Consider the following 57,671-nt stretch of genomic DNA (forward strand, 5'->3'; position numbering starts at 1 on the left):
ACACGGTTGGCGCCGGCCTTGCAGGCGTGAATGGCGTTCATCAGGTAGTCCATCTGGGCAAAGTTCAACGTATCGGAGTTCAGCTCCAGAAGTTCCTGGGCCTGGTCCACATCCATAGCAGAAATAAGGCCGTTGTCGGTAGGCTCCAGATACTTGGTGTTCTTGCCCGTCACCAGGCCTTCCAGCTTGATACCGTCCTGGTTTCCGATGAAGAACAGCTTGCCCACCTTCATGTACTTGCAGAGTTCCGTGGCAAGTTCTGTGGAGCTGATGTTGTAGGCGTGACCAATCTTGTTCCAGCCGATGGGCGGAATGATAGGCACGAAATTTTCTTCCAACAGCTGTTCCAGGATGTCCTTCTGGATACGTTCAATGCGGCCGGTGCGCATATAGTCCACACCGTTTACCACGCCCATGCTGCGGGCCAAAATCCAGTTGCCCTGAATACCACGGAGGCCGCTAGCGGTCAGGTGGCTCATGATGTGCTGGGCAGCGCCAAGAGATGCCTGTTCCACATGGGGCAGGGCCTCTTCGCAAGTAAGACGTACGCCGTTATGGAACTTGGATTCCAGACCCCAAGCCTTCAGCTGGGCGTCGATGGAATTGCGAGTTCCCGGCACGATAATGATCTTAATCCCGGACTTGTGCAAAAGTCCGATATCTCGCATGAGCACAGGAAACAGCGGATGGCTCATCAGATCATCTTCGATCTTCAGGACAAACAGCTGACCCTTGAAACGTTCCATGTAGCCGAACACTTCACGGATGAAACCTGCAACTTCGAAATGCTGTGAATTAAAATCAGATGGGTTCATGGGGTAAAAGATAGAAATTACTTTGCAGAGTCTGCAGCGGGAGCAGCCAAATCTTCTGCAGCAGGGACTTCGGCGAGAACCTTAAGCAGTTCCACTTCAAAGACCAGCATGGCGTTTGCAGGAATCAAGGGATCCACACCTTCTTCACCGTAAGCCAAGGCGCTGGGAATCCAGGCCTTCACCTTCTCACCTTCCTTCATGACCTGGAGAAGATCCTGCCAGCCTTCGATAACGGCACTTACCGGGAATTCCAGCGGTTCGCCACGTTTGACACTGTTGTCAAATTCGGTACCGTCGAGAAGAGTTCCAACGTAATGGACTTTCACCTTGTCGGCTGCCTTCGGGGTGAGACCGGCACCTTCGGTTATTACTTTGTACTGAACGCCCTTGGTGGTCACCTTCACGGTGGAATCCATAATGTTCTTGGCCAGGAACTGGGCCTGTTCTTCTAGGGCCTTCTGTGCGGCAACCTTTGCATCGGCTTCCTTCTGGAGCTGCATCTTCAGGAGCAATTCCTGCAAAGCCTTTTCACAGGCAGTATCATTCATTTGAACGGTACGGCTGGAATCAATCTGGTCCTTGATGGCGCCCATCAGCACATCCATGTTCAGGGGGACATTCACATTGGCAACAGCCTTACCCAAGTCCATACCCAAGGCATAGCTATAGCGAGCCATCGGATCTTCAAGGGAAAACTTCTGTTCTGCAGGTGCGGACTGAACAGAAGAAACTTCGGCAGAATTTACCGGAGTTGCATTAGCAGACGAATCCACCACAGCAACCGCAGGGGCGCTCTGCGGTGCAGGAGTTGTTTCAACAGCAGGCTTGGAACCGCCACAGGCGACCATGGAGCCACAAATTGCCATGCCCAAAGCATAACGAGTCAAGTTCATTTATTACCCTCAAAAATTTGATTTAAAACACACAAACTAACAGAATCTTATACAAGAGAACGTCAAGCGAACATTTTTTGATTCCGATTCACAGACAACAAAATAGCGAATTTCTGGCAATAAAACCACTCGTTTTACACAGGAAAACCCGTTTTTTAGTGTAAATTCCGCAATTTCGGTCATTTTCGGACCCGTGTGCAAAATTTCACAAAAATCGCCATCTTGTAAACGGTGTGATACAAAGACCTTTAAAAAAAACTTACAAATTGTTAAATTATGCCCCCGAAGAGAGAAAATGGAGAAAATGATGAGCACCCGTTTCATGAACATCATCGATTCAGCAAACCTGAACAAGGAAAAGTTTGACGATTCCATGGAATCCCTGAAGGGTTCCCTGCAGCAGTCTGTCGAAGCTTCCAACAGCCTTTTTGTCAGCGATAGCGCTCCGAAGACCGGCTGGTTGAAAGGAAGCCTCTCCTATCCTTGGGTTCTGATTTGCACTATTGCCCCGGCAATCAAGGAAATCTTCTAAATTTTTTTTGAAGAAAGATTTATGAAAGGTCCGCTGTAAGGCGGGCTTTTTTATATCTTTAAAACATGCTCAAACATCTTCTTTTTCTCTCAATCTCCTTGACCCTATTTGCATGCACGGATTCCGGAAACAATGCGACCAGTTTAAACAAACTTCCCAAAGATTTCAATGAAATGGAATACGTACAGATTCATAGGAATCTACGCTACTCCCAAGTCACCAGTTACATCAGGGAATACAATAAGAAAGTGGACGAGACCCTAACCAGGGAACAGTTGGTTGAAGACAGCGTCCGTTTCGACGTTGACACTGCATCTATCCATCGCTTTTTCACAGACCGAATAACTGGCGCCTTCCAAAATTGCGACCATTCCGAAAGTTTCGTATGCGAAGACTTTACCGATGAGGAACGTGAAGAAGAATGGCGATGGCGATGGACTCCGGACACCATTTACACCTATACGGAAAACCCTAATTCTCTCTATGGCGTAGACACTACTTACGAACTGAATTATAAAACCTCACTAGACGCCCGTTCAATGAGAATTATCCGCGGCTTCAATTTCCATGACAGGCTGGACGACTGGAATGCTGTGCGGGAAATTCCCTTGGATACAACAGCGATTCACAACCACTTCCTATCCGTCGCAAAAAACAAAGGCTGGCCTTACAGATATTGTAACGAATATGAAGCCGAGGGGGAGCCAGTCTTCCCCGAACCGCCCGCAGAAAAGCTATACTGCCTTGACGGTCAGGACGTAAAGGAAGCACATAATAATCACTAAGATCAAATTTTTTCGCCTCGCATATTTAAAAGTGCGAGGCATATTTTTATCTTTGGTCTCAAGAAAATTAAACCTGGAGAAAACTATGGCAGCTCTCGTATTGGATGGCAAGGCACTTGCCAAGACTACCGAAGAAGAACTCAGCGCACGCGTGGCTAAGCTTAAGGAAAAGACCGGCAAGACCCCGATCCTCGCCACCATTCTCGTTGGCGACGATCCTGCTTCCGCTACCTACGTGAAGATGAAGGGCAATGCCTGCGCCCGCGTTGGCATGGACAGCATCAAGGTCATCATGCCGCAGAACACCACTACCGAAGAACTGCTGAACAAGATCCAGGAACTGAATGAAAATCCGGACGTTCATGGCATTCTTTTGCAGCACCCGGTTCCCCGCCACATTGACGAACGCGCTGCTTTCGAAGCAATCGACGCCCGTAAGGACGTTGACGGCGTGACCTGCCTGGGCTTTGGCCGTATGTCCATGGGTGAAAAGGCCTATGGCTGCGCTACCCCCCAGGGCATCATGCGTCTTCTGAAGGCTTACAACGTTGAGCTCTCCGGTAAGCACGCTGTGGTTGTTGGCCGTAGCGCCATCCTCGGCAAGCCCATGGCCATGATGCTGTTGAACGCCAACTGCACTGTTACCATTTGCCACTCCAAGACCCCCAACGTTCCGGAACTGGTGAAGCAGGCTGACATCGTCGTTGGCGCTGTGGGTAAGCCGGAATTCATCAAGAAGGAATGGATCAAGCAGGGCGCTGTGGTTATTGACGCAGGTTACCATCCGGGTGGCGTTGGCGACTGCGAAAAGGGCATGGAAGAAGTTTCCAGCGCATACACTCCGGTTCCGGGTGGCGTTGGCCCCATGACCATCAACACTCTCATCTACCAGAGCGTTGAATCTGGCGAAAAGTACATTCTCGGTTAATCCGGAATAAGTCGCAAATTTCGCGACTCATCAAAACTAAAAAGCTCGGCGTTACGCGCCGGGCTTTTTTCATAGCCTTTTAATGACCAAACTGTATAGGAGGAACGGCGTTCGAATTAAAAATCAATGCCAAAACAAAAAGACCAACGACAGTCCCTGTAGCAATAAGGATTCTCGCATAAGGAAAGTGACTACCATTCAAAGACCTTGCACCTGTATTTCCTCTGCCATAATCTACAGTATCTTTCTGCGCATCATATGCAGGGATCGGCAGATCATAGTTCTCCGAAGCCTGCACACTCTGCGTCTGAGCTGAATCCACCAGCAGAGTCGTATCCACCGGCTGGGAGACAACCATGTTCGCAGGCATCAGCTGTGCACAGCAAAGACTGATTGAACACAGTAAAACAACGATTATCCTCTTCACAAGATTCCCCCCAAAATTTTCTCTTATAATACAAAATGCCCCGCAAAAAAGCGGGGCACGTTTTTAAAAAATCATCAATTAATAACTTCGTTATTTTTGATAACCGGCTCGGAAATGACTAAATAAATTTAGTCGCTTCACTCGCCTTAGTTATCAATTATTTGTACTCAAGTTCCCGCAAAGAGGCCTCTGCCTCGGCGGAATTGGGCGAGAGAGAATTCTTCAACGTGGTCCCAATCAATTCAATACCCTTCTGAATAACCATGTTCTTGGCAGTTTCCTGCAAAGTCGGGTCAGCATTGATCGTGCTGATGGAATCATCTAGAGCCTGAACGTCAATGTCGTTGGAATCGCGGACGACAACAAGAGGCTTACTATCCACAAGCTTGACAGAATCCTCTACGGCCTTCTTGGGAAGAACCAGCTGCGCAAAGGACGCGCAGGCCAAAACCATCACAAACACCCCAACAGTCTTGCACCAGTTTTTCATCAAGTTGAAATATAAAAATCGCCCACCCCTTGGGCAGGCAAACAAATAAAAAATGCCCCCGGTAGACACGAAACTACTAGGGGGCGGTTTTTAACTAAAGAGAAAGAGAGAAAAATTATGAAAGCAAAAGCTTATTTGCGAACGCGAACGGTCTGCATAGTCTTGCCAACTTCACCATAGCGCATGATGTAGACGCCTGCACCAAGACCCACATTCACTCGGTTCCACATGTCGTTTGCGGCACCGGCTGCGGTGTAAGAGGACTTGAGCAGATGGCCATTTACATCAAACACGCTGCACTTGACAACACCGGAAACAACATTCATCACGACATTGTTGCCGATTGCGAGAGTACCCGAGCTAGAGGAAGCCGGAGCAATTGCAGAAGAACTAGATGCCGGAGCTGCAATAGAGGAGCTAGAAGCAGGAGCTGCAGCGGAAGAGCTAGAGGCCGGAGCCGGGGCGTCGCCAGAAGTCAAGACGATGTTACCGCCATTGGGAACTGCATCAAAGTAAATGTAGCCATCCTTGATGGAAACATCAATAGCCTTGCTGTTCTGGGTAGCAGTAACCTTAGTCCAGTTGTTGGAATTCTTCACGCGGATAGACAGCGGATATTGGTACTTGCAGATATTGTCAGCAATGTTGTGAGTCAACTTGAATTCCATGGTACCGGCGGCAGCACCAGAAACAGTTTCGATCTTGGAAGCCTTACGTTCCTTCACGTACATGACGCCATCACGGAAAGTGGTAATCCAAATATCGGCATCGTTCTGCTTTGCCCAGCTAAGAGCGCCATCGATAGCGCTCAGATCGGTGGGAGAATAGGTTGCAGAACCATTGCTCTTGCCCTGGAAACCATGGGTAAGGAACATGACCCAGCCATTCTGCTGCATAGCCTTCTGCATCTGGCCAGTAAAATCACTGGTGCTCTTGATGGAGCCTTCGGAACCAGTCATGAGAGCAGGAACCTTGGTCCAGTCGGAAGGACCATCCTTGCCCATGATATCGGACACACCCTGCCAGGAACCATTACAGATACGGCCTGCAATGTAGTTCTGGTTAACAGCAGACTGGTTAGGCACATTACAGTTGGGGTAAGCAACAGTAATAATACCACCATCCTGATTAATCTTTCCCTGGATATTTGTCTTGGAAGAAGCTTCTTCACCTGACATGTTATTGCCATGGGAGTTACTATGGCTAGCAATTTCGTGACCGTTATTGGCCATCTGCTGGAAACCGCTCCAGTTGGGGTTCCAGTTGTACACCAGGTTAAAGGTACCCTTATAACCGTACTTGTCAAAAACCGGGGCACCGTCAGTTACGTGGCTAGGTGCGCCATCATCAAAGGTAAAGCTTGCGGCACCCTTGCGGAAGCCAGCCCAAGTAGCAATTTCCTGGGAAGAAGCAACAGTTGCACCAAATGCGATAACAGCTGCGCCAACAATCAATTTTTTATTCATAATCATCACACACCCCTCCCTTTTCATTCGGGTAGAGTCTCCTTAAGCCTAGAACTACATTTTTTTCATTCCAATATGGAATAAACGCAAACACATTGTGTTGTACGACGTTACAACACTTGCGGTTTTTAGGCGAAATTAGCCTATTTTGACAATATTTCTTTACAAAAGCTTTACAACAGCAAACAAAAAAAGCTCCCGGAAAAACATTCCGAGAGCATTATTTTTACCCGAGTCCGGCCCGAGTCAACTACCCAAAATTACTTACGGACACGAGCCGTTTGAGTAGACTTGGCACCTGTGAATCGAAGAACATAGGCGCCTTCACGAAGGCCCTGGTTGACATTGTTCCAGATTTCGCCCACAGACCCTGCCGTTACATGGGCCGACTTCACCAAAACACCATTCATGTCAAAAACAGAGCATCTGATCATGCCAGGACCCACATTCCACTGAACCGTATTTGCAATGGCGTCTGTTCCGGAGGAGGAACTTTCAGCGGGATTTTCAGCAACAGAGCTGGAAGATGCCGGCGGGGGTTCCACAGCAGCGCTAGCCAGCTTGATCCAGTCCACGTTCAAGTTGTCGTTATTGATGGTAAGGCGGAGAGTCTGCTTACCTGCGGCAAGTTCAATTTCATCACCTGCACTTTCGGAATAAGTGTTCCAGTCGCCCTTGGCAGCCACAGCCACCGTAGACTTGCTGGAACCCACAGAAACCGTTACAGAACCATCGGCGTTATTGCCGGTAGCTCCATTCACAGAAACCTTGTACTTGCCTGCGGTCTTAACATCCAGAGTATATTCGAAGTAGTCGCCTGTAGTGGTATAACCGAGGGCGAGACCTGCACCAGCCTTTACAATGCCAGCGTCGTCAGCGCGGTAACCCGTGGTATCGCTTCCGCTATTGGCATGTTCAAAGGCATAGGTATCGTAGTTCTCACCTTCGATGGTTCCCGGGATTTCAATGGCACCCTTGAAAGGTTTGATTTCGGGAGGTTCGCCAGTCACATTCAATTCCAGGGCCATGAATTCAATGGTGTAGGAGCCGTCTGCATTCGGAGCGATGACCTTGCCCTTCTGGGAAACGGTACGGCCGGCCACGTTCTGGATGTTCACGCGGAGAGGCACTGACTTGGGCATGGCGGAATGGGGAGAAGTCCAAGTGACTTTGAAACCATCGGAGGTTGTAGTGGCGGAAGCCTTGTCGATGGCGAAGTGGGCACGGTAGTAAGCAGCCACCACACCGAAAGGAGCAATCCATAATCCCTTATTCTTGGCCTCGTTCATAATGGAGGTCATGTCGTTGGTGGCGATACCATAAGTGTCGTTGACGCCCACGCCATGGTTCAGCTGCACCGTCCAGGCTTTCTGACTCTTGGCGGTACCCATGTTGTTCTTGGCGTTGCTTGTGCTGGAACCACCCTGGGTGTAGCAGTTGGAACTGATGTTCATCCATTCCGGTTCGGAACTCCAGCCATAGTACTTGGCACCGGCGCAGTTACGGTTGGCAATGTGATCCTTGCTGATGGCATTAGCCACATTGTTGTTGCTAGCACAGAAGGGAGTTGCAAATGTATAGACTTCAGGAGCGCCCTTAGAAAGCAGGCTGCTTTTCCAGCCGCTGGTTTCGGCAGTCAGGTCCACGCCGCCGGTCATATCCTTGTGGCTCTTGGAATGGTTGCCAATTTCGTGACCATTCTTGGCATAATTCAGATAATCGCTCATGTTGCCACTACCTGCGCCCATGGCTCCGGTAATAAAGAAGGTAACCTTCACATCTGAATTAGCATTGAGGTAACTTCCGATCGCACCCAGCTGGTTATAGCCGTCATCAAAAGTAAAGGAAACTGCGCCATCGTGGCCATTCCAGGGAACCGTGGTAATGGGGCCAGCCCAGGCAGAAACAGAACATGCGGTCGCCATAGCAAGCATAGCGGCAAAACATCTAGTACTAGATTTTTTCATGAATCAATCTATCCTTTTCCTGATCCAATCTATATACTTATACACCAGCATGAAATATACGAACAAAAGAAGCGTTGTCTGGCAACAACGCCCCTTAAAATTTTAGAAACATCAATATTTATAGCGCTTTTTCCAGGAAATTCTTGGCGTCGCAGGACTCCACCACCTCTGTACCCAGCAGGTTTTCCAGGCGGACAAGATCCGGATGGCCTTTTCGTTCAAAAACCACTACTTTTTTGAAGCGTTCGCGATGGCTTAGCAGAAATTCCAGATTATTCACGTCGGATTTCGGGAAACCGTAACCGACAAAGTAGATTTCCTCGGCGTTTTTCAGGTAATAATCCGCCTTGCTCCACAAAACATTGAACAAACTTCCGCGAAGGAAACTTTCTTTTGCATGAGCCATAGGGATATAAATTGGAGTGTCCTCGCAATAAATGGGGAAACTGCGGTCTTCCGGTTCCACCTGGCAAACGTTCTTCAGGTCCAGCTCATCTACCACGCCTTTAACAGGGAACCAGTTGAGGGAACCATGAAGTTTTATCAGGTCCACTGTATGCAGCAACTTTTCGCGACGGGCGGAACGGTCGGCGCGATCAATGCGGACACCATAATCCACGGAAATGGTCTCACGAAGTTCCGGGTCCCGAGCAATGGCAGACTCGATCAAGGTATCGTAATTGAAAGAAAGCAAAAGGGTGTCACGGCGGCCTTCGGAAGGACAGTTCACGCAGGATTTCAAGAACTCGCGAAGGACCACAGCGTTCTCCGTGGAGAGAGCCTCGTCATGGCGAATCACACTGGCAATAAAACGCAGCAATTCGAAACGCAGGCTTGCGTGGTAAAGTCGCTCACGTTCTCCCGGGAAAATTCTAGCGGACAGAATAGACGTGGCCAACGTCTCAATGCTCAAATATTCGCTTTGGCCATTGCACAAGTCCAGAAAGCGCTTGCAATAATCACGGAAATGCGGAAATTCCTCCGGAATGCCAAAGGGGATCAATTCGTTCAAATCACGAAGAGTGGGCATCTGGGGCAAAAAGGACTTGCTGAAGCCCGAGCCCAAAACATAAATACGGCGGTAACCATTAGGTGGCACTGCCCTAGAAGAATCAATATTTTCCATATCAGCCATATACTGAATCTATATAAAAAAAGACCCTGCGGGTAATGCAGGATCTCTTTTAATTTCGAGAAAAGAATTACTTTGTCTGTAGCAAAAGTTCTTCTTACTTGGCACGCTTCTTGAAAAGGTCAGCGTCATTGGAGAAGTTGTATGCCCAACCAGCAGCACCTTCCAGGGAAGCAAAGTCTTCATCATAAACGAGGACGCGGTCGCCACCGGAAACAGCCTTGAAGTATTCATAGGTACCATCTCTGTCGGAAAGACGGCCTTCATAGTAGAAGTCTTCTTCGTAGTACGGATCATCATCACCCGGGAGATACATTTCGATGGTAACGACAGCATTGTAGTTAAGGTCGCCCCTTACACGAACATAAGAGCCTTCACCCAGGTCTTCGCAGGAAGAAGGATCGCTATCATCGGCACAATAGGATGTGTAGAAATAATTGTAATTGAGGGAATAGGTTGCGTCGGTGATTTCAATGGTGCAGCCAACAAAAGCCAGGACCATGGACAGGGCAGCGACGAGTTTAACAATAGACTTTCTCATTTGTTTCTCCTTTTGAGTTTTGCGATAATATAAACTTAATAAACACGGCTGTCAACATCTAAAAGAACATATTGCCATCATCCAAGCCCGTTACAGGCTCAATCCGTTCATCGCCATTCGGTCCAATCACAATAGCCAGGCCGCTCAGAAAGTTCATCCACACTCCCGGGGTGAAGTCGAACTTGCAAAAATGGGCAAGACAGGGAACAATCCAGGCATCGTGGGAGGCAAATATGTTGAAGCGGGCCGCCCCCTTTTCCAACATCATGGAACGCATCTCTTCGGCACGTTCGTGGAGGTCGTGATATGCCGGATGCACCCCGTCACGGATCCAATCGCAGATACTGGGATAGAACTTTTCGTTGAGCACCGCGTGGTACTGGTCGAAGTCCTTCACAAAGAAATCGCCCAGCGGATCGAGAATCTGGACTTCTGCGGGAGGCGGACCACCGGCAGCTTCGCGACCAAGACCGATCCTTTGAGCCGTTTCAACACAGCGCCCCACCGGACTAGAAAAATAAACGGCATCTCCTTCGATTGGGAGCTGCGATCCCAAGACAAAGGCCTGTTCTCTTCCTTTGTCTGTAAGGCCAACATGGGCGCCACCATCGGAATCTTGAGGCGTAATGTGACGACGCTCCCCATGGCGGATCAATAAATAAACCCGTGCATTAGGCGAGAGGTTCGCAAAAAAATCCTTTGCAGAAACATACTGATTCATGAGACCCAAAATTCAATCCACTATTAGAACGAAAGCATCGGCAGCCAATCCGCCAGTACGCCAGAAATAGGAATCCAGGCATAGTGCGCCACCATAAAACACAGAAGACCAAAAATGATTCCAAAGATTACATCAGAAAGCCAATGCAAGCCAAAAACTACGCGGAGGAAACCCCAGGAAAGCGGCAGCAGGAACAAGAACCAATAATAGCAGGGCAAGGCCAGCATCACTGTTGTCGCTACAGCCAGATTGTTCATAGTATGGCCAGAGGGAAAGCTGAACTGGTCCATCAAAGGCAGCTCCTGTTTCACAGAAGGAAGCACCGAGAACGGGCGAGGGCGTTTCACATTCAGCTTGATCAGTTCATAAAGGGTCACCACAATAGTAAAGGCAAAACCCGCATTCAGCATAATGGGGAGTGTTTCCTGCCAGCCACGATGAATCCAAAGAAGCAACGCAACAATAATCCAGAAATAACCGTCACCCAGACGAACATAAATACGAAGAATCTTCTTCGTTCTCTCGGAACAGTGCCTAAAGGTAGCCGTCCAGTAACGAGAAATTCGTTCATCTATTTTCTGTATTTTCGCTAGCATCACATTTGAAAACTAGCTTTTTACAAGAAACGGTTCGATCTAAACAAAAGGAATCTGCGGAAAATATCCGGCAAGAATAGAAGAAACAGGAATCCAGATTAAGCTGCCTACAAAAAAACTGACTATACCTAGAACGAATCCGCAAACAATATCTGAAAACCAGTGCACACCGTAATAGACTCGCAGGAGTCCCCAGGTCAAAGGAAGCAAAAGCATGAGCCAACCGTAGGCTGGAACAGCGTAGAACACCGCAGAAGCCACCGCCAAATTATTCATTGTATGGCCCGAAGGGAAACTGTATTTGTCCAGAGGCGGAACCTCGGCCTTAATCTGAGAAAGCTTTTCGCAGGGGCGCAAACGTTTGGTACTAAGTTTCACGATTTCATAAATCGCAAGGGCAGCCACCAAGGCACAAAGCGCCCTACCAAGAATAGGCCAGAACACATCGAGGCCGACGTTGTAAATCACAAAGGCAATAAAAGCAGCCCAAAGATAACCGTCACCGAGGCGCACATAGAACTTTAGGAACTTATTCACACCCTTGGAAAACTGGCGACTGGTCCAGTACAGGGAAACCTTTTCGTCAAAACTCTGAATTCTCTTTAACATCAAAAAAAATCTAGAAATTTCCGTAGCGGTTTTTCCTAAATTTTTTCCATATTACATAAGCACCTTGAAACTAAGAGGAAAAAATGCGTGTACTCGTTCTTAACTGCGGCAGCTCTTCTGTAAAGTTCGCTGTCATTGATACTGTTACCAAGGAAGCTCTTTCCAGCGGTCTCGTTGAAAACATTGGCGTTGATGGCCACTTCAAGGGCAAGGGCCCCGTCGACAAGCAGGACTACAACTTCGATTGCCCCACCCATGCTGAAGCAGTTGCTGCCGTCCAGAAATACCTGGGCGACCAGAACCTCATCGACGGCATCGAAGCCATCGGCCATCGCGTAGTGCATGGCGGCAAGTACATCAAGAGCGAAAAGGTTACCCAGGAAGTTATCGACTACATCCGTAGCATCACCTTGTTCGCCCCGCTCCACGAACCGGCTCACGCAACCGGCATGGAATGCGCCATGAAGTTCTTCCCGAACCTCCCCCAGGTGGCAGTGTTCGATACCGCCTTCCATCAGACCATGCCCCGCAAGGCATTCCTCTACGGCATCCCCTACAAGTTCTACGAAGACGACGCCATCCGCCGTTACGGTTTCCACGGCACCAGCCACCGCTTCGTAACCGCAGAAGCTGCTGCAATTCTCGGCAAGAAGCCGGAAGACTGCTGCTTCATTACCGCTCACCTCGGTAACGGCTCCAGCTGCTCCGCCATTCTTAACGGCAAGTGCGCCGACACCACCATGGGTTTCACCCCGCTGGATGGTCTCATCATGGGTACCCGTTCCGGCTCCATCGATCCCGCAATCCTCTTCTTCATCAGCAAGAAGTACGGCTACGATATCGACCGTCTCGACAAGATGGTGAACAAGGAATCTGGTCTTCTCGGTCTCTCCGGCCTTTCCAACGACATGCGCACCTTGAGCCAGGCTGCAAGCGAAGGCCACGTTGGCGCACAGATCGCTATTGAAACCTTCTGCTACAAGCTGGCCCGCGAAATCGGCGGCATCGCCATGGCCCTCCCCCGCATCGACGCTCTCGTCTTCACCGGCGGCATTGGTGAAAACAGCTTCCTGGTCCGTAAGACCGTCATGGAAAACCTCAAGCTCCTCGGCTACGAAATCGATGACGATCGCAACATGAAGAGCGGCAAGGAATCCGGCCACATCATCTCCAAGGATGGCACCCCCACCGCTATGGTTGTTGCCACCAACGAAGAACTGCTCATCGCTCTCGACACCGAAGCAATGGCTAAGTAGGCTCCAGGTACGAGGCACGAGTTCGTTCGCGCTTCACGCTCACTTTGAGGTTAAAGAGAAAGGCTCCGCATTGCGGAGCCCTTTCCTGTTTGCAATTTTTGATTTTATGATGCAGCCCGAAGCGTACATCTTTTTTTTCTTAGAGACAAGCTAGACAAGGCGGAGGGACCGAAGCTGTATTGAAATACAGCGAGAGTCCCGACAACGCAGCATCACGCAGCTTATAAGGAAAAATTACTTGATGGTATAAGTCTGCTTGTTCACCTGGAGGATCTTGCGACCCTGAACCTGTGCTGCAGCATTGCGAACATCAGATTCGCTGACCGGCAGCTTCTGCTTCCACATCACGCGACCCTGCATATCGAAGATTGCAGCCACGCCGCGGTTTGTGAGAATTGCATTCTGCCAAGTAGCCTTCGGAGCAGCAATCATCGGCTTGATTGCTGACGGAGCCTTACCGAACTTCACCACAATGTTAGACATAACATAGAGGTTTGCAGCATCCACGCCCTTAATACCGATACCGAGTACAGAACCCATAGTGTACTTATAATCTTCAGCGGCAGTCACATACAGAGAGTCGCCATCGACTTCAGTAGTAAGCATTTCAGAAGTTTTTGTAACGGTATAGGTCAAAGCTTCGCCATCCGGATCAGAGATGTACTTGGTCAAATCGATTACAAAGCTAAATGCAGAGTCTGCGTCAACATAGACGGTATCGCCCTTAACAACAACCGGCTTGTCATTTACGCAGGAAATAGATGCAGGAATCTTAAGATCGGTGGTTGCACCGTTCTTGTCCTTTGCAGTAACAATGACTTCTGCATCACCGCAAGCATCCTTCACAGCCTTGATGGAGATAATGCCGCTAGCAATGGACGGAGCCAGGAGGCTATCATCGCTACGGACAGAGAATGTCAGTGCAGTGGCAGCATCCTGGTCATCGGTAAACCAGCTCAGTACTTCTGCTTTGGAGTATCTAGAAACGGTGGTGAAATCTTCCTTGAGTGCTGCCAGACGGTTACCGACAGTATCAAGAACTCCTTCCACAATTTCCGGAGCATGATTTCTGTAAACGACGTTGATGGATACAACAGCCATATCAGTGGTATCGCCATCACCATAGGCAATCACATAACCAAAGGCATCTTCACCTTCAAAACCCTCTTCAGACTTGTAGGTAAAAGAACCGTCTTCGGCCAAAGTCACTTCGCCATTGCTTGCAGGAACAACCAGAACTGCAGTAACTTCGACATCGTCCGGGTTTTCGTCATTTGCCAGCACACCGTTCTTTGCAGCCACCTTAAACAAGGAGTCCTGAGGAATGGTGTAGGAATCATCCTTTATGCGAGGATCGTCTGCAACAGGTTCCACCTTGATGTAGCAGATTACAGAGGGAACTGCAATCTTATGGTCGCCTGCAGAGAAGGTCACCTTGGCAACGCCGTTAGCATCTTTGATTGCAGAAATTTCAACACCGTAGAAACCATCTACTGCAGAGTAGCTTGCATTGACGATACCGGAAGCCTTTGCAGAGTAGACGATATCATCGTCACCATCAGGATCGGTAACCGTAATGTTTTCTGCAGGAATAAACACAGAGAACTTTTCAAAATCTTCATCCACGGTAAGAGTGTCACCGAAGTCATGTTCATCACCGGCTTCGTCAACAAAGGTCTTTGTTACAACAGTCACCTTGGGAGCGTCGTTCACCGGAGTAACAATAATAGTAGCGGTACCAACGTTACTTACGCGAGTCGGAGTCTTGACTTCATAGAAACGATAGGTGAAGTAATCCTTGCCGAAGTAATCCTTTTCGGGAGCATAGGTGAACATACCCGTGGAAGTATTCACAGTGAATTCGCCATGTTCCGGTTCGCTCACAATTTCAAAGGCGAGCGTGTCACCATCAGCATCAGTACCCATAAACTTCAAATTGTTCATCTTGGCGGTAAGACCGTTCTTATAAGAAGAGTCTTCGGGAACTTCGATTTCAAAATCCTTGGCTACCGGGAGGTTTTCGGTGTCAACGGTATTGATTGTGAAGCTGAAGGTTGCGGTCTTCTTGGTGGGATCGGTTGCCGTCAGGGTAACAGTTGCGGGGCCCTTAGGATTCGAGGCAGTTGCAAACTTGATAGTGCTATTCTGATCATAAGCGGCAGAATCAACCAACACAACGGACTTAGATTCGCTGACGATTTTTACGGTAATTACCAAATCATCACCATCGGCATCCTCAAAGACTTCCTTCATGTCCATGGTATGAAGTTTGCCTTCATCCAGAGACAATTCTCCACCGTTGTAACCGGAGAAGCCCTTGGTAACATTCGGAGCGTAGGTCACGCATTCTGTACCCAAGGTAAAGCTATGGAGGATAACAGCGTTTGATTCACTCTTTGCTGTATTGGCATGGGTGTTCTTATAGCTGAACTGGACACCTGTTTGGGAACCAACAGCCCAAGTCTTTGCAGTGGCAGATTTCCAACCCTGGGTCAAGTCTGCAAATGCAACAAAGACCTTCTTGGGATTGGCGGCAGCATCCAATTCATAACCATAGTAGTTATCATCGGTAATGGTGGACTGCTTAAAATCTACGCGGAACGGAGCTTCAGCTTCGTAAACCAGGCAAACACCCTTATAGGTAGAAAGGGATACAGCCACATCCTTATAAGTGGTTGCATTCTGCTGCCATGCAAAACCATAACCTGCACCGGCACTGGTCTTGCCCATGGGAACCTTAAAATCCAAAACCTTGGCACCATTTACATTCGTAGTATCAATCGCAGCACCACTGCCTTCTTCATAGGCAAATGTATAGAAGTACGCCGGTTCCTTGGTGACTTTTTCACCTTCATCGGACCAAACAACAGCCGTAGCTGCAGATGCGGCACCGGCCAAAAGGCCAAGTGCCAACAAAGAAACTTTTTTGTTCATGTTAACCTCTCGATTCCAATACACCTTAATCTATATAAATAATAAGAAAAACGTACCCCCTCCCACAAGGGAGGGCCGATGGGTCGGAGAACAAAGTATCGAAAAATAGGCTAAAAAAGGGTAAAATTTTACTTAACCCAAACTGTCCAAAATTTCAAATCGTTCGTAGGCTTTTTCAAGCTCTGCTTCACGGTCAGAAATTTCCTTCTGGAGTTCTACGATGCGGGCCGCATTGGTGCAGACTTCCGGCTTGCAAAGTTCTTCCTGGCGGGCGGCGATTTCAGATTCCAGCTTCTCAATTTTTTCGGGAAGGGCGGCGTATTCGCGCTCTTCGTTATAGCTACGCTTTTTCTTCTTGGCAGGTTCTGTTGCGGATGCCACGGAGGAAGTTGCAGAGGAGGCGCCGGAACTGGCGGCAGCACGGGCAGCTTCCTTTTCTGCGGCAATCTTTGCAGCTGCAGCGGCTTCCTTGTCACGCATTTTCTTATTGGCTTCGTAATCGGAATAACCACCAACGGCTTCAAAGATGTTTCCGTCTTCCTCGATGGCGTAAATTCCCGTAGCCACAGAATCCAGGAAGGCACGGTCATGGCTCACCGTCAAAACAGTACCCTTGTATTCGGCCAGAAGCTCTGCCAAAAGATCCAAGGTTTCCATGTCCAAGTCGTTGGTAGGTTCATCGAGAACAAGCACGTTGCTGGGATGGCTAAAGAGGCAAGCCAAGAGCAAACGGTTTCGTTCACCACCGGAAAGGGCGCTGATGGGGCCACGGGCGCGGTCTGCGGAGAACAGGAAGTCTTGCAGATAACTTAACACATGGCGTTTGACTCCATTCAGGGTAACGTAAGCCTGACCATCACCGATGTTTTCCACCAGGGACTTGTCTTCGCGGAGGCGGGTGCGCATCTGGTCAAAGTAAGCAATTTCAAGATTGCTGCCCAGCTTGATTTCACCGACGTCGGGCTGCAATTCACCAAGAATCAACTTCAGGAGAGTTGTCTTGCCGGAACCGTTAGGGCCTACGATACCAATGCGGTCGCCACGGGAAACTTCAGTGCTAAAATCGTTGATAAGGGGCACTGAGACGCCGCCGGTAGTTTCGTCGGCGTAGGAATAGGTAACGTTCTTAAGGCGGGCCACCATGCGGCCGGAGCGTTCCGCCTCGGTAATCTGCATGGAAACGTTTCCTGTGCGAGTTCTACGTTCGGCACGTTCCTGACGCATCTTGATGAGAGCGCGGACGCGGCCCTCGTTACGGGTGCGGCGAGCCTGGATGCCCTTACGGATCCAGACTTCTTCTTCGGCAAGACGCTTGTCGAACAAGGCGTTTGCCTTTTCTTCTTCAGCCAGCGCCTGGTCGCGGAACTGGACAAACTTGTCATAGGGAAAATCCCAGCTACGGACGCGACCGCGGTCCAGTTCGAAAATTCTTGTTGCAGTGCGACGTACGAAAGCACGGTCATGGCTTACAAACATCACGGCACAATTCAATCGGGTAACGATACCTTCCAGCCACTGGATGGCAGGAATGTCAAGATGGTTCGTCGGTTCATCCAGCAAAAGCAAATCCGGATCTTCCGCGACAGCGCGAGCAAAAAGCACACGACGTTTCTGGCCACCGCTGAGGCTATCATACATTGCATCCGCATCAATGCCCGTCTTGCCGAGGATTGCTTCTGCCGCAGCATCATGATGCCCTTCGCTATCAGAACCGTCCTTGGCTCCAGTCCATCCGGCGGAACTACCTGCCGCCACCTTCCCCATCACGATATCGCGCACCGTGCCATCGATGTGGGCAGGGATTTCCTGGATCATGCGGCTTACGCGAAGCCCAGTCTTCTTGACAACATCGCCGGAGTTGTACTCCATCTCGCCAGTAAGAACCTTAAGCAAAGTAGACTTGCCTTCGCCATTACGGCCCACCAGGCAAATACGGTCACCCGCTTCAATGTCAAAGGAAACACCATCCAAGAGCGGAGCAGAACCGCCGAGGCGCAAAAGAATATTCTGTGCGGAAAGTATGGGCATAGCACAAAAATAGCTTTTTTAAAAAAGCACGAGATATTATATTTCAAAACAATGAAACTGGTAAAATTTTTAGCTGCAAGTTTGATGTTCGCGGCCCCTCTGTTTGCCGAGGCGGACACCACCAGCGTATCAGCTAAGGATACCACAAAGCATTTCCAGCGTTTCACCGCACTGCCTGTCCTCGGCTATTCCGAAGAAACCCAGCTACAGTTTGGCGCCATGGGCATCATCTTCTTCAAACCCGAAGTCGAAGGCGGCAAGGTTCCCGAAATAGACATCACCGCCTACGGATCAACCCGCGGACAGTTCCAGTTCATTCTGGAACCCTTCTACTACCTGTATCACGACAAGATTTCAGGCTCCGCCGCGTTCCGCTACCAGAACTGGGTGGCCAGCTATTTTGGCAGAGGCAACAATCCTAACTTCGACAAGTCCGTGATTTTCGACCGCGAAAAATTTTTATTGGAATCCACCCTGGAATCAAGCGTCGGCCTTCCGAAACAACTGAAATACGGCGCTGTGATTCACATTGAGAATTCCGACATCAGTTTCCGCAAAAGTGACGCGCTGGAACTTCCCGACGATCATTCCGGATGGAGAAACGGCGTCGGTTACCAAGCCTCCTTCGACTCCCGCGATAACACCAACTGGAGCAGGCACGGATTTTTGGTGCAGTGGCAGCAGATGTTCTACAACGACAAGCTGGGCGACTTCTCCTTCGACATCGAGAAGTTCGACGTCCGCGGATTCACGGATCTCCACTTTTGGAATATCACCATGGCAACGGCGGTTCTCTGGCAACGAGCTAACGGCGACGTACCCTTTGACATGCTGGCTGGCCCCGACGGAATCAAGCGTTTCCGCGGTGTAGAAAGTCTCTTCTTCAACGACAAGCAATCACTGATCGTGCAGGCGGAACTGAGGAAATTCCTGGGCTGGCGCCTGGCGGGCACCATCTTCTTTGAAGGCGGTAAAGCCGGAGACCATTTCAGCGAACTCATGAGAAACAAGTGGCACCAGGCCATTGGCTTCGGTGGGCAGTTGGCCCTGAACCTGAAGGAGCAACTGTACGCCCGCGGAGAATTTTCCCTGGTAGATTACAAGCATCTGGGACTGACAGTCTACGTCCGACACGCTTTCTAGGTTGCAAGGGACGACGCCCCTTGCGTTTCATATTTTCCTCCCGACAGGACAACATCCAAAGCCCATACTCCAGCAATAAAAAAAAGCAAGCGCGGGCCAGAGACCCACGCTTGCCTTTTGAGATAGAATAAATTCTAGAACTAGTCCTGAATCTTGGTCCAGTTCAGCACACCCTTCTTCATGAGGTAGCAGTAACCGGCTTCGAGAATCACGAGGAAGCCCAACAGGACATAGAGGAGTTCCCAACCGCCGACCAGGAACTGAATGGTCCAGGGGTAGAGGAAGGCAACTTCAAGGTCGAACACCAAGAAGAGCATTGCAACCATGTAGTACTTGACCGGGTAACGTTCGTTGGAAGTACCGGAAACGTGAGCAATACCGCATTCGTAGGAAGTACCCTTGATAGCGGTGTCCTTGATCTTGCCCGGGTGGAGGATCCAGTTAGCGAGGAGCAAGATGGTGGGGACGCAAAGAGCCAAAACGACCAAAATGGTCATAGCAAAAGTAGTGTCGAAAATTTCAACGTTTGTCATAGTGAGGAGAAAGATAGTAAAAAACTTTTTTCTGGTTATGTGAAGATTTGTAAACTATATTTGAATCCATGAAAAAGACCACTACATTATTGGGAATATTGGGTGTGGTAGGGATGTTTTGCGCATGTACGACCGATACAATCTCGGCCCCGGACAGCAACCAGACGTCTCCAAACTCTTCGACCTCCGTTTCTGGCGGAAATAACTCCAGCAACGATCCTTACGTAAAGGACTCCGTTGTTCACGAAACCGTTTACCTTTCCTCTTCCGGCAAGCGTCCCGTGCCCTACTCCAGTGCAGGCGACGATCCTTTCTGCTGGGATGACAAGGATTGCAAACCTGCAACCCCGGCCTCCAGTTCTTCCATCGCAAGCATCGAAATCAACATTTCCTCCGAAGCACAGAATCCTCCGACAGTTAGCGGCAACACCTTGACCGATAACCGTGACGGCAAGAGCTACAAGATTGAAACCATCGGTGGCAAGCTTTGGATGGCTGAAAATCTGAACTTTGAAACCAAGAGTGGCTACTATTGCAAAACCGCAAGCAGCGATGATATGTGTGCCTCCTATGGTGGTTTCTACTCCTATTCCGGCGCTCTGCGTGCCTGCCCCAGCGGTTGGCGTCTCCCCACCCAAGCCGAAGTGGAAGCCCTCGATAAGAATGTCAAACATGAATGGTGGCAGGTCGGTGGACGATTCAAGCTGGCAGACGGTGAAGCAACCGACTACGGTCTTGAAGACGAACAGGGCTACATCTGGATTGAAGCAAACGACGAATACAGTTCCTTCCGAATCAAGAACTACAACGAAGACAGTCCTCACGAATTACAGTCTGGCTCCACCGGTGAACGCGCCTACAACGTCCGCTGCATCTCCGACCAGTAATCGCACCTACAATCTTTAACCGAAAGCCTCCCCCTACCGGGAGGTTTTCTTTTTATGCAAGAAACCTCGCCGCTTATGCGACGAGGTCCTTTTTTCAATTTCTTTGGATTGACTACAACTTATCGAAACTGGTGCGGTTCATGCCTTCGTCCAAAAGGAGCGAAAGGTTCTTGAGATCCTGTTCCATGGTATCGTAGTAAATCTTTGCACGGCGAAGCTGCTTGCGCAGTTCGAAAATCTCGGACGTAAGCTCAACGGCCAGCAAGGCCAGTCGCTTACGGTTTTCCATCTGGAACTTTGCCGAGCGATCAAACCGCTGGTCAATAAATTCGCTGATTTCCTTCAGTTCCGCATCGGGCAAGTCCGTGCGAATTTGAATGCTTTCCTGAGCGACAACTACGCTTACAGATCTGAGACTTTCGTTTTCAGCCATTACTTACTTCCTACGCCGAATGGATCTTCGTCCAGCAGCCAGTTCAATCTAAAAAAACTTGTCTGCGAGCCCTCCTTGTTGCTCGCAGAGTTTTCGGTCTTCTTTTCGCTTGCCGGATGGACTTCAATGGTAGGAAGTTCCTCTTCGGCAGATTCCTGTGCAACATCTTCTGCGGCAGTTTCTTCAACCACATCGTCCACCATATCTTCGGAAAGTTCTTCCTGTTCAATGGGAAGGTCGGTACCGAGTTCGTTTTCGATAGTGGAAACCAGCTGCTGGAACTTTTCCTGGGCTTCGTCGATTTCATCGGCCTGTGCCTGGAGCAATTCGTTCTTTTCAGCGATAATTGCGTTAAGTTCTTCGATCTTCTGGTTGGTGCCGTTAAGCTGTTCGGTCAAGTTGGCAATGGTCACCAGCTTGTCGTTGATCTGCTGGTTAAGAGAGCCTACCTGAGAATTCAAGGTGTCCAGCTGAGAAGAGAATTCCTGGAACTTGCCTTCGTCATCTTGAATACGAGCTTCGCATTCCTGGATCTTCTTGTCGCAAGCATCAAGCTTTGCAGCATCTTCCTGGATACGGGCCTGGTATTCCTGGAGTCGATTTGCACTTTCCTGGAGGAGGCCTGCGCTCTGCTGGAGCTTATTGTCCTTTTCCTGGACCTTGCAGTTCAAAAGTTCAATCTGAGCCTTGAGATCATCCACAGCCTTATTCTTTTCGGACATCTTTTCGTTAAGGCCGGCGATTTCAATTTCCTTGACGTTCAAGGACTGAGTCTGTGCAATAGCTTCGTTTTCGCGAGCGTTAAGAGCAGCCTTGTAATCAACGATGCTTGCGTTAGCCTTTTCCAGAAGCATGGCCTTGTCCTGGAAGGAAGCCTGGGAAGCAGACAGCTGCTGTTTGAGTTTCGCATTTTCTTCTTTAAGGGCGCGAACTGTTCCCAGAACTCCTTCGATCTTCTGGGAAAGTACATTTACCTTTTCAAAATTCATCTTTGCTCCGTAAGTTGAATATCTATGGATAATTTACTTCTACAAAATAATTAAAAAATTATCAGGGCAACGATAAAAAATTTTTAAATTCAGTCTATTATGATTTCCGTCAATGAACACATCCAGAGGCGACTCTCGGAGCTTCCCGACCACCCCGGCGTCTACATCATGAAAAACGCCGCGGGCAAGATCATCTATATCGGGAAAGCCAAGGTTCTGAAGAACCGCGTGCGTAGCTACTTTGACGGAAGCGAACATAACGGCCACCGCGCAGCAACCCTGATGTTGCCTTATATTCGCGACATCGAGTGGATCATTACCGAGACGGAAGAAGAGGCTTTGATTCTGGAAGCCAACCTTATCCGAAAGCACACCCCGAAATACAATGTGCTCCTGAAGGACGACAAGCATTTTCCATACTTGGCATTTTCCGTGCGTGACCCGTTCCCCAGGCTTTTTATCACCAGGTCTGTCCGCAAGGATAATTGCCAGTATTATGGCCCCTATATGGGCACCCGAACTACAGACAAGCTAATCGACCTGGCCGCCCGACTTTTCGGCATCCGCGAATGCACCATGGACTTGCCGGCACGTTCACCCCAGCGCCCATGCTTGAACTACCATATCGGTCGTTGCAGGGCTCCCTGCGCAGGGCTTATCAGCCGTGAGGACTACTACAAGGACGTGATGCAGGCAAGGCTCCTCCTAGAAGGCAAGCGAGATGACCTTCAGGAAATTTGGACTCGCGAAATGAACGAGGCTGCAGCCAACCTGGATTTTGAAACCGCCGCCAAAAAACGCGACGCCATCCAGGCTCTGCAATCCACAGGGGTCCACGCCAAGACGGACACTTCCGATCCCAACTTGTCCCTGGATATCGTGACCCTCCGCCGCAACGGAACCCTGGCCGCCGCCGTGATTCTGGAATACCGCGAAGGTGTGCTGACAGGTCGCAGGCACTACCGCCTGGAATGCGAATTGGAAGATGACGAAACCGAAATCTTCCGCCAGATGATTCTAAACTGGTACATGGATCAGGACTTTGTCCCGAAGGAAATTGCCACCGACATCCCGCTGCCCGAAGACGCAGAATCCTTGCAAGCGGCGCTTACAGAAAAGGCCGGACGCAAGGTATTCTTCAACATTCCCCAACGTGGTGAAAAATTAGGCTTCCTGAAATTAGCAGGCGCCAACGCCGACATGATCCTTGTGGAAATGCGTGCGGAAGTCCAGAAGTACAGCGAAATCGACCAGAGCGTTTTCGAACTGCAGAAGGTTCTCGGCCTAAAGAAGACTCCCTTCCGCATCGAGTGCGTGGATATTTCACACCTCAGCGGCACCAACACCGTGGCAAGCCTCGTGGCCTTCAAGAACGGAAAGCCCGACAAAGCCAATTATCGCAAGTTCATCATCAAGACCGTGGAAGGCGTGGACGACTTCGCCAGCATGCGCGAAGTCATGACCCGCCGTATCCGCCGTCTGGAAGAAGAAGGCACCCCTATGCCGGACCTTTGGGTTTGCGACGGTGGTAAAGGCCAGGTGGACGCCACCATGCAGATTCTAAAAGAGCTGGGTCACGACAAGGACCTCCCCCTCATCGGTCTCGCCAAGCGCCTGGAAGAAATTGTGTTCCCCGACGAACGCAAAAGCATTGTGCTGCACCGTACCAACCCGGCCCTGAAACTTTTGCAGAACGCCCGTGACGAAGCCCACCGCTTTGCCATTACCTACCAGCGCAGCAAGCGCAAGAAAGACCTGGAAGTGGAATGGCTGAAGCAACCCGGCGTAGGTCACGAAACCCGCATCAAAGTTCTCAGCAAGTACAAGAGCGCCGAAGCCTTCATGGCAGCCCCCTTGGAAGACATCGAAATCCTCCTGGGAAAGGTTCGCGGCAACAAGCTCCGCGAACAGGTGGCTCAGTACTGCGCCGACTTCATCACCCCCTTTAAGGACGAGCCCGACGAAATCAGAGAAGACTGGGAAAACAACGAAAACCCGTAAATTTCGTCAAAACCCGCAAAAAAGATACGGATAACACAGTCCGGACTTCATTACAATTTGGATTACAAATATTTTCATTCCGCTGCTTGTCTGGCGACGCCTTATTAGGTATATTAAGTCTAGGCATCCCACGGATCAACGCCCGATCTAACAGTATTATTAAAGCTCGTTGCTCTTGTGATACAGTTTAGGCGCGCCATCGGCCAAGCGGCTTCGGGCCAGCTCCGATTATAGTACGCAGCGCGAAAAACGAATTTCCGAGGCACTGCTATCTTTTTATAAAAAGTAGCTTCGAGTGTTTTGCCGTGAATGGATGCCACACCTTTAAAAAAAGACCCACCCGCATTACATTTGCCGGTGGGTTCTTTTTTAAGCTTTTCTACTTTCGCGACTTTACCTTTTTCCAATTCTCGAAGTCCGGTTTCGTGGGAACGGATGAATCCAGCTGGTGGGAGCACTTGTAGGTTTCGCCTTCAAATTCCACGACGGTGGTATCCTTGTTGCCCCACTTCAAGGAATCAAAGACGCAGGCACCGATTTCCCTTTCCAGATCCGTAAAGGGACGAAGGATATTGTGCGCATAAGTATCATATCCCCCATCATCACGTCTCCACGAAGCTCGTCCATACCCCGCGCAAACCAGGCTATCTTTGTAGAATACGGAAGTGGAATCTTCAATGACAAAAGTTTCCCCGCTACGGGATTCCTTGGGAATTCCGTAAGTAGCTTCCTGGACATTCCTTAAATAATCAAGTCCATCATCCACATCCATGTACCAGGAATCCATACGTTTAACCAAGGACACCCATTCCTTTGTAATATAATCCGCCGATTTTACACGGTCTCTAAAGTTCTTCCACGATCCTGTCGAAAAATCACTCCGAAATCTTTCAACATTCTCTACGAATTCCAAATCTGTTTTTCCGTACATGAATAGAAAATACGGAAAAAATTCCACAAGATTATTTTTTAGGTAACCACCCATACTTGTCTTAAACTTTTCGGAGACATTTATCACATAAGGCATCTCATCTGGGTTGTTATACACAGAAAGGATTTCAAACAAAGCCCTCTTTTTGGCCGCATCAAAAGGAAGACCTTCCTTCATCAGTTGCATAACACGGGGAACCTCTAAGTGAGAGAACAACCTCAAATCAGCAGGATCGTCACCAAGCCCAACATCAAGAAGATCTATTATCGATTCAAATTCAATATCAACGGTTCCGGAATCAAGATTTGACCACTCTGCCTTAATAACAAACTGGACATACCTGTTCTTGTAATTACGCTTTTCTATTTCGTATTTCCCTTTGACCTCCAACTCCGTACACTGATTGAAATTTGAATCCAGTTCAAAAGCTTTTATTTCCTTAACATAAACTTTCGACGGGAACAATAGTTTTCCATTTAAAGTTCTACCATTCAATCGCCACTGGACAGCATATTCAGACTCATCACTAGCATATTGAATATTTGCAGAATCATCACCAGAGCAACCCCACAAAAAGGATATCACAAACAGCCAAAGAATTTTTTTCATCGTCACCACGCCGGTTTAATAGAAGAAGCACATTGTTCAAAGGACTGTTGTCCCAATTCAATATCCCAGGAGAGCGTGGCTACATCATTATTTATGTCAAGATGAAAATGATGCTCTACAATTTTTTCATCTTGATACTTGTCATCCATGCCAATCTTCCCTTTGAACTTTGACAGAACAAAATCTGAGGGAGAAATCACTTCTACATAGGAATAACTTTCATTGTGTATCACTATTTGATCTGCCGTAGAACACTCATTGGTATGGCATCCATATAAATCCAAATACATCCGTGCTTTTTCGCCGCCGTAGCTAACAATAAAACTTAGCAAGCCTGGACGGTACATATCTTGCACACTAATTGCAGGATCATCAACTTCTTCCAGATTCAACGAATCTAAATATGCGAAATGTGTCTCCCCAACAATATCGGTATAGTAATCGGTGACATTCCCACACGAATCACTGCAGCTCGCAAGCTGCAGCGCAACAAACGCGACCGCCAATAACCCACCAAATCTTTTAATCATAACTTGGAAGAAAATACAAAAATATTCTCGTTCTGGATTATCTGCACAACATATTGGCCCTTGGGCAATGAGATATTGGACTTGTAGATTTTTTAATAGAGGGCTTTTCGCAAGCCAATCCAAAAAATTCGCTCCTTTTCCACCATTCCCATTTCAAAGAACTATATTTGACATATACGCTGCGGTTCTTTGCAGCTCCGAAGGGAATTACACTGGTTAGGATATGGTAAAGCAAATTTCAGCTATTTTTGGCATCGCTTTTTTGATTGCTGCTTGCGAAACAAAAACTTCTGAGCCCGAAATTGAAGTCCATGTTGAACACGGCGAATTCACGGATTCTCGCGATGGACAAACCTACAAGACGGTAACCATTGAATCCCAGACATGGATGGCAGAGAATCTGAATTATAAAACTGACAAGAGTTTTTGCTATAACAACGTCACCGATTCTTGCAACATATACGGACGATTGTATTCGGAATACCGTTTCAACAACGCTTACATTGAGCTTTGCCCAGAAGGATGGCACACCCCCAACAGAGAAGAATGGATTATTCTATTTGAAACTGTAGGGGGTACGGAAACGGCAGGAATCAAGCTGCATTCCAGTGATAGATGGATGTACAGCTGGGACATCGGAGAAAACAAGTATGGTTTTTCCATCCTGCCCGCAGGAGAAAAGTGCAGTAATTTCGACGGCATTAATGAATGGGCAACATTTTGGGTAAGAGACAACTCAACGATTTATAATCAAGTCAACATCTCAGGAAAATATCCTTATTTTGAGAATACTGACTATGATTGCGCATTCTCCATCCGTTGTATAAAAGACTAATACCCCGAATCATTTCAGGTTAGGATATGTTAAAACAAATATTGGCATTACTCAGTATCACAGTTTTTTTTGTAGCCTGTGATTTCGGGACATCAGAGTCAGATGACAAGCTCCATGTTGTACATGGGGAGTTCGTAGATTCTCGTGATGGACAAACCTACAAGACGGTAACCATCGAATCCCAGACATGGATGGCAGAGAATCTAAACTACAAAACTGATTCCAGTTTATGCTACAACGATTCCATAGAAAACTGCGAAATATATGGCCGGCTCTATAACAGAAACGAAGCACTATCTGCTTGTCCTAAAGGATGGCGCCTTTCAGACTATAGCGATTGGAACACCCTCGAAAACGTAATAAACAACGACTACGCCCGCAAACTCAGAGCATCTTCTGGCTGGGCAATTGAAAGAGTCAATGGCTCAGACGCCTATGGGTTTAACGTTTTGCCCGGCGGCGAATGCCGTGATGGACATTGCTATTACAAGGGGTACTTCGCAAAATTTTGGATCAACAAAGGGCTACCTATCGAGAGACCGGAAGGAACTGATTACGAAACATATGAAGGTCCTTACGGAGCAAGACAAATATCTGTTAGCGGCGAAGAAGAACTTAGCTTGTACTGGGGATACAAAACAACAGCATGTTCCGTTCGATGCATTAAGGAATAAAAAGCAAGGCCGCGACGAAATCGCGATCTTCTTCAGGCTGGATTATCTCCAAAAAGAAAACCGCCGCGAAACTAATCTTCGCAGCAGCTCTTGATCAGAAGAATCTGGGCAGGCACATACACCGGCCAGACCAAGCCATCGGCAATGGCGGAAATCAATTCCATCACAGAGTGGTCATCGCTAGTGGCGAGAGCAAAACCCACCAGGGCGTCGCCAATGAAGAACACGATCATGCCGATTTTCATAAGCTTGGCCTTATGTGCAGAGAAGTATCCTACAGCACCAGCCTTGCAAGCAACAATCAAGGAACAAATGAGGAATGCTGCGTAACCGCCAATCACAAAAAGAATCTGCGGAACAAGGCCTACAAAATAGGCAATTGCCAGTACAGCAAGAACAACCACAGGCACAATCAAAATCTTGGGGAAGTGAGTATCAGTATCGCTTGTGCGGGTGTGTCTGTAAGTAAGGGCAGACTGGAAGAACATAAAGCAGGTGATACCCAGAATGGACGGGGCAATGGGGAAATCCTGAACAAACATGCCCAGCAATCTAAAGCAGACATCGGCCAGGGCAGAGCAGGTAAAGGCAATCTTCAGCCATTTGCCGTCACGAGGGCAGCAAGCAAAGCGGCTTGCATAAAAAGCCAGCACGGTGAGCAAGAAAGAGCTCAGGAACTTGGTGTAGTTCTGATAAGTGTGCGCATCCTGCAGGCAACTTTCGACAGCGCCGCAATGGAAAAGGTCTACCCAGTCCTTAATGAAATAGGTGGTAAAGACGATTGCAATCGCGATCAACAAAAATCTGGATACGTTATTTTTCATGAGCATGGGGCGTAATTTAGCAAAACGCCTCTTGTATATAAAGCGAATTTACATAAAAGATTTTTTACCCTATTTTAGATAAAAGTTTGTTTACCTTATTAGCAATTACTAAACTGTAAAAGCCTTTTGGTCAAAAGATGTTCTTAACAGTCAGCCCGCAAAGGTTTTTATTTAGCAAAAATCAAATGAGGACCTTTACGGCCACGAACTATACGGCCATTCACATAGAAAACGCGACCATCATTACGCATGCGATGCACTGCACGGGCGTTTTCAAGGCGGCGAGACGCAATGGCCATGGTAGAATCCGCAGAACTACTTGAGCCAACAAAGCTGCTAGACGAAGTCGGATTAACAGTTTCACTGCTGGAGGAACTACTTGTTACGACTGGTCCCACAGGGGCTTTGTATTCATAAGCACCCAAGTCGGGAGCCTTGCCTTCGTAAGGCAATTTTACGTTGACACCCTTGTCGATAAACTGACTCTTGGGAGAAAGTTTCAGGAAATCGATATCGGGCAGGCTACCGTCAGCCTTGCGGGGGCCGAAAGCGCCGCCAAGAGGTTCCAGAGGTTTTCCTGTCACCGTCATGCTGGGATCATCGACGCTGACAAAATCTGCATTGGTCGCCGTCAAGTTCAAGTTCCAGGTGTAGTATTCGCCGGCAGCATAATCCCCGCCGATGTAAGAAGTCTTGTTGGGATAGGCGATGTTATTCTTCATGACGTGAGCCTTGGCTCCCTTCAATACAACGCCATCGGTACGGTTACCCGCAGCGTCCCAGGTACTCGCCCACATGTTGAAGGCGGAACCGTTCATGTAAGCTGTATTATTCAGCCAGTCGTTGCCACCGCTACTGTGGTTGGCGTAAAAACCAGAGGCCTTGTTCTTCCAGGCCACGCAATTTCTGATGGTGTGACGAACGCCAGTCTTGCTGCTGCCCGCCTTAAACCCGTTTCCGTTTCCATCCTTAGGCTTGCCAGTGCCGTAATTGCTGTAGCCGTGACCCATGGCCCAGCTGTTTTCAATCACAACAGGAAATTCCTGGCTAATGAAATCCCAGCCATCGTCACTGTTCCACCAGGCGCGACATCCGATAAACTTCGTCGTATCGCCGCCACTCTGGTAATGAACGCCAAAGCCATCTGCATTCTGCCCGTCACCTTGACGTCCATTAGGGTCGTAGTTGTCATGACTATCGCAGTTCAGGAACAGATGGCCGCCGCCACTTCCCGAGCCTTTTTCATTCACGAAAAATCCGGATCCGCCGTGATGATGACTGTTGATCAATTCCAGAAAGATGTGCTTACTGCGGGAAACGTACACGCCCACGTTGGATTCACCCTTCATGGGAACGTTCTTGAATTCAAGCCCCTTCAAGTGAAGATACTGAGCCTGAATCAAGACGCCATTGGTATAGCGTACGTTATTGGTTCCGTTGGCAATGGGCATCTTGCTAAAGTCGAACACAGGAACCTCGCCAGGATAAGCCAAATAATGAATGCGGTTATTATCGCTAGCACCACTCTTAGTCAAGTGAATGCCAGCAAACATATTGTCGTTCTTCACATAGGTTGTATCCGTATGCATGTAGGTGCCGCCGCGAACCCAAACAGTATCACCAGCTACGACCTTTGAATTAGCCTTTTTCAAGGATGCGAAAGGCTTTTCCTTGGAACCCACATTGGCATCATTTCCATTAGGAGCCACATAGTAAACGGAAGCCATGACAGACTGGGACAAAAGTGCAATAGTCACAGCAAACAAACTCATCTTTAAATTCAACTTAGCCATATATTCTCTCATGAAATTTTTAAAAAAAAGCGTAAGCCGCCTCCGAAATTTTCGAATTAGACTTACGCTCCTGTTTGGTTTTGGATGTAGAAAAGTTACTTGTTATAGATTTTAATTCTAGAAGCGCGGCTTTGCAGATTGCTGGCGGAACGGCCGTTCACAAAGAAACTACGGTTATTTTCGCGCTGACGCAAGAGCTCGCGAGCCCTCTGAATACTGCGATTAGCGATTGCAGCGGTGGTAGAATCCTTTTCGCCTGCAGGCGGAACCACAACAGGATCGATGGATTCCACTACAAACTGGATCTTGTCGATATTTGGGCCGCCATCTGCTGTAGTAGAAGTGAAGGTAATGTTGCTGACGCCAGCAGGCATCTTGAGAACCACATCCTTGCTCTTCCAACTGGTCCATTCGGAGGTAGATTCAAAATCCTGGGACTTCACCTGAACTTCGCCATTGACAGCAATACTTACAGGGCGATTGACAGTAGAACCGTTGGCGAAAACGATGCGAACCTTCTGTTCACCTTCACTGGGAAGGCACACGGGAATGGTCACGGAAGAACCTACGACGTTATCCAGGTTGGCGTAACCCTTGCCGGAGAAGCCTGCGTGCTTATCTTCAAAGATTGTGTTACTGAAAACTGCATTTTCTACTTCGTAGTTCAAGGAGTCCTTGCCTACGAACTTGAAGTTTGCCCCCAGATTCACTTCCTTGTTGAGAGAAGTCACCGTGTAATCCTTGGCGGTGCCAGAGTTATCCCCAGTCCAGCCTGTGAATTCCCAACCTTCCAGCGGGACGGCGGTAAAAGTCACCTTGGAGCCTTCTGCGATTTCGGCACCTTCAATGCTCTGGGCAATTGTACCACCAGCTGCTGCAGCAGTCTTCACGGCAATCTTCTTAATTGCCTTTCCACCAACCCAATCAGGAAGCGTTGCGTTGTACTGCTTTGCGATTGCAGCCAGTTCATCAAGGCGAGCGTTAGCGGTGTACCTCTGACCATCGCGATCGAACATAGGCTTGTTGCTGTAGCGGGTCGGTTCCCAAACAAAAGTACCCCATCCTAAGTCCCCAAAGTCATTCATAATGCCGTTAATCAGCTTAGTACGATCGGCGGTATATTCGCAGCTCAACACAGGCTTTTTCTTCTTGGTCACAAGGCCGAACATGTCGCGCCAATCCTGGCCATTGTTGGTGGTACCATAAGTGGAACCGCAAATGGCATCGTAATCGATGTTGGCGTCAATCTTGCTGTACCAACCTTCAAAACCGCCATCAGGACGGGGGCGACCATGCTGCATCACGATCTTGATGGAGGGATCGATATCGCGGACAGCCTTTACGCCGGAGTTGATGATGTTTGCAAATTCAGCAGTCTTGTTGATAGAAACGCCAGAAACTGCGGAGTTGATTTCATTACCCACCTGAACCATGTCGGGGCGAAGGCCTGCCTTCATCAAGGCGTTCATGGTGGTCTTCACATGGTCATAAGCCAGCTTACCCATTTCGGCATTAGACTTTCCGCTCCAGGATGCAGGCACATACTGCTTGCCGATGGAAGCCCAGGTGTCGCTCATGTGGAAATCCAGGAAGAAGCCCATGTTGTGAGCCTTAATACGCTTGGCGAGAGCAATGGTATGGTCCAGGTCGCACCAGCAAACCTTGGAATTTGCACCGGAATAACTTTCCGTGGCGTAGCCAACGCAAGAATTCACGAAGGTACGAACACGAATGAAGTTGATACCGTGATCTTGAAGGATGTCAAACAGATCCTGTTGCTTGCCATCGTGATAATACTTTGCACCCAGGGATTCATCTTCCAGAACCCAGGAAACATCCACGCCCACAATGTAGGGGCGAGCCATGGCGGCGGCGGCAATTACACCCATAGCAATTGCAGCTTTCTTAAAAGTATTCATGAAATTGAACTTCATAACTTACTCCTTTTTATCCAATCATCCCTATCCAAGCGTTCAAAGGTCCCTAATCCAAAGCGCCTAGACTTTTTATTTTTTTTATTGTACTATAATATGTACTACAACTTTATAGAAACAAATATAATCACTTTTACTACAAAGTGTACTATAAAAATTCAAAATTTTTTAGTACATGCAAAAAAGCCCCCTTTTCAGGGGGTAATTCCGCGTTTTTCATCAAAATCGGCAATTCTGAATTTTTTATTTCATTGCCTGCTTCTGCAGAGCATAGAAAAGTCGCATCCAGTTTTCACTCTGGGAACCGTCGAAGAAGAAAATTTCGTCCAGACCGCCCACCAAATTAGGTTCATCACCGCCAATGGCAGGATTGGTGCAAGTGGAGAAATCGCCTCCATTTTCAAACTGGTCCTTGCTGAGGGGCACACCATCCACATAGGTAAAGACACTGTCCCCACGGATGGTGAAGGAATAGTTGTGCCAGGTTCCATCCAGAATCCGTGCAGTACCATAAGTGGAATTATAAACGCCTTCCCCATCGTGGCGGGCGTCAATACGCAGGTTTACTGCAGCCTGATTACCACGCTGCTGCAGGATGAAGGCTACACTGTCCTTCTTCGCAGAGAGAATGCGAGTATAACTGGTTCCCGGTGTAGCCTGGGAAGCGCTATCAGCCTTGATCCAGATGGATGCGGACATCTGCGTTCCGTTATTGGTGAAGGGTTCAAAGCCTTCAATCATCTTCCAGGAATCCGTAGAATCCAGCCAGAGGGCGTTTCCGAGGATTCCCTCATTCTTAGAGCCCGTCAAGCTGTCAAATGATTCCGTATGGCGCGAAAGCACTACGGCGGTGTCGCCTACAGGCTTACCCCAATCATCGTAATAGCAGTTGTTCAACAAGTCAAATGAGAGAGTTCCACTTTCCGAGAAGACAACTTCCTTTAGGCTGCCCCAGTACAGCAGGGAATCCCCTTCGCTCTTTTGTAGAGGGATTACGCGACCTAGCGCATCCACAAGGCAGGCCTTCGTGGCAGGCTTTTCCAGACGGATGGGCAGAGGCATATCCTTGAAGGGTTCATCTGCAGAAGATAGATCTTCAAAGCCTTCCGGAAGCGAAATGGTCAATGGAATCACTTTTGCATTGGCAATACTATCAGCATGAATAAAGGTTGTTTCTCCATCTTTCAATGCGAAGTCCGACCAGAAAAAGCCTTCGTCAGTAATGTCGACTAACCAATGGGAGCCGCCGGGAATTTCAGGCAGATGGTCCACCTTAACTAACCCATTTGCCACAGCAGCAGAATCCAGAACGTGGTTGATGACACTCAGGGTGGAATAGATGGTGTCATTCTTTAAGGATCTTGCGACAGGCACTGAAACTTTTATAGTGTCACCAATTTTACGGTCAAGAGGTCTCAAGTCAAAGTAGGCACTGGCCTTGCCCGCCGTGATTTCCCCATAGGAGGTTTCGACGCACTTGGCTCCTGTGGAATCCACATAATAGGCCGCACAGTCACCAAGTTCAAAGTGGATGTAGACGGTTCTTTCATCACCATCTCCATTGGAAACGACTGCGGAATCACAAATTCGGCCGCCAGCCATTTTCCATTCAAAATCCAGTATTCCCACAGCGTATTCAACGGAGTCCCGATGGAGACCAAATTCTCCATCGTAGATGATCAGGGAATCATTCCTGAATTCTTCATACTTGCATTTCAATGAAATGTTCATGTCGAAGGTTTTTGCGTCAAAAAACACATGTTCAATTTTCTTTTCGTTGGAGTCTACAGGATAGTCACTACTATGGAGTTTGATGGTCTGACTTACGATGAGATTGGTGATGCCCTTATCGCCGATGCGATAGGTTTCGCCCTCTTCGGCGTTTAGGTCAATGGCGATAGAACGTACGTCACCCTTTACCGGCAAGATGGTCAGGGAGTCATAATCTTGAGCAGGTACGCTATCCATGGAAACATGGCCCGCAGCGATGTTCGATTCGCTTACAACCTTTTCCAAATAGGCGGTTGATGTGAAAACTGTGTCGCCCACGGTATCACGCTCCGTGCGGGAAAGCTGCAAGGTATCCCCTTCGGAGATTTCAAAGTCCGCAACGGAAATCATGACGCGTGCCACGCCATGACCTGTATTGGTTTCAATTAACACCTTGTTTCCGGTGTTGGTTTCAATAAGAATGCCTGCGACACCGCTGTCACTACTGCAGGCGGCAAACAGCATTGTCATAAATAGCAGAAACGCCGTCAATACGAATTTCAAATTTTTCATACCCAACCTCAAACTTTACTTCTTCAAGTTGCTGAAAACGTGAAGATTGATATGTTCCACTTCGGTGGGAGTGTCCGTATCGGCGGCCACGATTTTGCGAACCACATCCTTGAACTTTTCGGCGGCGGCCTCCACCTTCTTGCGGCCCTTTGCAGAAACGCTAAAAGTAAAGGTGGTCATATCGCGGGATTCCTTGCCTTCGGAATCCAAGGCCTGCTTGGAGAGTTCCAGGCACTGCTTCTGATACTGGAGAACCATCTGGCTTTTGCACTGCTGTACAGTAGCCATGCTTTCCTTGGTAGGTTTCCAGAATCCCTGATCGTTACGGCGGATCAGTTCCATCTTCTGCATCAAGGCGAGACTTGCCTGGATTTTCTTTTCGCTCACCGGCGGGAAAATTTTTTCAGAAAGTTCACTTACGTCGTCGGACACATCCAGAATTTCGAGGATTGCGTAGATGGTGCTGTTGTACCAGTTGGCAAAGAACTCGTAGCTGTCGGGATTGACGATAGCCTGGGGATTCTTGTTCAGACGCATCATTTCAGCGAAGGCGGCATCCCGGACTTCGGCGGTCTTGCCCTGGTCAAAATTAACCATGGCCTCAAAATATTTTGCCTCGTTTCCCTTGAGCCCAATAACATCTACAAAGCGGCCCAGCATGGTGTCGGTCACCTTTTTGCCCTGAACTACATCATTAAAATAGCTGCGGGTATTGGGGAGGCCCAGCAGGTTGCAAAATTCCGTACGGCTAAAATTTGGTTCCGCCGCCTGACGGCGTTCCTGATACTCAGCAAGAAACTTACGGAACTTGGTAAATTCAAAAATATTTGCGTACATAGGCAATAAATCCGTTAAATTTTCACAACCATAATATAGTACATAAAGTAGTAAATTCACACCATTTTTCTAAAAAATCATAGTACAAGTTATAGTTAATCACATTTTTACCTATTCCAAAGTAATTAATACACAATTATCAACAACTTTTTCACTTTTTTCTTGAAAGCACCCATTGATTTATAGTACAATTTGTAGTACATTATGTAGTACAATAAACATGACCCTGGTTAGGTCGAAGAAAAAGGGATGTTTGGAAATGATCAACGAATCAAAAAATTCTAAAAGTGATTTAGCAGTCAAGGCTGGAATTTTCCTCGCCGCATTTGGTTTAATCGCAGCCTTTTCCAGCACACATGCTGCAGATAGCTACAAATTTGACTTTGGTGATGGTCCCGTTGCCGCGGGTTATACCCAGATTAAGTCCAACACCAAATTCGACGCTACCAAGGGCTACGGTTTTGAATCGGGAACCATCAGCTCCGTAGACCGCCTTTGGGATGACGACCTGAAAACAGACTTTCTCACCTCCAAGGGAGACATGATTTTCTCTGTGGTTCTTCCCCAGGGTAACTACGAAGTGTCCTTCACTTTTGGCGATGGCGAAAATGAAAGCGAGACCACCGTCTGGGCTGAAAATCGCAAGCTCATGTTTGACCGCGTCACCACTGCCGGCGGCGTCTTTAGCACACAGAGCGTTTCCCTTCGCCGTATGGAAACCAAGAGCATCGATGGCTCCGTTACCATGAGCATCAAGGACCGCGAAAAGGATTACAGAACTTGGGACAACAAGCTGACCTTTATCATCAGCGGCAAGGCTCCCGCTGTGGCAGGCATTGAAATCAAGCCCAAGAACGACGTGACTACCTTGTGGCTCTGCGGAAATTCCACCGTAGTGGACCAGCTGACAGCTCCTTGGGCGGGTTGGGGACAGATGTCCCCGGGATTTTTCAAATCCAGCCTTGCCGTCGCCAACTACGCGGAATCCGGCCTTACCGCCAGCGGCTTTTATAGTATGAAGCGTTTGGCAAAGATTCTCGCCGAAGTCAAGAAAGGCGATTATGTGACGGTGCAGTTCGCCCATAACGACCAGAAGAACGCCACCGACGTGGCTAACTACGAAACGACCCTGACCAAGTATGCTAACGAAATCAAGGCCAAGGGTGCCATCCCCCTGTTCGTTACATCCACCGCACGCCAGGGCGAACTGGACCCGAAAACAAGCGTGGGCGGCCTTCCCGAAAAAATGCGCGCCCTTGGTCAAAAGCTTGGCGTTACCGTTCTGGATTTGAATCAGCATTCCATTAACCTGCAGAATGCCCTAGGCAACAACAAGGAAAAGCTGTACATGTACACCGCCAGCGACAAGACTCATTTCTGCGAATACGGCGCGTACGAATTGGCCCGCGCCATCCTGGAAGAAATGAAGACCAAGGTTCCTGATCTGGCAAAGCACCTACGCGATAACCACGTTGCATTTGATTCCAAGAAGCCCGACGCTCTGGACATTCTGACTCAGGCAAAGGCTCCCATCACCGAAGGCGGCCTCATTCAGGTTCCCGAAGAACCGGAATCTTCCAGCTCGGGAGAAGCACCCGCAGAATCCTCTAGCAGCAAGGGCGGCGAATCCACCGAGGGAACAACTTCCGCAGAACTTCCCGCAAATGCCGTCATCGGCATTCAGGGCGACCAGTTTGCTTCAGCTGACGGCGTCAAGGAAACCACAAACACAGGCTACACCGGCGAAGGTTACCTAAACATCGATAACGGTGCAGGAACCCGCGCCACTTACAAACTGGAAAAGGATTCAACCCGCGGCGACACTGTATATATTCGCTTTGCCAACGGCTCAGATGCAAACCGCGACATGATCGTCAACGGCATCGAAGTTGAATTTCCGCCTACCGGCAGCTGGACCAATTGGAAAATCGTAAGCGTTCCTCTGAACCTCAGCAATTCCGTAAGGCTTGAAATGGAATCTCTGGCAGAAAAGGGCGGTCCCAATATTGACTGGATCGGATGGAGCGTAAATCATTCGGCAGACTCCTCGGCCGAACCCCAAGCCATCTCCCAGAACATCACCGGCGCCGCAGCAAAGTTTAGCGCACACTTCTCCGGAAACAGCATCTTTCTAAACAATGCTCCCAATGGTTCCTATACAATCAGCATTTTTGATATGCAGGGCAACAAAGTCAAAAGCATTCAAAATGCCCAGGGCAATGAATTCAACGTCCAGCTGAATCACGGAACTTATATCATTCGCATTTCACAGGACAATCGCATCTTTGAAATGACAAGAATCATTAAACGATAAATCAAAAAATGAGGAAAAATTGGGTATGAATATCACAAGAAAATCAATCGCAGCATTGGCCACCATGATGGCCTTCGGCTTGGCCACCGACGCCGTAGCCGCAAGAAAGTTTGAATATCTGGATCGCGGCGTTGTCGCTGTCCGACAGAACAACACCAACGCCTTGGTAACCTGGCGCAGTCTGGCCAGCGACGAAGACAATCTCGGCTTTAATGTCTACCGCGTCACCGGCAAGGACACCGTAAAACTCACAAGCGCACCCGTCACCAAGGGCACCAACTTCGTAGATGGCAAGGCCGACTTTTCCAAAGCAAACACCTACTTCGTAAAGAAAGTGCTGAACGGCAAGGAACTGGAAACCAAGGGCAGCTACACCATGCCCGCCAACAAGGGCGTCGGCCCTTACGTCACCGTTCCTATCAAAGCTGGGACTGCCGTTCATTTTGTTTGGGTCGGCGACCTGGATGGAGACGGCGCTTACGACTATCTTCTGGACCGCCCTACCGATGACGAGCAGAAACTGGAAGCCTACAGCAGCACCGGAAAATATTTGTGGACTCTGAATCTGGGCCCCAATAGCGCCAACAAGAACAACATTACTCCGGGCGCGTCTACTCTAGACGTTGGCATGTGGGATGGCGCCACCGTCTACGATATTGATTCCGACGGATACGCCGAAGTCATCGTCCGCATCGCCGATGGCGTTACCTTTGGCGACGGCAAGAAATTTTCTCTCAGCGGTACAAACGCCCAGGTCGTCGCAGTCCTGGACGGACGTACCGGCGCCCTTAAGGCGACCGCACCTGTTCCCAATGATTACATCAAGATTGGCCCCATGGCCGCCATGATGGAAATCGGCTACCTAGACGGAGTGAACCCCAGTGTAGTTTGCTGGTTCAAGAACCGCAACGCAGACAAGAGTTTTAATAGCCTGATGGTCGCCTACGGTTATCAGGGCGGAAAGTTCGTTCAGCGCTGGAAATATGACGCAGGCAAGCAGGGCGGCGGCGCAGAAGCCCACCAGATCCGCATTGCCGACGTGGATTACGACGGCAAGGACGAAGTACTCCACATGGGTTACGCCCTCAATGGCGACGGCACCTTACGTTACAAAGTTCCTGTTGTAGTTCATGGCGACCGCTGGTATGTAGGAGCCTTCAACAAGGGCGACAAGGAAATGATGGGTTACGGCATCCAGCAGGACCATCCCAACAATCTTCTGGAATACTACTATAACGCAAGTACCGGTAAACTGATTTGGACTCATTACGGTGATGAAAGTTGCGCAGGCCAGTGCGACGTTGCCCGCGGAAACGTTGGCGACATCGACCCCAATTACGCCGGCCTTGAAGTCTGGAGTTTTCAGGGAACTTACAATGCCCAAAGCGAAAAGCTAATCGCCTCCAACTACCTCTATCCCGTCATTCGCTACTGGTGGGACGGAGACCTTGGCGCAGAAAGCTATAACGACGGCAAGATCGAAAACTGGAATTACGAAACCAAGGGCGTAGAACGTCAGGCCACCACCTGGAAAATCTACGGCAGTAGCGGAAGCGAACGCGGGGCCGCCATGTTCCACGGTGACGTTTTCGGCGACTGGCGCGAAGAAAGCATTCTGGTAAATTACGAAACCAATGAGCTGGTGATTTTCACCACGGACATTGCCAGCGATTACAAGTTCTACACCCACATGCAGAATCCTTGCTACCGCAACGGCACCACCACCAAGGGCTATGTGCAGGCAAGCATGCTGGACTACTACCTAGGTTGGGACATGGACACTCCCAAGAAACCCGACATTGAAATCATCGGTGGCGAAAGGGAACCCAGTTTTGCTGACGCGACAGAACCGGAATCCAGTTCTTCCGTCGCCGAATCAAGCTCTAGCGTAACTAAAGATGAATCCAGTTCAAGCAGTGAAGTCTCGCAGGCTCTTTCCCAGAACATCGCCGGCACTGCAACCAAATTCAGCGCACAATTCTCAGGAAGCAACATCATTCTGAATCATGTTCCCAATGGTTCCTATACAATCAGCATTTTTGATATGCAAGGTCATAGAATCCAGAACATTCAAAATGCCTATGGAAATGAAATCAACGTCCAGCTAAATCGCGGAACTTACCTCATCCGTATTTCACAGGACGGCAGATCCCTAGGAATATTCAGGGCCATCAAGCAAAAATAAATTCTCCCCCATCACACCAAAAGACCCCCGCACCACTTGGTGCGAGGGCTTTTTTAAAGTTCAACAGTTTCTTTACTTCAAGTTGATTTTCTGAATCTTGCGGCCAAACTTCACGAAGTACATTCCAGCAGAGATTCCATCAAGAGCTACTGCATTACCGCGTCCACGGAAAAGCGCAACACCCTGGGCATCCATCAATACGTAATCCGTAACCGAGGAGAACTGGAGACCGTTCGCTCTGGAAGCGCCGATGATGTTCACCCCGGGATACATCGTTGCAACGAGCAGGTTCTGGGAATCATCCGAGGAATTATTTACTTCGCTGGATGAAGATGGCGACATCACAGATGAAGAAGAAATTTCTTCCGGTTCCTCTTCCTTCACATAATCGCTTTCGTCACCCATGTACTGGAACAAGTAAGACTGATTCAATGTTCCGGTCTGCTTCCACACCACAAGGGGCATGCCCGATTCTTTAGAGATATTCAGCACGTCGGCCACGTACTCGCTGGCGGTATCGGCATAAAGGCGGTAGCCGTCTTCTACGTTGAAGTTCTCGATAATGAACTGGCGGGCCTCCGCTGCGGTCTTCACTGTATCCAACAGATCCCCCTTGCCGAAGGTCAGGTACTTACCCGTTTCTACGTTCTTGAGCGTATAGCTGTAGCCGTCTACGCGATTCAACGCCCAGAGCTGAGACCAGCTTTCTTCCTGGTCCATCTGGATTACGTTACCGCCGGCACCGTCAAGACTAAGGCCGCTATGCTTTGCCTTGATGCGGTACACGCCATCTTTCAGAGGCGTATGGTTCACCTTCTTTACGCCCTGCTTGGTCATCTTGATATCGGCGATGGTGCTGTCGTTTTCGTAGTAGCAGTAATCCACGGCCACGGCGCGACGGAAGCTTCCGCCAATAGCACCAGTATGGTAGATATAGTACCACTGGTTATGGAATTCGATAAAGGCCTGGTGACTGGTGTTGGAATTGTCGTTGTAGCCCACGATCACCTTGGAATTGGAAACAGGACCAGTAGGAGACTTAGAAGTGGCCTGACCGATTCGTTCTTCCCAGCCGTAAGCATAGGTAAGGAAATAGTAGTCCTTGCGCTTATGCATAAAAGCAGCCTCGGTGAACATGGGAGGCGTAATATCAAACATCTGGCCTTCCAGCTCGATCATGTTTTCCTTGAGACGGTACCCCTTGACAGCACCGTTGCCCCAATAAATGTAGGCCTGTCCATCGTCATCGATCATGACGGTAGGGTCAATATCGTAGTTCACTTCCTTGCCGGGAGTCATGGCGCTGGTGATCAAAGGCTTGCCCAGGGCATCCTTGAAGGGGCCTGCAGGGTGGTTGGCCACAGCCACACCGATGGCAAAATCCTTGCCGTCCCAACCGGTAACGTACCAGTAGAACTTTCCGTTACGTTCGATGGTCTGGCTTGCCCAGGCATGCCACGTCATCCACTTGAAGGAATCGATGGAGAGGGCCTCGCCGCGGTCCACCCACTTATCCATGTCGCCAGAGGAAATAATATGCCAATTCTTCATGACATATTCATCCTTGCCTACGGCGGCTTCGTCGTGACCGGCGTAGATGTACACCGTGTCGTTATATACCAGGGCGGCCGGGTCCGCAGTAAAAATGTTCGTTATGATTGGGTTTGTGGCCGCAGAGGCTAAAGCTGTTAAAACCAGGGATATTGCCGCACCCTTGAAAAGGGAATTGCGAGTCAATCCAAAAGACAAAGTCCCATCCAGAAACTTCATACCAATCCATCCTTTTTTAGGCAATCCCGGGAAAATTCACCCAAACACTCCCAGGAGAGCCAATCCATAAACACATCCTAAATATACCCTTTTTTCGCCAAATGTAGACTTTTTTTTCACTAAAACGTAAATATTTTTAAGTTTGTAGACGTATTTAAGTAAAAGTGTTGACTTTTTATTCATTTTTGTGTAGATTTTAGTTATCCTAAAAAAAGGAGTGTTTATGGGATTTGGGTTAACCAGCCGTAAAGGGCTTGGGATTTTTTCTGCTGCGTTCGTAGCCATGGTCATGGCCGGCCAGAGTGTTATGGCTGCCGATTGGTATGCCAAGGATAATCGTCAGGGTGGGCACGATCCTACCATGTTCCGTGATGAAAACGGTTACATTCTAATGTCCACCAACAACAATTTGGCCATGTCTACATCCGAAGATATGGTCAGGTGGACAGGCAAGGGCCGCGCCCTTAGCGACAAGCCTAATTGGGATTCCTGGCTGCACAAGGCCGTGGGCGGAAAACACGACGGCATCTGGGCTCCGGATCTGTTCAGAATGGGCAACAAGTACGGCATTTTCTATTGCGGTTCCGTATTTGGCCAGAGAACTTCTGCAATTGGTTTGGCTACAAACTCCAAATTGGATTTCAGCAACCCTTCTGCAGGCTGGGCTGACCAGGGCGAAATCGTTCGTACCACCAATAACAACAATTACAATGCGATTGACGCCGACGTGGTGCAGACTGCCAATGGCGAATACTGGATGACTTACGGTTCCTGGAATAGGGGTGGTATTCGTCTCGTGAAGCTTGACCCCAATACCGGCAAACAGGCTGCCGACGACAAAACCAACTACCAGATCGCTACACGCAACGGAAGTGGCATCGAAGGCCCGAGCCTCATTGAACACGATGGTAAGTACTTCCTGTTTACCGCTTGGGACGTATGCTGCAAGCAGGGCGACGAAATCGAGCAGACTACCTACAAGACCGCCATGGGTCGCGCCGACAAGGTGAACGGCACTTACTACGACCGTAGCGGCAAGAAACTGAACGATGGCGGTGGCACCATCTTGATGCAGCGCTACAGCCGTTACGTTGGTCCCGGCGGCGGCGAAGCTTTCAAGGACTTGAACCGCATTCGCTTCGTTCATCATTACTACGACCTGACTGGCGACAAGTTCAACCATATTCACATTCGTGACGTTGTGTTTACCGATGACAACTGGCCGGAAATGGGTCAGCCCTTTTTGGGTCGTTACCTGAGTGCCGAAGCTGAACATGGCGCCATGACTCGTGCAGTTTCTGGTGACATCACTTTCAACTACACAAACGACGCTTCCAACGGCGAGTACGTTGGCTACATCAACACCAAAGGTAGTAAGATTCGCCTGCCCATGAACATTATGCAGGCTGGCGACTACATCATGCGCTATCGTTATGCTAACGGCGGCGACGCAGATGCCACCCATAAGGTGACTGTCAACGGGAAGTCCCAGACAGTAAAGCTTCCAAAGACTGGTGCGTGGGGCAAGTTCCCTGAAAGTTCCGTGGCCATGATTCCTACCACTCTTAAGCGTGGTGGTAACTTCATCGAAGTGGAACCGGACCAGAACTATGCAGAACTGGACCGTATCGACTTCCTCCGCGTGATTCGTGATACCATTCCGGCTAACGGTTTTGATAACGGTATCAAGGTTCGCCTCACCGACAAGGATCAGTTCGCCATTAAGGCCGGCGGTTATGCCATCTTCGAAAACGTGGTGACCGACTCCATCAAGAGCACCGATGTGAAGGTTCAGCTCCAGCAGTGCAGCGGCGGTACCTTGAGTATCCGCGATGGTTCCAAGAGCGGCACCGAACTTTCCAAGTGCACCATTCCTGCTTCTTGCGGAACCGGCACCTGGACCGAAGTCTCCTGCTCTGCAACCGCAAAGCTCAAGGGCGTGAAGGACTTCTACCTGACTGCAGCCGACAACAGTGGCGAAGTTCTGGTGGGCAACATCAAGTTCGGTAATGGTGCTCCCGCTCCTGCAACCCTCACCAAGCATGGCGCAGGCCCTTCTTCACAGACTGTTGAAGCTGGCGCAGAAATCACTGGCTTCTACTACGAATTTGCAAATGCCTCTGGCGTCAAGGTGACTGGCCTTCCCGCAGGCATCAAGGCTGACGTGGACGCAGCCGGCAAGAAGGTGACTTTCAGCGGCAAGGTGGATGCAAATGTTGCTGCAGGCGAATATGCCTACACCATCGAAACCACCGGTGGCATTGAAAACGCAAAGCTCACTGCAACTATCACCGTGACTCGCATGGATGTTCCTGCAGTTTCCAGCAGCTCCGCAAAGCAGGAAACATCTAGTTCCAGCATCGCTCCGGCTGAATCCAGTAGCAGCACTGGAACTGCAGCGCTTGCTCCTGTGGCAGTTGCAAAGCTAGGTTACTCTGTAGTTCGTAACGGCAACAACTACACAGTACGTTTCGACAAGGTCGGCAACTACAATCTCTACGTTCTGAATTCTATGGGCCAGGTTGTAACTCGCAAAACCGTGGGCTTGCAGTCCGAGATAACGATTGAAAATCTACCTCAAGGAAACTTCATCTTTAGGGTGATGAAACGTTAAAAAAGGGATAAAAAATGGGTTTGGGTAAAACAATTAAAAAACTTCGCGCAGGTTTTGCAGCAATCCTTGGCACAGGAATCGCTTCTGTGGCCATGGCAGCAAACCCGCTGACTACGGCATTCTATTCTGCCGACGCAGCGGCACTTGTCCATAACGACAGCTTGTTTATTTTTGCGGGCCACGACGAACAGGGCCCTCAGGGTGGAAACGCATTCTTCCTGATGAACGACTGGCATGTTCTCGTAACCGACGACATGCAGAACTACCACGACTACGGCGCTGTTCTCTCTTGGCGCACGTTCTCATGGGCTTCGGGAAACGCCTTTGCCGGTCATTGCGAATTCCGTAACGGAAAATACTACTGGTACGTTGCTGTGCACCACGCCACCATCAAGCAGGACGAAGGATTTGCCATTGGCGTTGCCGTGGCGGACCATCCGTCTGGTCCCTGGAAGGATGCAATCGGCAAGGCACTGATTACGGACAACACTCCCAATGACGTAGCCTTGAACATCGACCCCGCTATTTTCTACGATGGCAACGATATCTGGATGTATTGGGGTTCCTGGAACGCAGGCCGCCGTGTAAAACTGAAGGAAAACATGATCGAACTTGCGGGCACTCCCGAGGACGTTAAGATCAAGGACTTCTTCGAAGCTCCCTGGGTCCACAAGTACCGCGGCAACTATTACTTCAGTTACGCTTCCGGCTATCCTTCCACCATCAACTACTCCATGGCCAAGAGCATGAACGGTCCCTGGACACAGATGGGAACCATCAACGATAAGATGGAAAATTCCGAGACAAACCATCAGGCAATCTTCCGCTATCTGGGCCACTGGTACTTTATGTATCACGGCGCTACAGCTCCCGGCGGCTGGACTTACCGTAGGTCTGTGAACATCGACTACTTGTATTACGACCAGGATGCAAAAATCCAGAAGATCAAGCGCACCACTGACGGCGTAGACAAGGTGAATAACGCCATCGTACAGAACGGTGAATTCCGCCTGACTGCAAGCCACAGCAACTTAAGCTTTGCAGATGCAAACGGAATCGTGGTACAGCAGACCACAAACGAAAACGATCGCAACCAGTACTGGAAAGTAACCCACAACGACAAGAACCGCCGTCATTATTCCTTGCAAAACGTCGGCACCGGCAATTACTACTGCCCCTCTGCCACCTTGCTGGATACGGTTAAAACTTCCAAGACGACTTGTGAAATTCGCATTGAAAATGCATCCGAGGCAAAAGGCTATTACCTCTACGGTGATTACGAAAGCGACTTCGTGGGCGACGTGCTGAACGTTTCCAAGGACGTGGGCATGCCTGTGATTACCTGGGTTCGCACCGGCGCAGACAACCAGAAAATCAAGATGGTAAAGGCCAAGGCTCCGGAACTTTCCAGCAGTTCTGTTGCTCCTGAAGTTTCCAGCTCCAGCGAAAAGCCCGCAGTTTCTTCTTCTAGCGAGGCGCCAAATTCCTCCGACAGCGAAAATACTGATGTAGATTCCAACATCACCGAAGCCATCGTTTATGGCGGTGCGGGTGCTAGGAATGGAGCTTGGGACGGTTCTTTGAACGGCGCAGATTTCAAATACGATGACGCCACACGCACCGTCTACCTGGGAACTTCCAACAGCTGGGCTGTTCTTGATTTAAACGGAACCGTCATCAAGAAGGGAACCGGAAACCAAATTCAAATGAGTAATTTCCGACCGGGCGTACTTCTGGTACGCAGCGGAAAAATGATGATGAAAATCAGCAACAAGTAAAAGCCTACTCACAAAACCAAACAAGTCCCGTGGCAAAACTGCCGCGGGATTTGTTTTTAGTTATACGCCGCGGAATTTTTTCTTCTGGTCCAGCTTGGCGAAGATACCAGCAAGAATGGTACCGCTTATGGAATGGTAGGCGCAACTGATAGCGCAGGGAACCACGCACAGAGCGGCATTGGGATTAGCAGCGATGTTCTCGGGATTAGCAAAGAAGGCTGCCGCAAGCACCGTTGCCATGCCCGCATTCTGCACGCCAACTTCGATGGCGATGGTACGTTTCTTTGCCGTGGTGAATTTAAGGACGCGACCTACACTATAGCCCAGCACATAGCCAAGCGCATTGTGGCAGAACACCACGGCAAGCACCAGGAACAATAGGCTTACGCCATTGTTCAGCAGATGCGGGCGCACCGTTACGATAACGCTACCCACAATAAGGCCAAGGCCGATGACGCTTACCGAAGGCATGTTCGCCTGGATTTCCTTAAAGCCGTTACGATGACCGAAGAAATGGTTCATCAGGAAGCCTGCGGTCACAGGGCCCACGGTCACATAAAGGATCTGCAGGAACATCCCCACCGCATTCACGTTGATGCTGGTATCTGCAAGCCACAATACCAAAAACGGGGTAACAATCGGCGCAAGCAAGGTGCTGACGATTGTCATGCCCACAGAGAAGGCAACGTCTCCCTTGGCAAGATAACTCATCACATTGCTGGAGACGCCGCCGGGGCAGCAGCCCACCAGAATGATACCTACAGCGAGATACGGATCCAGTCCGAAAACTTTCGTAAGGCACAGGGCAACCAGCGGCATGATGGTGTACTGAGCCAAGGCGCCAGCACAAATATCCAGCGGGCGCTTCGCCAAGTTCTTGAAATCTTCAATGCGAAGGGTCAAGCCCATGGACAGCATGATAATGCCGAGAATGACCGAAGAAACGTTTCCGTGAACCCAGGCAAATGTAACAGGGGCAAAGAAAGCAACCACCGCGCAGGCGATTACAAAAAGAGAGGTATAGGTGGAAAGAAAACGGGTCACCGCCCTAATAACTTTAAGCATGACCCAAATATAGAATGGTTCCGTCTTACTTGCTAGCCACGAATTTCTGGAAACGAAGGAGTATATCCAAAAGTTCCTCGGGAAGACGGTTCACTGTTTCACGCTGGATTTCTTCGGGAACACCATAAACGGCCTCGGCCATGGCGCAGGCGATGCAGCAAAGGGTATCGCTGTCGCCACCCAAGGAAACTGCAAGGCGCGCCACTTCTTCGAAGGAATTGCCTTCGCGGAAGGCGCAGAATGCCTGAGGGACCGTGCCTTGGCAGGATTCATCCATATGGTAGCCGGGGCGAATCTTGTCACAAGTCATCTGGCTGATAGCATAGCCATAGGTGCGTTCCACATAATCCAGAATTTCCTGCTTGGACTTGCCTGCACGCCCCAGGAAGATGGCGGCCGCCACCGCCTTGGCTCCCTTGATGCCTTCGGGATGGTTGTGGGTGACGCGGGCAGAGATTTCCGCATACTTCTCCACTTCTTCCAACGTGTCGTAGGCCCAGCCTACTGCGGAGACACGCATGGCGGAACCATTGCCCCAGCTGTTGTAGGGCTGCGGGTTATCGCTTTCAAGCCAGCGGCAGAAGCGGCCACCGTAGCCTGCGTAAGGGAACCTGCGACCCAGAGAGCGCATGGAGAAAACCATAGCTTCTTCAGTCTTTTGTTCGTCGGGCTTGTCCTTAGTCGCGTCGAATTTGTCCTTAGCCGCGTCGGGCTCTCCGCCGAAACCTTCCGCGAAACCCATCATCACGGCGTTTGCCACAGCCACGGTCATCACGCTATCGTCGGTATATTCCGAAGTCCTGGAAAAAAGCGGGAAGTCCGTACCCTTGTAGTTGTTGCTGTCAAATTCATAAGGCGAACCGATGGTGTCGCCGGCGATGGCTCCCAAAAGGCAAGTATCCTTCTTGAGATTGGACCTGTTATTTTCTACAGGCGAATTTTCCTTGGCATTTTCTGTTGCCAGAGGTTCATCATCAAAATCGCCCCAAAGCATATTGCTTGCTGCATTGCGAAAAACTTCACGTATTCTTTTTTCACGTTCCGTCATAACGACTCCTTCTACTAGGTTCCTAAACTATATCGTTTTGTTTTTAACAATTGTAAAGATACCTTGTGAAGGCTCGCGGGAGGTCGCCTAGCATGCGACATGGGAAAATACGATCTGCAACAAAAACGCAAAAAATCAATGGGAACAAGAATCACTAGCGAAAAATTTCGATGATATTCTTGTTAGGTGCCCGCTGGGCGTAATAGCTTTCCAGGATTTGCAAGATCGATTCCTTTTCCCGCGGAATAAACCGACGGTGACTCATGTAGAAGTTTTGCGCCCCGCAGGCTCGCAGGAATTGAATCTGCTGGTAAAGCAGCTGCACGTTATAGGAGTCAGGCCTGTTATGACCTACCGTTGGGTAAGTAGAATCTACCAAGAAAGCGGATTCCCCAACAGTAAGCATCAAGGAACCTTTGGCATGACTGCTGGGGATAGGCTCAATATGAAACTTCAAGCCGTCTTCAAACTGTAAGGGCGACTCAACAACCTGAGTGCCGCTGCGGGCGCGAATGCTTTCGTCGCAATGACGAAAAGTCTCGCGTCCAACAAAGAGATTGTCGAAGGAGACCCGCGAAAGGTTGAAGAAATGGTCCCGATGGAAATGGGAAATGACGATATTTTTCTTGAGAGGTGCGGCATCTTGATGCAAGTGCTGCGCGGTACCCGGCGCTACGCCATCGCAAGGTAAGTTGTTGATGAAATCCGCCGCCTCATCACTGGCACCCACATCAAAAATCCACCAGACGGTCTCGCCACGGATGGCGTATACATCGGCACTCAGCGGGTTTGTTTCGCTAGGCATTGACGCCGGCAGATGAAGGATTCTTGATTGCAAATTACCAGACATGATTCTCAAATGTAGCTATTCAGAATGCGCAGCAAGCTTTTTGGAGATTTTTTGTCACCAAAAGACTCTTTTTACAAAGTTAGTGACAAAAATGTTACGTTGTATAAAACTACACTAACAATTTTAAGTGTTTCCGCCAACTCAAATAGTCACCAAATCGGCCACACCGTTCTTTTAGTGACATCAATCTTTCCTGCAAATCTGCAAATTCAGTTACTTTATTCAAATTTTTTGTCACTAAACAAGCTTTTTTCTCAATTCAGTGACACAAAAATCAAAAATTGGCATCAAACCGCCGCAATCTACACCTTCAGCGTCCGCAAATAGGCCTTATGTTCATCGGTCACGCGGAAACTTTCAATAGATTTCTGAATGGTCTTGTTGTGAGTCCACGGATCCAGCTTACGCTTTTCAATATAAGGCACAGCGTCGTCCCACTGTTTTGCAAGTGCGGTGGCGAAGTACCAGGCCACTTCCATCTGCACATAGTATTCGGGATTTGCAAGCGTAACGCCCGCGGGAGTTGCCGCAGCCACCCTCGGGTTCGGCGCCATCACCGCGGCCGGCCCACTTGGAGCCCCTTCCGGCAGCGACTTGAACTTGGCCGTATCCACAGCGGCCACCCACTTCAAAAACTTCGGGTCGTAGCGGTCATCCAGGAACAAGTCCATCAGCATGTTGATGCCGAACCGCACCACATAAGGATGGTCCGACTTGACCCACTCCTGAATACGCTTCAGAAATTGCGGCACGTCCTTCAGCAGGGCACGGGGCTTTTTCCCGTCGCAAATGGCCCAGTTGTCGATATAAGGCAAGAACTGTTCCGTGCGGGCAAGGCACTCGTCAAAATCCTTGATGTGCTCCAGCAGCATGGAATGGATATGGTTTTCCTCGAAGTACTTGTGGGGAAGCGTGTCCATGAACTTCGCAACGGACCCACCAACGGTCCGCGCGGTCCCAGTCTGCGACTTGTCCGAAGTTTTAGCAGTACAAAAAAATTCCTTGGCCAGCTTTCGCAGTACAGGAACCCTCACCCCGATAAGGGAGTCACAGGAAATTCCCGGCACCAGTGCCGTATGGAAATCCTTATACTTCAAATCCTGATTTTCAAAAAGTTTCTGAACAAGTTCCTTGTGGGTCATGCCACAAAGATACTATTTCTGCGGTTTGACCTTCGCACTCATGTAGGTGAGCACCAGGTTCTGCCACACCACATAGCAGGTGGGAGCGATGGCAGCCACGGGGCCTGCATAAAGGCTTGCAATCCAGATGACCAAGGTGGTGTTCTTCTGGCCCATGCTCTGGGAACTTTCGATGGGGTGCTTCTTGTCGCAGAACCAGCCCAGCACAAACTGCAGAATGCAAATGACCAGGGCAACGATAGCCAGCAGCGGAAGGGTGCCGCTGTTCCACAGGTCGGCAAAGCCCATTTCACGAATGTCGCGGCTTGCCTTGGCAAGAATCACGAACACGGAGAAAGTCCAGATGAAGATGGTGTACTTGGAGAACTTTGCCACCTTGTCGGCAAGTTCCGGGTAGAAGGAACGTACGCCAAGGGCAAGTGCCAGCGGGATGGAAATGATAGGCTGGATGGAATTGAAGATACGCAGGGCGATATCTGCAAAGCCCGCCTCCGATCCGGTCAAGTAGCCATATATAATAGGGATGCTGAAGCAAGCGATCAAGTGGCCACTCAGGAAAATCTTGAGGGCAAGCACGGGATTTCCGCCCAGCATTTTCGCCATGGCGGGCGCAGCGTTGGCCGGCGGACAAAGGCAGATGATGGCACCGCCCAGAAGAACTTCACGAGGCAGGCCGAAAACTTCCACAGAAGCCCACAGGAGGGCTAGCAACAAGAGACTTGCAATAAAGGCTCGGACCTCAATCTTGAAGGTATAGCCGTGTTCCTGGGGCGGGACCTTGCCGATAAAGGTCAACAGCATCATGGTTCCAATCTGGAACGGCAAAGTCGGCGCAAGAACGCTGGCCTGGGGGAGCAAAATGCCAAGAATAATGGCAATCGGCATCAAAATGGCACGTAAGTTCTTCATAACGGGCGCAAATTTAGCTTATGTGGGGGTACACGGCAAGGTTTTTCTATCTTTGCCCTTATGCTACACTCAAGATACGACGCGTTTTCCTACGTGGAAAATGCAGACGAAAAGAAGAAGAAACAGGGCAATCCCATTTTGCTGATCGTGTCGGGCTACCTGGCCCTGATCACCCTCGGCGCTATACTGCTTTCCCTCCCCTTCGCCCAGCGTGAACCTGTGGGCATTCTGGACGCATTCTTTACCGCAGGGTCTGCGGTTTGCGTTACAGGACTTTCCACTATCGATATTAGCAGCAGCTTCACCGGCTTTGGCAACTGGGTTCTTGTTTTCCTGATGCAGAGCGGCGGTCTTGGTATCATGACCATTTCTACGGTTATCATCCTCCTGGCCGGCATGCACCCGGGGTTCAACCATCAGTCCGCCCTCCTGGCCAACTACACCCAGGAAGGTAACGTGGATGCAGCCCGCATCCTCAAGGCTGTGATTCCCTTTACCTTTATACTGGAAGCCATCGGCGCCGTGTGCTATTTCACCCAGTTCTCCGGAATGGGCCTCTACGACCGCATTTTCTGTAGCATTTTCCAGGCCATCAGCTCCTTCTGCAACGTGGGCTTCACCCTGTTCCCGGATTCCCTGGTGCAGTTCCAGCTGAACCCCGTCGTGAACATGACCACCTGCGTTCTGGCATTGGCCGGCGGTTTCGGCTTCCTGGCCATTACCGAAGTCCGCTACATGTTCGACTTCAAGAATAGAGCTCTCCGCAAGATTTCTCTCCATACCCGTATCGCTATCGGCTTTACCCTGATTATCGTTCTGACCAGTATCGCTTTCTTCACCTTCAGCGAATGGGGCAACACCTTCTCCAATCTGAACTTTGGCGAAAAGCTGGAAACCAGCGCCTTCATGGCCTTCACCAGCCGTACTGCAGGTCTCAACTCCGTGAACGTTCCTGCCCTCAGCGTGGGTTCCCTGTTCTTCTTCATTATTATTATGTTGATTGGCGCCAACCCGGGTAGCTGCGGCGGCGGTATCAAGACGACCACCACTGCAGTGATTTTCCTTCTAGGCTTCAACCGCCTCCTTGGTCGAAACAAGACCCAAGTCCACGGTCGAACCATCCCCGAAGATACCGTGGATAAGGCTGTCCGAATTTTCGTTATCGCCATCGTGGTGATTGTGCTCGCCACCTTGATCCTCCTGCAGACCGAAGTGGCCAACGCCTCCATCGAACAGACCTCCTTCCTGACGGTCTTCTTTGAAGTGGTAAGCGCCTACAGTACCTGCGGGCTTTCCATGGGCCTCACCCCTGATTTGACAATTCCGGGCAAAATCATCATCTTTATGGTGATGTTTATTGGTCGAATGGGCCCCTTGTTCCTAGTTTCCGCCGTTACCAAGAAGCAGGAAGACGGCATGTGGTACGCCGAAGAAGACATTATGGTGGGTTAAGTTTCACTTAACCCACAGGTATGAAGTATGAATTATGAATTACGAGAAACAACTCCAGAATTCATGATTTTACCTCAAGCAAAGTGTCGCGGCGAAACTTTCCTGCGAACTTTCATACTTCATAAATCATAACTAGTAACTGCAAAAATGGAAAAATGCTAAGCATTTTTCTATTTTTGCTTATATGGCATCTAAACAATTCGTAGTTATCGGCCTCGGCAATACCGGCTACTTCCTGGCACGTCACCTGACCGCCCTCGGTCACGATGTGATGGTGGTGGACCCCAGCCCCGAGAAGATCCAAGACATTTCTAACCAGGTGGCCCAGGCTGTCGTCGCTGACGGCACCCGTAAGAAGCAGCTCCAGGCACTGCCTCTCGCCAAGGTGGACAGCGTCATCTGCTGTATCGGTGAAGACCTGCAGGCTTCCCTCCTGACCGTCCTCAACCTCCGCGAGCTTGGCGTCAAGCACATTATCGCCAAGTCCAGTAGCCCCGCCCACACCACCATCCTGGAAAAGCTGGGCGTCGCAGACATCTTCCACCCGGAACGCGACATGGCCATTTCCCTGGCCGAACGCTTGAACCGTCCTAACATGCTGGACTACCTGCCCTTCATGGAAGGTTTCTCCATCGTGGAACTGGCCTGCCCGGAAAGCTTCTGGGGCAAGACCTTGAAGGACTTGAACCTTACCCACAAGTTGGGCATCCAGGTGATCGCCATCCGCGACCCGCTTGAACCCACCCCCAAGATCGGTAACATCGCAGACTACCCCCTCAAGGAGAACGATGTGCTGTTCGTGATCGGTCCCAACGACGCTCTGGACAAGTTCAAGGGCTAACCTGGCGCAGCAAAACACAAACTCAGGTTCGTCGCAAAGAACATAGGGGCGTAATCCCCGAAAACAAAAAAAGGCTCGGTTCAAACCGGGCTTTTTTTATTTGAATTCAGAGTTTCAAAAAGAACTTTTGGATTAGAACACCGGACGGCTAACGGCAGCCTTGTCCTTGGACTTGCCACCCTTGGCGGACTTTTCGGTAGCCAGGGTACGGTGGGTAACGGAACCAACAGCGAAGTAGCGGCCGCCCTTCTGGACGAGAGCCGTACAAACGTTAAGGACCTTAACGGCGTACCACTGCTGATAGATGTTCAGGACGTTTTCTCTGAGAGTAGAAGTTTCTGAAATAGCCGGAGCGCCGGAAGGCTTACCATACTTGAGGGTAAACTGCTCGGACATGTAGCTCACAGCATCAAAAGACTTGTTCAAACGGGCGCGTTCCACACGGCCAGTACGAATTTCAAAGGAATAGAACTTGTCATTCTTGTTGAAAATGAAGTCTACCTGGACCGGCAGTTCACCAAACATAAAGACGGGAATGACGACTCGTTCGCCTTCGCCACGCTGACCATAGGGTTCGTAACCCAACTTCATTACTTCTTCAATAACGGTTTCGCGGGAGGCGCCAAAGGGGATACCAGCGAAATCATTATAACGCTGAGCACATACTTCTATAGATAGAAGCAGCGTCAAAATGGTTACAATGATGCTAAGTCTTTGCACAGTAATCTCCTAGTACCAATGTAAAAGATAGTAAACTTTTCTTATCTGGTAAGACCTTATTGTATATTTTCTTAGAAAAAAGCCGTAATTAGCTATATTTTTTTACATGTCTAGCACTTTTGGTAAAATTTTTTCTGTTTCGACCTGGGGTGAATCCCATGGTCAGGCCGTCGGCTCCGTCCTGGACGGCTGCCCCGCAGGTCTTCCCCTCACCGAAGAAGAAGTTCAGGCCGAACTGAACCGTCGCCGCCCTGGTCAGAACAAAATGACCACCCCCCGCGATGAAAAGGACCAGGTGAAGATCCTTTCTGGCGTTTTTGAGGGAAAAACCACAGGTACCCCCATTTCTTTCGCTGTTTTCAACGAAGACCAGCGTAGCCACGACTATTCTGAAATCCAAAAGTGGTACCGTCCGGGCCATGCAGACCTCTGCTACGACCTGAAGTACGGTTTTAGAGACTACCGCGGCGGAGGACGTAGTTCCGCACGCGAAACCATCGGCCGTGTCGCTGCAGGCGCCGTGGCCAAGAAGCTTTTGAAGCAGGTAGCCGGCACCGAGATCTTGGCATGGGTGAACTCCATCGGCAATGTGGACTGCGGCCCCCTGAACCTGAACGAACTTTCCCTGGACCAGATCGAAGCCTCCCCCGTCCGCTGCCCGGATCCGGAAGCAAGTGCCAAAATGGAACAAGTGGTCATGGACGCCCGCTCCAACATGGACAGCGTCGGCGGTACCGTCTGCCTTTTGGTGAAGAATCCCCCCGTGGCTCTCGGTGAACCGGTATTCGACCGTCTGGACGCACTTCTTGCACAGGCAATGCTTTCCATTCCTGCAAGCAAGGGCTTTGAAATCGGTAGCGGTTTTGCAGCCGCCCGCATGCACGGAAGCGAACACAACGACGAACTTTTCTTCGACGGCAACTCCTACCATACCAAGACCAACAACGCAGGTGGCTCCTTGGGCGGTATCAGCAACGGCGAACCCATCTACTGCAAGGTGGCCTTCAAGCCCACCGCAACCATCAGCCAGGAACAGAAGACTGCTGGCCGTGGTGGCGAAAACGGAACCTTGGCAGCTCGTGGCAGACACGACCCCTGCGTCGCAGTCCGCGCACCTGTGATTGTAGAAAGCATGGCAGCCCTAGTTCTCGCAGACTTGTTCCTGCAGCAGAAGCGTCATTGCCTGTAATAAACCCGAAGGTCGCGGGATGAAAGCTCTCGACTCTATCCGGAGAATAATTGCCGCCTACTACTGGGCGGCTTATTCGTTACATCACGCCCTATGCCTCAGGCCAGGCAAACCTCTCAAGCATTCAAGGCTTGTGGTTGTCGGAAGCTACCGAACTGGCGGTGCAGGAAAAACCCCCTTCAGCCTCTGGCTTGCAAAGAATCTTCTGGCCCACGGAAAAACCGTGGCAGTCCTTTGCCACGAATACGCCTACGACGAAATCGCGTTCATGAAAAGTGAACTGAAAGGTTTCCAGTACGCATCGGTCATCGGGACAAGAAATCGTTATATGACGGCGCAACTGTTGGACAAGGCTGAAACCAAGGAATTCAAGGGATCGCCGGACTACATCATCTGCGACGACGGTTTCGAAGACAGCCGACTCCGCCCCTACAAGATTTTCAGGCTGGACTGGGAGAATGAACCTACCGACATCAACGAGTTGATTCCCGCAGGAAAATTCCGCAGTCTAAAGCAAGACCACAGAAGAGACGAAGCCATCACCACGGCGATCCGCTGCTACGGGACATCTCCTGACGTCGCATTCCAAATCTACGACATCACAAATGCCGCAGGTGAATACCCGAAGTACAGACAAAGTATCGCAGTCTGCGGTCTAGGCGATCCGAAACGTTTTGTCCAGGATTTGAAACGAGCAGAATATCCTCCGCGGAAGTGCATCACTTGCCCCGATCACGACCGGAATTTTTCAAAAAAATTATCCGGAGTTCTCCTGAAATATCCCCTGGAAAATATCATCATCTCCGAGAAGGATTCCTACAGGCTTTCCCAGGACTTGCTTCGCAATCCACAAATTTTTGTAGCAAAACAAAAGGTTTCTGTCTTCAATGACACCTATTTAAGGGCTCTTTTATAGCTTTTTGAGCTTTCCCAATTCTTTCTTACTATATTTTTCTTACTTAAGAAGGAATGGGATAATGACGCTTACTAAAAGAATTTCTGAATTGCTGGCCGCACTTTGCAACGGCATTCCCGAAAGAGAATCTTGCATCCAGTTGGGATTCCTGGCTACAGTTACCGGCGCCCCCATCTACATCTTCGGACGTTCTGGCTCCGGCAAGTCTCTCATTGCAAACCGCTTGGCTGCATCTTATAAAAGCGCACGCGTCTTGAACGTGGGGCGCCGTCAGCAGACATTCCCCAGCAAGCTGAACGCATTCGACATTATCATCTTCCAGAACTTCAATCCTCTGGACGAAACCACCAAGGAAAATATCCATACCGCCATTCACGAACGTGAAGAAGCAGCCTTGGTATTGACTGGCGACCAGCGTCCCGAAACTGCGCTGAGCAGGATTGAAATCACGGACCACATCGTCCTTTCCATTTCCCTGCCCGAAAGCCTTTCTCCGGCAGCCCTGTGCGGACTTCTACAGGACCAGAGTAAACTAGAAGAAGCCCACATTCCCATGGGCCTCGCCCTTTCTCCAGAGGAACTTAAGCTTTGGAATGCGGACATCAAGAAAGTCACCCTTTCCGAAGAAACCTTGGCCATCATCGGTAAGCTGGCAGAAATCTGCGACCAGAACGACATCTACGTTCCCATCCGTAAGTGGATCGCCTTTACCAACATGATGAAGGCCATCGCATTCTTCAACGGTAGAACAGAGACCCGCTTCACCGACACGTTCTTCCTGGGCTCCCACGTTTGGGGCAGATCCAACGCCAACACTGCAATTTCCGATAATTTCTGCAACATCATCCAGTCCATTCTCTTGAAGGACATGCCTGAAATTCTGGAAAAGCCCTACGATGCAAACGCTACTTACAACAAGGTCAAGACCTTGCTGCACAGCAGCAACAACCTGTACGAAACCAAGATGTTCAACAACGAACCTTGCCTTTCCTACCGCATCACCATCGCAGGGGAACCCGCACCGCTTTACGTTCCGCTCCGCTACATGGAAACCGACGAAGACTTCAACCCCTTCAACGAATTGAAGCAGGTCGAAACCCGCGTCCGCTGCAACTACCACGGGACCTCCAGTTGCACCATTTCCATTGACTCCAGCGTCAAGGGCGTGGGCCTCCGCAGTTCCATGCAGCGCAACAACGCAAACCCGGGCAAGTTCGAAGACTTCGCTACACTCCCCAGCTACATCCTCCGCGAAAACGATCCGGAAGTTGCAGCAAAGAAGGCCTCCCAGTTGGAAGAACTCAAGAAGGAAACTGCCGCCCAGATGGAACGCCAGACCAAGCTCCTGCTTGCTCTCCGCGACTTGTTCCGCGCCAACAAGGCCTACCGCGAAGACCTGTTCTGCAACACCACCATCTTTGACAATGTCCAAAACAATCTCCGCAGGATCTTTGAATCACTTACTGCAGTAGCAGGCAAGATCAAGGAAACCGCAGACCTGTTCGAAGCAAAGCAATAATTT

At 49.6% G+C, this 57,671-nt stretch carries 48 protein-coding genes; 18 read left to right on the forward strand and 30 right to left on the reverse strand.

What is annotated here, in order from left to right:
• Both MJZ25_09915 and MJZ25_09920 read right to left on the reverse strand, forming a co-directional pair.
• Positions 1 to 815, reverse strand: an 815-nt coding sequence (locus MJZ25_09915; GenBank protein MCQ2124486.1) for an amino-acid N-acetyltransferase, incomplete at its 3' end; no start/stop codon positions are given.
• A gap of 17 nt (positions 816 to 832) precedes the next feature.
• The gene (locus MJZ25_09920; protein ID MCQ2124487.1) at positions 833 to 1,708 is read right to left on the reverse strand and encodes an FKBP-type peptidyl-prolyl cis-trans isomerase; all 876 of its coding nucleotides are present in this window, start codon (positions 1,706 to 1,708) and stop codon (positions 833 to 835) included.
• Positions 1,709 to 2,003: 295 nt separating this feature from the next.
• Here MJZ25_09920 and MJZ25_09925 point away from each other — a divergent pair, with 295 nt between their 5' ends.
• The 3 genes from MJZ25_09925 to folD all read left to right on the forward strand — a co-directional run bounded on the left by MJZ25_09925 (position 2,004) and on the right by folD (position 3,953).
• Positions 2,004 to 2,240, forward strand: a complete 237-nt coding sequence (locus MJZ25_09925) for a hypothetical protein (protein MCQ2124488.1) — start codon at positions 2,004 to 2,006, stop codon at positions 2,238 to 2,240.
• A gap of 173 nt (positions 2,241 to 2,413) precedes the next feature.
• The gene (locus MJZ25_09930; protein ID MCQ2124489.1) at positions 2,414 to 3,025 is read left to right on the forward strand and encodes a hypothetical protein; all 612 of its coding nucleotides are present in this window, start codon (positions 2,414 to 2,416) and stop codon (positions 3,023 to 3,025) included.
• 85 nt (positions 3,026 to 3,110) lie between these two features.
• Entirely contained in the window at positions 3,111 to 3,953 is an 843-nt protein-coding gene (gene folD, locus MJZ25_09935; protein MCQ2124490.1) for a bifunctional methylenetetrahydrofolate dehydrogenase/methenyltetrahydrofolate cyclohydrolase FolD, read from the forward strand.
• A 79-nt stretch (positions 3,954 to 4,032) separates the two neighbouring features.
• Here folD and MJZ25_09940 read toward each other — a convergent pair whose 3' ends face one another.
• The 9 genes from MJZ25_09940 to MJZ25_09980 all read right to left on the reverse strand — a co-directional run bounded on the left by MJZ25_09940 (position 4,033) and on the right by MJZ25_09980 (position 11,902).
• The gene (locus MJZ25_09940; GenBank protein ID MCQ2124491.1) at positions 4,033 to 4,380 is read right to left on the reverse strand and encodes a hypothetical protein; all 348 of its coding nucleotides are present in this window, start codon (positions 4,378 to 4,380) and stop codon (positions 4,033 to 4,035) included.
• Between the two features lie 157 nt (positions 4,381 to 4,537).
• Positions 4,538 to 4,870, reverse strand: a complete 333-nt coding sequence (locus tag MJZ25_09945; GenBank protein MCQ2124492.1) for a hypothetical protein — start codon at positions 4,868 to 4,870, stop codon at positions 4,538 to 4,540.
• Positions 4,871 to 5,001: 131 nt separating this feature from the next.
• Positions 5,002 to 6,342 (reverse strand): polysaccharide deacetylase family protein, encoded by a 1,341-nt coding sequence (locus MJZ25_09950; GenBank protein ID MCQ2124493.1) that lies wholly within the window; start codon positions 6,340 to 6,342, stop codon positions 5,002 to 5,004.
• Between the two features lie 254 nt (positions 6,343 to 6,596).
• Positions 6,597 to 8,303: a carbohydrate-binding protein gene (locus MJZ25_09955; protein MCQ2124494.1), complete on the reverse strand. Its 1,707-nt coding sequence runs from the start codon at positions 8,301 to 8,303 to the stop codon at positions 6,597 to 6,599.
• Positions 8,304 to 8,421: 118 nt separating this feature from the next.
• Positions 8,422 to 9,438, reverse strand: coding sequence for a hypothetical protein (locus tag MJZ25_09960; GenBank protein MCQ2124495.1), 1,017 nt, complete (start codon positions 9,436 to 9,438; stop codon positions 8,422 to 8,424).
• Between the two features lie 94 nt (positions 9,439 to 9,532).
• Positions 9,533 to 9,976 carry a hypothetical protein gene (locus tag MJZ25_09965; GenBank protein ID MCQ2124496.1) on the reverse strand — a complete coding sequence of 148 codons (444 nt, stop codon included), beginning with the start codon at positions 9,974 to 9,976 and terminating at the stop codon, positions 9,533 to 9,535.
• 58 nt (positions 9,977 to 10,034) lie between these two features.
• Entirely contained in the window at positions 10,035 to 10,697 is a 663-nt protein-coding gene (locus MJZ25_09970; protein MCQ2124497.1) for a histidine phosphatase family protein, read from the reverse strand.
• 23 nt (positions 10,698 to 10,720) lie between these two features.
• Positions 10,721 to 11,293: a phosphatase PAP2 family protein gene (locus tag MJZ25_09975; GenBank protein MCQ2124498.1), complete on the reverse strand. Its 573-nt coding sequence runs from the start codon at positions 11,291 to 11,293 to the stop codon at positions 10,721 to 10,723.
• 39 nt (positions 11,294 to 11,332) lie between these two features.
• Positions 11,333 to 11,902, reverse strand: coding sequence for a phosphatase PAP2 family protein (locus MJZ25_09980; protein ID MCQ2124499.1), 570 nt, complete (start codon positions 11,900 to 11,902; stop codon positions 11,333 to 11,335).
• Between the two features lie 83 nt (positions 11,903 to 11,985).
• Here MJZ25_09980 and MJZ25_09985 point away from each other — a divergent pair, with 83 nt between their 5' ends.
• Positions 11,986 to 13,158, forward strand: a complete 1,173-nt coding sequence (locus tag MJZ25_09985; GenBank protein MCQ2124500.1) for an acetate kinase — start codon at positions 11,986 to 11,988, stop codon at positions 13,156 to 13,158.
• 234 nt (positions 13,159 to 13,392) lie between these two features.
• Here MJZ25_09985 and MJZ25_09990 read toward each other — a convergent pair whose 3' ends face one another.
• A complete protein-coding gene (locus tag MJZ25_09990; protein ID MCQ2124501.1) occupies positions 13,393 to 16,092 on the reverse strand; it encodes an Ig-like domain-containing protein in 2,700 nt (899 codons plus the stop codon).
• A 132-nt stretch (positions 16,093 to 16,224) separates the two neighbouring features.
• Entirely contained in the window at positions 16,225 to 18,120 is a 1,896-nt protein-coding gene (locus MJZ25_09995; protein ID MCQ2124502.1) for an ATP-binding cassette domain-containing protein, read from the reverse strand.
• Between the two features lie 51 nt (positions 18,121 to 18,171).
• Here MJZ25_09995 and MJZ25_10000 point away from each other — a divergent pair, with 51 nt between their 5' ends.
• On the forward strand, positions 18,172 to 19,263 hold the full coding sequence (locus MJZ25_10000; GenBank protein MCQ2124503.1) for a hypothetical protein: 1,092 nt from the start codon (positions 18,172 to 18,174) through the stop codon (positions 19,261 to 19,263).
• A 140-nt stretch (positions 19,264 to 19,403) separates the two neighbouring features.
• Here the strand turns inward: MJZ25_10000 and MJZ25_10005 are convergent, their stop codons facing one another.
• Entirely contained in the window at positions 19,404 to 19,796 is a 393-nt protein-coding gene (locus tag MJZ25_10005) for an NADH-quinone oxidoreductase subunit A (protein ID MCQ2124504.1), read from the reverse strand.
• A gap of 68 nt (positions 19,797 to 19,864) precedes the next feature.
• Between MJZ25_10005 and MJZ25_10010 the strand changes: the two genes are divergently transcribed.
• The gene (locus MJZ25_10010) at positions 19,865 to 20,683 is read left to right on the forward strand and encodes a hypothetical protein (GenBank protein ID MCQ2124505.1); all 819 of its coding nucleotides are present in this window, start codon (positions 19,865 to 19,867) and stop codon (positions 20,681 to 20,683) included.
• A 112-nt stretch (positions 20,684 to 20,795) separates the two neighbouring features.
• Here the strand turns inward: MJZ25_10010 and MJZ25_10015 are convergent, their stop codons facing one another.
• Together MJZ25_10015 and MJZ25_10020 are read right to left on the reverse strand one after the other, a co-directional pair.
• Positions 20,796 to 21,116 (reverse strand): hypothetical protein, encoded by a 321-nt coding sequence (locus MJZ25_10015; protein ID MCQ2124506.1) that lies wholly within the window; start codon positions 21,114 to 21,116, stop codon positions 20,796 to 20,798.
• A complete protein-coding gene (locus MJZ25_10020) occupies positions 21,116 to 22,105 on the reverse strand; it encodes a glycosyl transferase family 2 (GenBank protein ID MCQ2124507.1) in 990 nt (329 codons plus the stop codon). The genes MJZ25_10015 and MJZ25_10020 overlap by 1 nt, the downstream gene beginning before the upstream one ends.
• 99 nt (positions 22,106 to 22,204) lie before the next feature.
• Here MJZ25_10020 and uvrC point away from each other — a divergent pair, with 99 nt between their 5' ends.
• Complete coding sequence (gene uvrC / locus MJZ25_10025; protein ID MCQ2124508.1) at positions 22,205 to 24,106, forward strand: excinuclease ABC subunit UvrC; 1,902 nt, start codon at positions 22,205 to 22,207, stop codon at positions 24,104 to 24,106.
• A gap of 379 nt (positions 24,107 to 24,485) precedes the next feature.
• Here the strand turns inward: uvrC and MJZ25_10030 are convergent, their stop codons facing one another.
• Positions 24,486 to 25,646, reverse strand: a complete 1,161-nt coding sequence (locus tag MJZ25_10030) for a hypothetical protein (protein MCQ2124509.1) — start codon at positions 25,644 to 25,646, stop codon at positions 24,486 to 24,488.
• A gap of 2 nt (positions 25,647 to 25,648) precedes the next feature.
• Positions 25,649 to 26,299, reverse strand: a complete 651-nt coding sequence (locus MJZ25_10035) for a hypothetical protein (protein MCQ2124510.1) — start codon at positions 26,297 to 26,299, stop codon at positions 25,649 to 25,651.
• Positions 26,300 to 26,399: 100 nt separating this feature from the next.
• On the opposite strand from MJZ25_10035, the gene MJZ25_10040 reads away from it, so the two are divergent.
• Both MJZ25_10040 and MJZ25_10045 read left to right on the forward strand, forming a co-directional pair.
• Positions 26,400 to 27,011, forward strand: coding sequence for a fibrobacter succinogenes major paralogous domain-containing protein (locus MJZ25_10040; GenBank protein MCQ2124511.1), 612 nt, complete (start codon positions 26,400 to 26,402; stop codon positions 27,009 to 27,011).
• Positions 27,012 to 27,052: 41 nt separating this feature from the next.
• Positions 27,053 to 27,685: a hypothetical protein gene (locus tag MJZ25_10045; GenBank protein ID MCQ2124512.1), complete on the forward strand. Its 633-nt coding sequence runs from the start codon at positions 27,053 to 27,055 to the stop codon at positions 27,683 to 27,685.
• Between the two features lie 71 nt (positions 27,686 to 27,756).
• Here the strand turns inward: MJZ25_10045 and MJZ25_10050 are convergent, their stop codons facing one another.
• The 5 genes from MJZ25_10050 to MJZ25_10070 form a co-directional block, all read right to left on the reverse strand.
• Positions 27,757 to 28,515, reverse strand: coding sequence for a hypothetical protein (locus MJZ25_10050; protein MCQ2124513.1), 759 nt, complete (start codon positions 28,513 to 28,515; stop codon positions 27,757 to 27,759).
• 161 nt (positions 28,516 to 28,676) lie between these two features.
• A complete protein-coding gene (locus MJZ25_10055) occupies positions 28,677 to 30,302 on the reverse strand; it encodes a right-handed parallel beta-helix repeat-containing protein (GenBank protein ID MCQ2124514.1) in 1,626 nt (541 codons plus the stop codon).
• 95 nt (positions 30,303 to 30,397) lie between these two features.
• Positions 30,398 to 32,236 (reverse strand): glycosyl hydrolase 53 family protein, encoded by a 1,839-nt coding sequence (locus MJZ25_10060; GenBank protein ID MCQ2124515.1) that lies wholly within the window; start codon positions 32,234 to 32,236, stop codon positions 30,398 to 30,400.
• A gap of 243 nt (positions 32,237 to 32,479) precedes the next feature.
• Positions 32,480 to 34,519, reverse strand: a complete 2,040-nt coding sequence (locus tag MJZ25_10065; protein ID MCQ2124516.1) for a LamG domain-containing protein — start codon at positions 34,517 to 34,519, stop codon at positions 32,480 to 32,482.
• 15 nt (positions 34,520 to 34,534) lie between these two features.
• Positions 34,535 to 35,356 (reverse strand): TIGR02147 family protein, encoded by an 822-nt coding sequence (locus MJZ25_10070; GenBank protein ID MCQ2124517.1) that lies wholly within the window; start codon positions 35,354 to 35,356, stop codon positions 34,535 to 34,537.
• 259 nt (positions 35,357 to 35,615) lie between these two features.
• Here MJZ25_10070 and MJZ25_10075 point away from each other — a divergent pair, with 259 nt between their 5' ends.
• The gene (locus MJZ25_10075) at positions 35,616 to 37,670 is read left to right on the forward strand and encodes a T9SS type A sorting domain-containing protein (protein MCQ2124518.1); all 2,055 of its coding nucleotides are present in this window, start codon (positions 35,616 to 35,618) and stop codon (positions 37,668 to 37,670) included.
• Positions 37,671 to 37,695: 25 nt separating this feature from the next.
• Positions 37,696 to 39,855 (forward strand): T9SS type A sorting domain-containing protein, encoded by a 2,160-nt coding sequence (locus tag MJZ25_10080; protein MCQ2124519.1) that lies wholly within the window; start codon positions 37,696 to 37,698, stop codon positions 39,853 to 39,855.
• A gap of 72 nt (positions 39,856 to 39,927) precedes the next feature.
• On the opposite strand, the gene MJZ25_10085 is transcribed toward MJZ25_10080, so the two are convergent.
• Positions 39,928 to 41,625, reverse strand: coding sequence for a family 43 glycosylhydrolase (locus tag MJZ25_10085; GenBank protein MCQ2124520.1), 1,698 nt, complete (start codon positions 41,623 to 41,625; stop codon positions 39,928 to 39,930).
• Between the two features lie 223 nt (positions 41,626 to 41,848).
• Here MJZ25_10085 and MJZ25_10090 point away from each other — a divergent pair, with 223 nt between their 5' ends.
• Together MJZ25_10090 and MJZ25_10095 are read left to right on the forward strand one after the other, a co-directional pair.
• A complete protein-coding gene (locus MJZ25_10090) occupies positions 41,849 to 44,239 on the forward strand; it encodes a family 43 glycosylhydrolase (GenBank protein MCQ2124521.1) in 2,391 nt (796 codons plus the stop codon).
• 14 nt (positions 44,240 to 44,253) lie between these two features.
• Positions 44,254 to 46,017: a family 43 glycosylhydrolase gene (locus tag MJZ25_10095; protein ID MCQ2124522.1), complete on the forward strand. Its 1,764-nt coding sequence runs from the start codon at positions 44,254 to 44,256 to the stop codon at positions 46,015 to 46,017.
• A 60-nt stretch (positions 46,018 to 46,077) separates the two neighbouring features.
• On the opposite strand, the gene MJZ25_10100 is transcribed toward MJZ25_10095, so the two are convergent.
• From MJZ25_10100 to MJZ25_10120, 5 genes are all read right to left on the reverse strand, one after another.
• Positions 46,078 to 47,082, reverse strand: coding sequence for a bile acid:sodium symporter family protein (locus MJZ25_10100; protein MCQ2124523.1), 1,005 nt, complete (start codon positions 47,080 to 47,082; stop codon positions 46,078 to 46,080).
• A gap of 25 nt (positions 47,083 to 47,107) precedes the next feature.
• Entirely contained in the window at positions 47,108 to 48,130 is a 1,023-nt protein-coding gene (locus tag MJZ25_10105; protein MCQ2124524.1) for an ADP-ribosylglycohydrolase family protein, read from the reverse strand.
• Positions 48,131 to 48,284: 154 nt separating this feature from the next.
• A complete protein-coding gene (locus MJZ25_10110; GenBank protein ID MCQ2124525.1) occupies positions 48,285 to 48,980 on the reverse strand; it encodes a hypothetical protein in 696 nt (231 codons plus the stop codon).
• Positions 48,981 to 49,282: 302 nt separating this feature from the next.
• Positions 49,283 to 50,122 carry a DNA alkylation repair protein gene (locus tag MJZ25_10115; GenBank protein MCQ2124526.1) on the reverse strand — a complete coding sequence of 280 codons (840 nt, stop codon included), beginning with the start codon at positions 50,120 to 50,122 and terminating at the stop codon, positions 49,283 to 49,285.
• A 12-nt stretch (positions 50,123 to 50,134) separates the two neighbouring features.
• Positions 50,135 to 51,031 carry a bile acid:sodium symporter gene (locus tag MJZ25_10120; protein MCQ2124527.1) on the reverse strand — a complete coding sequence of 299 codons (897 nt, stop codon included), beginning with the start codon at positions 51,029 to 51,031 and terminating at the stop codon, positions 50,135 to 50,137.
• Between the two features lie 60 nt (positions 51,032 to 51,091).
• Between MJZ25_10120 and MJZ25_10125 the strand changes: the two genes are divergently transcribed.
• Both MJZ25_10125 and MJZ25_10130 read left to right on the forward strand, forming a co-directional pair.
• Complete coding sequence (locus MJZ25_10125) at positions 51,092 to 52,483, forward strand: ATPase (GenBank protein MCQ2124528.1); 1,392 nt, start codon at positions 51,092 to 51,094, stop codon at positions 52,481 to 52,483.
• A 184-nt stretch (positions 52,484 to 52,667) separates the two neighbouring features.
• Positions 52,668 to 53,324, forward strand: a complete 657-nt coding sequence (locus MJZ25_10130; GenBank protein MCQ2124529.1) for a TrkA family potassium uptake protein — start codon at positions 52,668 to 52,670, stop codon at positions 53,322 to 53,324.
• Between the two features lie 132 nt (positions 53,325 to 53,456).
• Here MJZ25_10130 and MJZ25_10135 read toward each other — a convergent pair whose 3' ends face one another.
• Positions 53,457 to 54,044, reverse strand: coding sequence for a hypothetical protein (locus tag MJZ25_10135; GenBank protein MCQ2124530.1), 588 nt, complete (start codon positions 54,042 to 54,044; stop codon positions 53,457 to 53,459).
• Positions 54,045 to 54,150: 106 nt separating this feature from the next.
• Here MJZ25_10135 and aroC point away from each other — a divergent pair, with 106 nt between their 5' ends.
• From aroC to MJZ25_10150, 3 genes are all read left to right on the forward strand, one after another.
• Positions 54,151 to 55,233: a chorismate synthase gene (gene aroC / locus MJZ25_10140; GenBank protein MCQ2124531.1), complete on the forward strand. Its 1,083-nt coding sequence runs from the start codon at positions 54,151 to 54,153 to the stop codon at positions 55,231 to 55,233.
• Positions 55,234 to 55,252: 19 nt separating this feature from the next.
• Positions 55,253 to 56,149, forward strand: a complete 897-nt coding sequence (locus MJZ25_10145; GenBank protein MCQ2124532.1) for a tetraacyldisaccharide 4'-kinase — start codon at positions 55,253 to 55,255, stop codon at positions 56,147 to 56,149.
• Positions 56,150 to 56,210: 61 nt separating this feature from the next.
• A complete protein-coding gene (locus MJZ25_10150; protein ID MCQ2124533.1) occupies positions 56,211 to 57,668 on the forward strand; it encodes a hypothetical protein in 1,458 nt (485 codons plus the stop codon).
• The last annotated feature ends 3 nt before the right edge of the window (positions 57,669 to 57,671 follow it).

Origin of the sequence: Fibrobacter sp. (genome assembly GCA_024399065.1) — a bacterium.
Classification (GTDB): Bacteria; Fibrobacterota; Fibrobacteria; order Fibrobacterales; family Fibrobacteraceae; genus Fibrobacter.

What these genes read in the sequence shown, in the direction of transcription:
- MJZ25_09920 (MCQ2124487.1), bottom strand. Translation starts at nt 1,708, where the DNA reads ATGAACTTGACTCGTTATGCTTTGGGCATGGCAATTTGTGGCTCCATG.
- MJZ25_09925 (MCQ2124488.1), top strand. Translation starts at nt 2,004, where the DNA reads ATGGAGAAAATGATGAGCACCCGTTTCATGAACATCATCGATTCAGCA.
- MJZ25_09930 (MCQ2124489.1), top strand. Translation starts at nt 2,414, where the DNA reads ATGGAATACGTACAGATTCATAGGAATCTACGCTACTCCCAAGTCACC.
- folD (MCQ2124490.1), top strand. Translation starts at nt 3,111, where the DNA reads ATGGCAGCTCTCGTATTGGATGGCAAGGCACTTGCCAAGACTACCGAA.
- MJZ25_09945 (MCQ2124492.1), bottom strand. Translation starts at nt 4,870, where the DNA reads ATGAAAAACTGGTGCAAGACTGTTGGGGTGTTTGTGATGGTTTTGGCC.
- MJZ25_09950 (MCQ2124493.1), bottom strand. Translation starts at nt 6,342, where the DNA reads ATGATTATGAATAAAAAATTGATTGTTGGCGCAGCTGTTATCGCATTT.
- MJZ25_09955 (MCQ2124494.1), bottom strand. Translation starts at nt 8,303, where the DNA reads ATGAAAAAATCTAGTACTAGATGTTTTGCCGCTATGCTTGCTATGGCG.
- MJZ25_09960 (MCQ2124495.1), bottom strand. Translation starts at nt 9,438, where the DNA reads ATGGCTGATATGGAAAATATTGATTCTTCTAGGGCAGTGCCACCTAAT.
- MJZ25_09965 (MCQ2124496.1), bottom strand. Translation starts at nt 9,976, where the DNA reads ATGAGAAAGTCTATTGTTAAACTCGTCGCTGCCCTGTCCATGGTCCTG.
- MJZ25_09970 (MCQ2124497.1), bottom strand. Translation starts at nt 10,697, where the DNA reads ATGAATCAGTATGTTTCTGCAAAGGATTTTTTTGCGAACCTCTCGCCT.
- MJZ25_09975 (MCQ2124498.1), bottom strand. Translation starts at nt 11,293, where the DNA reads ATGCTAGCGAAAATACAGAAAATAGATGAACGAATTTCTCGTTACTGG.
- MJZ25_09980 (MCQ2124499.1), bottom strand. Translation starts at nt 11,902, where the DNA reads ATGTTAAAGAGAATTCAGAGTTTTGACGAAAAGGTTTCCCTGTACTGG.
- MJZ25_09985 (MCQ2124500.1), top strand. Translation starts at nt 11,986, where the DNA reads ATGCGTGTACTCGTTCTTAACTGCGGCAGCTCTTCTGTAAAGTTCGCT.
- MJZ25_09990 (MCQ2124501.1), bottom strand. Translation starts at nt 16,092, where the DNA reads ATGAACAAAAAAGTTTCTTTGTTGGCACTTGGCCTTTTGGCCGGTGCC.
- MJZ25_09995 (MCQ2124502.1), bottom strand. Translation starts at nt 18,120, where the DNA reads ATGCCCATACTTTCCGCACAGAATATTCTTTTGCGCCTCGGCGGTTCT.
- MJZ25_10000 (MCQ2124503.1), top strand. Translation starts at nt 18,172, where the DNA reads ATGAAACTGGTAAAATTTTTAGCTGCAAGTTTGATGTTCGCGGCCCCT.
- MJZ25_10005 (MCQ2124504.1), bottom strand. Translation starts at nt 19,796, where the DNA reads ATGACAAACGTTGAAATTTTCGACACTACTTTTGCTATGACCATTTTG.
- MJZ25_10010 (MCQ2124505.1), top strand. Translation starts at nt 19,865, where the DNA reads ATGAAAAAGACCACTACATTATTGGGAATATTGGGTGTGGTAGGGATG.
- MJZ25_10015 (MCQ2124506.1), bottom strand. Translation starts at nt 21,116, where the DNA reads ATGGCTGAAAACGAAAGTCTCAGATCTGTAAGCGTAGTTGTCGCTCAG.
- MJZ25_10020 (MCQ2124507.1), bottom strand. Translation starts at nt 22,105, where the DNA reads ATGAATTTTGAAAAGGTAAATGTACTTTCCCAGAAGATCGAAGGAGTT.
- uvrC (MCQ2124508.1), top strand. Translation starts at nt 22,205, where the DNA reads ATGATTTCCGTCAATGAACACATCCAGAGGCGACTCTCGGAGCTTCCC.
- MJZ25_10030 (MCQ2124509.1), bottom strand. Translation starts at nt 25,646, where the DNA reads ATGAAAAAAATTCTTTGGCTGTTTGTGATATCCTTTTTGTGGGGTTGC.
- MJZ25_10040 (MCQ2124511.1), top strand. Translation starts at nt 26,400, where the DNA reads ATGGTAAAGCAAATTTCAGCTATTTTTGGCATCGCTTTTTTGATTGCT.
- MJZ25_10050 (MCQ2124513.1), bottom strand. Translation starts at nt 28,515, where the DNA reads ATGCTCATGAAAAATAACGTATCCAGATTTTTGTTGATCGCGATTGCA.
- MJZ25_10055 (MCQ2124514.1), bottom strand. Translation starts at nt 30,302, where the DNA reads ATGGCTAAGTTGAATTTAAAGATGAGTTTGTTTGCTGTGACTATTGCA.
- MJZ25_10060 (MCQ2124515.1), bottom strand. Translation starts at nt 32,236, where the DNA reads ATGAAGTTCAATTTCATGAATACTTTTAAGAAAGCTGCAATTGCTATG.
- MJZ25_10065 (MCQ2124516.1), bottom strand. Translation starts at nt 34,519, where the DNA reads ATGAAAAATTTGAAATTCGTATTGACGGCGTTTCTGCTATTTATGACA.
- MJZ25_10070 (MCQ2124517.1), bottom strand. Translation starts at nt 35,356, where the DNA reads ATGTACGCAAATATTTTTGAATTTACCAAGTTCCGTAAGTTTCTTGCT.
- MJZ25_10075 (MCQ2124518.1), top strand. Translation starts at nt 35,616, where the DNA reads ATGATCAACGAATCAAAAAATTCTAAAAGTGATTTAGCAGTCAAGGCT.
- MJZ25_10080 (MCQ2124519.1), top strand. Translation starts at nt 37,696, where the DNA reads ATGAATATCACAAGAAAATCAATCGCAGCATTGGCCACCATGATGGCC.
- MJZ25_10085 (MCQ2124520.1), bottom strand. Translation starts at nt 41,625, where the DNA reads ATGAAGTTTCTGGATGGGACTTTGTCTTTTGGATTGACTCGCAATTCC.
- MJZ25_10090 (MCQ2124521.1), top strand. Translation starts at nt 41,849, where the DNA reads ATGGGATTTGGGTTAACCAGCCGTAAAGGGCTTGGGATTTTTTCTGCT.
- MJZ25_10095 (MCQ2124522.1), top strand. Translation starts at nt 44,254, where the DNA reads ATGGGTTTGGGTAAAACAATTAAAAAACTTCGCGCAGGTTTTGCAGCA.
- MJZ25_10100 (MCQ2124523.1), bottom strand. Translation starts at nt 47,082, where the DNA reads ATGCTTAAAGTTATTAGGGCGGTGACCCGTTTTCTTTCCACCTATACC.
- MJZ25_10105 (MCQ2124524.1), bottom strand. Translation starts at nt 48,130, where the DNA reads ATGACGGAACGTGAAAAAAGAATACGTGAAGTTTTTCGCAATGCAGCA.
- MJZ25_10110 (MCQ2124525.1), bottom strand. Translation starts at nt 48,980, where the DNA reads ATGTCTGGTAATTTGCAATCAAGAATCCTTCATCTGCCGGCGTCAATG.
- MJZ25_10115 (MCQ2124526.1), bottom strand. Translation starts at nt 50,122, where the DNA reads ATGACCCACAAGGAACTTGTTCAGAAACTTTTTGAAAATCAGGATTTG.
- MJZ25_10120 (MCQ2124527.1), bottom strand. Translation starts at nt 51,031, where the DNA reads ATGAAGAACTTACGTGCCATTTTGATGCCGATTGCCATTATTCTTGGC.
- MJZ25_10125 (MCQ2124528.1), top strand. Translation starts at nt 51,092, where the DNA reads ATGCTACACTCAAGATACGACGCGTTTTCCTACGTGGAAAATGCAGAC.
- MJZ25_10130 (MCQ2124529.1), top strand. Translation starts at nt 52,668, where the DNA reads ATGGCATCTAAACAATTCGTAGTTATCGGCCTCGGCAATACCGGCTAC.
- aroC (MCQ2124531.1), top strand. Translation starts at nt 54,151, where the DNA reads ATGTCTAGCACTTTTGGTAAAATTTTTTCTGTTTCGACCTGGGGTGAA.
- MJZ25_10145 (MCQ2124532.1), top strand. Translation starts at nt 55,253, where the DNA reads ATGAAAGCTCTCGACTCTATCCGGAGAATAATTGCCGCCTACTACTGG.
- MJZ25_10150 (MCQ2124533.1), top strand. Translation starts at nt 56,211, where the DNA reads ATGACGCTTACTAAAAGAATTTCTGAATTGCTGGCCGCACTTTGCAAC.